Annotated in this window: 45 protein-coding genes (1 of these 45 cut by a window edge); 18 read left to right on the top strand and 27 right to left on the bottom strand. The window is 40.2% G+C overall.

The genetic code is table 11. From position 1 onward, the window contains the following. The first annotated feature begins 186 nt into the window (after window positions 1-186). On the top strand, window positions 187-855 hold the full coding sequence (locus R2Q94_RS07370; RefSeq protein WP_316820806.1) for a GIY-YIG nuclease family protein: 669 nt from the start codon (window positions 187-189) through the stop codon (window positions 853-855). Window positions 856-973: 118 nt separating this feature from the next. Here the strand turns inward: R2Q94_RS07370 and R2Q94_RS07365 are convergent, their stop codons facing one another. Continuing rightward, window positions 974-1876 carry a hypothetical protein gene (locus R2Q94_RS07365; protein WP_316820805.1) on the bottom strand — a complete coding sequence of 301 codons (903 nt, stop codon included), beginning with the start codon at window positions 1874-1876 and terminating at the stop codon, window positions 974-976. A 108-nt stretch (window positions 1877-1984) separates the two neighbouring features. Between R2Q94_RS07365 and R2Q94_RS07360 the strand changes: the two genes are divergently transcribed. Further along, complete coding sequence (locus R2Q94_RS07360; RefSeq protein WP_316820804.1) at window positions 1985-2884, top strand: cation diffusion facilitator family transporter; 900 nt, start codon at window positions 1985-1987, stop codon at window positions 2882-2884. Between the two features lie 9 nt (window positions 2885-2893). Here the strand turns inward: R2Q94_RS07360 and R2Q94_RS07355 are convergent, their stop codons facing one another. The 6 genes from R2Q94_RS07355 to R2Q94_RS07330 form a co-directional block, all read right to left on the bottom strand. After that, window positions 2894-3811, bottom strand: coding sequence for a bestrophin family protein (locus R2Q94_RS07355; RefSeq protein WP_316820803.1), 918 nt, complete (start codon window positions 3809-3811; stop codon window positions 2894-2896). Between the two features lie 80 nt (window positions 3812-3891). Next, window positions 3892-4554, bottom strand: a complete 663-nt coding sequence (locus R2Q94_RS07350; protein ID WP_316820802.1) for an ATP-binding cassette domain-containing protein — start codon at window positions 4552-4554, stop codon at window positions 3892-3894. A gap of 6 nt (window positions 4555-4560) precedes the next feature. Beyond that, window positions 4561-4899 (bottom strand): hypothetical protein, encoded by a 339-nt coding sequence (locus tag R2Q94_RS07345; protein WP_316820801.1) that lies wholly within the window; start codon window positions 4897-4899, stop codon window positions 4561-4563. A 39-nt stretch (window positions 4900-4938) separates the two neighbouring features. Continuing rightward, complete coding sequence (locus tag R2Q94_RS07340) at window positions 4939-6003, bottom strand: alpha/beta hydrolase (protein WP_316820800.1); 1065 nt, start codon at window positions 6001-6003, stop codon at window positions 4939-4941. A gap of 66 nt (window positions 6004-6069) precedes the next feature. Then, complete coding sequence (locus tag R2Q94_RS07335) at window positions 6070-9000, bottom strand: tetratricopeptide repeat protein (RefSeq protein WP_316820799.1); 2931 nt, start codon at window positions 8998-9000, stop codon at window positions 6070-6072. A 295-nt stretch (window positions 9001-9295) separates the two neighbouring features. Beyond that, window positions 9296-9673 (bottom strand): DUF1508 domain-containing protein, encoded by a 378-nt coding sequence (locus R2Q94_RS07330; protein ID WP_316820798.1) that lies wholly within the window; start codon window positions 9671-9673, stop codon window positions 9296-9298. A 208-nt stretch (window positions 9674-9881) separates the two neighbouring features. Between R2Q94_RS07330 and R2Q94_RS07325 the strand changes: the two genes are divergently transcribed. After that, entirely contained in the window at window positions 9882-10604 is a 723-nt protein-coding gene (locus R2Q94_RS07325) for a Crp/Fnr family transcriptional regulator (protein ID WP_316820797.1), read from the top strand. On the opposite strand, the gene R2Q94_RS07320 is transcribed toward R2Q94_RS07325, so the two are convergent. Both R2Q94_RS07320 and dnaA read right to left on the bottom strand, forming a co-directional pair. Then, window positions 10591-11283 carry a uracil-DNA glycosylase family protein gene (locus R2Q94_RS07320; RefSeq protein WP_316820796.1) on the bottom strand — a complete coding sequence of 231 codons (693 nt, stop codon included), beginning with the start codon at window positions 11281-11283 and terminating at the stop codon, window positions 10591-10593. The two genes, R2Q94_RS07325 and R2Q94_RS07320, sit on opposite strands and share 14 nt — an antisense overlap. Before the next feature lie 98 nt (window positions 11284-11381). Then, window positions 11382-12815: a chromosomal replication initiator protein DnaA gene (dnaA, locus tag R2Q94_RS07315; protein WP_316820795.1), complete on the bottom strand. Its 1434-nt coding sequence runs from the start codon at window positions 12813-12815 to the stop codon at window positions 11382-11384. Between the two features lie 290 nt (window positions 12816-13105). Between dnaA and R2Q94_RS07310 the strand changes: the two genes are divergently transcribed. Continuing rightward, window positions 13106-13831: an AcvB/VirJ family lysyl-phosphatidylglycerol hydrolase gene (locus R2Q94_RS07310; protein ID WP_316820794.1), complete on the top strand. Its 726-nt coding sequence runs from the start codon at window positions 13106-13108 to the stop codon at window positions 13829-13831. A gap of 141 nt (window positions 13832-13972) precedes the next feature. Continuing rightward, window positions 13973-15889: an ATP-dependent RecD-like DNA helicase gene (locus tag R2Q94_RS07305; protein ID WP_316820793.1), complete on the top strand. Its 1917-nt coding sequence runs from the start codon at window positions 13973-13975 to the stop codon at window positions 15887-15889. 10 nt (window positions 15890-15899) lie between these two features. Here the strand turns inward: R2Q94_RS07305 and R2Q94_RS07300 are convergent, their stop codons facing one another. From R2Q94_RS07300 to R2Q94_RS07270, 7 genes are all read right to left on the bottom strand, one after another. Next, window positions 15900-17144: an MFS transporter gene (locus R2Q94_RS07300; protein WP_316820792.1), complete on the bottom strand. Its 1245-nt coding sequence runs from the start codon at window positions 17142-17144 to the stop codon at window positions 15900-15902. 26 nt (window positions 17145-17170) lie between these two features. Further along, window positions 17171-17395 carry a hypothetical protein gene (locus R2Q94_RS07295; RefSeq protein ID WP_316820791.1) on the bottom strand — a complete coding sequence of 75 codons (225 nt, stop codon included), beginning with the start codon at window positions 17393-17395 and terminating at the stop codon, window positions 17171-17173. An 8-nt stretch (window positions 17396-17403) separates the two neighbouring features. After that, window positions 17404-18033 (bottom strand): TetR/AcrR family transcriptional regulator, encoded by a 630-nt coding sequence (locus R2Q94_RS07290; RefSeq protein WP_316820790.1) that lies wholly within the window; start codon window positions 18031-18033, stop codon window positions 17404-17406. A gap of 108 nt (window positions 18034-18141) precedes the next feature. Next, window positions 18142-18333 (bottom strand): hypothetical protein, encoded by a 192-nt coding sequence (locus R2Q94_RS07285; RefSeq protein ID WP_316820789.1) that lies wholly within the window; start codon window positions 18331-18333, stop codon window positions 18142-18144. Window positions 18334-18501: 168 nt separating this feature from the next. Then, entirely contained in the window at window positions 18502-20928 is a 2427-nt protein-coding gene (locus R2Q94_RS07280; RefSeq protein WP_316820788.1) for an ABC transporter permease, read from the bottom strand. Between the two features lies 1 nt (window position 20929). Next, complete coding sequence (locus tag R2Q94_RS07275; RefSeq protein ID WP_316820787.1) at window positions 20930-21607, bottom strand: ABC transporter ATP-binding protein; 678 nt, start codon at window positions 21605-21607, stop codon at window positions 20930-20932. Window positions 21608-21822: 215 nt separating this feature from the next. Next, window positions 21823-23082 (bottom strand): efflux RND transporter periplasmic adaptor subunit, encoded by a 1260-nt coding sequence (locus R2Q94_RS07270; protein ID WP_316820786.1) that lies wholly within the window; start codon window positions 23080-23082, stop codon window positions 21823-21825. A 35-nt stretch (window positions 23083-23117) separates the two neighbouring features. Between R2Q94_RS07270 and R2Q94_RS07265 the strand changes: the two genes are divergently transcribed. The 4 genes from R2Q94_RS07265 (at window position 23118) to R2Q94_RS07250 (ending at window position 27117) form a co-directional block, all read left to right on the top strand. Further along, entirely contained in the window at window positions 23118-23324 is a 207-nt protein-coding gene (locus tag R2Q94_RS07265) for a hypothetical protein (protein WP_316820785.1), read from the top strand. 44 nt (window positions 23325-23368) lie between these two features. Then, window positions 23369-24712 carry a sigma-54 dependent transcriptional regulator gene (locus R2Q94_RS07260; RefSeq protein ID WP_316820784.1) on the top strand — a complete coding sequence of 448 codons (1344 nt, stop codon included), beginning with the start codon at window positions 23369-23371 and terminating at the stop codon, window positions 24710-24712. Continuing rightward, complete coding sequence (locus tag R2Q94_RS07255; protein ID WP_316820783.1) at window positions 24702-26048, top strand: sensor histidine kinase; 1347 nt, start codon at window positions 24702-24704, stop codon at window positions 26046-26048. Before R2Q94_RS07260 ends, R2Q94_RS07255 begins: the two co-directional genes overlap by 11 nt. A gap of 121 nt (window positions 26049-26169) precedes the next feature. Beyond that, window positions 26170-27117: a lysophospholipid acyltransferase family protein gene (locus R2Q94_RS07250; RefSeq protein WP_316820782.1), complete on the top strand. Its 948-nt coding sequence runs from the start codon at window positions 26170-26172 to the stop codon at window positions 27115-27117. A 58-nt stretch (window positions 27118-27175) separates the two neighbouring features. On the opposite strand, the gene R2Q94_RS07245 is transcribed toward R2Q94_RS07250, so the two are convergent. Then, window positions 27176-27637 carry a tetratricopeptide repeat protein gene (locus R2Q94_RS07245; protein ID WP_316820781.1) on the bottom strand — a complete coding sequence of 154 codons (462 nt, stop codon included), beginning with the start codon at window positions 27635-27637 and terminating at the stop codon, window positions 27176-27178. 204 nt (window positions 27638-27841) lie between these two features. Between R2Q94_RS07245 and R2Q94_RS07240 the strand changes: the two genes are divergently transcribed. Beyond that, complete coding sequence (locus R2Q94_RS07240) at window positions 27842-30931, top strand: AsmA family protein (protein WP_316820780.1); 3090 nt, start codon at window positions 27842-27844, stop codon at window positions 30929-30931. A 77-nt stretch (window positions 30932-31008) separates the two neighbouring features. Here the strand turns inward: R2Q94_RS07240 and R2Q94_RS07235 are convergent, their stop codons facing one another. From R2Q94_RS07235 to R2Q94_RS07220, 4 genes are all read right to left on the bottom strand, one after another. Then, on the bottom strand, window positions 31009-31974 hold the full coding sequence (locus tag R2Q94_RS07235) for a glycosyl hydrolase family 18 protein (protein ID WP_316820779.1): 966 nt from the start codon (window positions 31972-31974) through the stop codon (window positions 31009-31011). Between the two features lie 46 nt (window positions 31975-32020). Next, window positions 32021-34243, bottom strand: coding sequence for a GH92 family glycosyl hydrolase (locus R2Q94_RS07230; RefSeq protein ID WP_316820778.1), 2223 nt, complete (start codon window positions 34241-34243; stop codon window positions 32021-32023). A gap of 111 nt (window positions 34244-34354) precedes the next feature. Continuing rightward, the gene (locus R2Q94_RS07225) at window positions 34355-35962 is read right to left on the bottom strand and encodes a RagB/SusD family nutrient uptake outer membrane protein (protein WP_316820777.1); all 1608 of its coding nucleotides are present in this window, start codon (window positions 35960-35962) and stop codon (window positions 34355-34357) included. A gap of 21 nt (window positions 35963-35983) precedes the next feature. Then, window positions 35984-39070: a SusC/RagA family TonB-linked outer membrane protein gene (locus R2Q94_RS07220; protein ID WP_316820776.1), complete on the bottom strand. Its 3087-nt coding sequence runs from the start codon at window positions 39068-39070 to the stop codon at window positions 35984-35986. Between the two features lie 173 nt (window positions 39071-39243). Between R2Q94_RS07220 and R2Q94_RS07215 the strand changes: the two genes are divergently transcribed. The 4 genes from R2Q94_RS07215 (at window position 39244) to R2Q94_RS07200 (ending at window position 46030) form a co-directional block, all read left to right on the top strand. Then, entirely contained in the window at window positions 39244-39897 is a 654-nt protein-coding gene (locus R2Q94_RS07215) for an RNA polymerase sigma-70 factor (RefSeq protein WP_316820775.1), read from the top strand. A 38-nt stretch (window positions 39898-39935) separates the two neighbouring features. Continuing rightward, window positions 39936-40985, top strand: coding sequence for a FecR family protein (locus R2Q94_RS07210; protein WP_316820774.1), 1050 nt, complete (start codon window positions 39936-39938; stop codon window positions 40983-40985). Between the two features lie 97 nt (window positions 40986-41082). Then, the gene (locus tag R2Q94_RS07205) at window positions 41083-44403 is read left to right on the top strand and encodes a SusC/RagA family TonB-linked outer membrane protein (protein WP_316820773.1); all 3321 of its coding nucleotides are present in this window, start codon (window positions 41083-41085) and stop codon (window positions 44401-44403) included. A 25-nt stretch (window positions 44404-44428) separates the two neighbouring features. Further along, window positions 44429-46030: a SusD/RagB family nutrient-binding outer membrane lipoprotein gene (locus R2Q94_RS07200; RefSeq protein WP_316820772.1), complete on the top strand. Its 1602-nt coding sequence runs from the start codon at window positions 44429-44431 to the stop codon at window positions 46028-46030. Here the strand turns inward: R2Q94_RS07200 and R2Q94_RS07195 are convergent. After that, the gene (locus R2Q94_RS07195; RefSeq protein WP_316820771.1) at window positions 46007-46864 is read right to left on the bottom strand and encodes an endonuclease/exonuclease/phosphatase family protein; all 858 of its coding nucleotides are present in this window, start codon (window positions 46862-46864) and stop codon (window positions 46007-46009) included. The genes R2Q94_RS07200 and R2Q94_RS07195 overlap by 24 nt on opposite strands. 560 nt (window positions 46865-47424) lie before the next feature. Here R2Q94_RS07195 and R2Q94_RS07190 point away from each other — a divergent pair. Then, window positions 47425-49584 carry a M60 family metallopeptidase gene (locus tag R2Q94_RS07190; RefSeq protein ID WP_316820770.1) on the top strand — a complete coding sequence of 720 codons (2160 nt, stop codon included), beginning with the start codon at window positions 47425-47427 and terminating at the stop codon, window positions 49582-49584. 65 nt (window positions 49585-49649) lie between these two features. Here R2Q94_RS07190 and R2Q94_RS07185 read toward each other — a convergent pair whose 3' ends face one another. From R2Q94_RS07185 to epsC, 3 genes are read right to left on the bottom strand one after another with little or no spacing between them, the layout of a single operon-like run. Then, window positions 49650-49991, bottom strand: coding sequence for a DUF6122 family protein (locus tag R2Q94_RS07185; protein ID WP_316820769.1), 342 nt, complete (start codon window positions 49989-49991; stop codon window positions 49650-49652). Between the two features lie 36 nt (window positions 49992-50027). After that, window positions 50028-50900, bottom strand: a complete 873-nt coding sequence (gene cysM / locus R2Q94_RS07180) for a cysteine synthase CysM (protein ID WP_316820768.1) — start codon at window positions 50898-50900, stop codon at window positions 50028-50030. Window positions 50901-50904: 4 nt separating this feature from the next. After that, window positions 50905-51717 (bottom strand): serine O-acetyltransferase EpsC, encoded by an 813-nt coding sequence (gene epsC, locus R2Q94_RS07175; RefSeq protein ID WP_316820767.1) that lies wholly within the window; start codon window positions 51715-51717, stop codon window positions 50905-50907. A 171-nt stretch (window positions 51718-51888) separates the two neighbouring features. Between epsC and R2Q94_RS07170 the strand changes: the two genes are divergently transcribed. Further along, window positions 51889-52272 (top strand): hypothetical protein, encoded by a 384-nt coding sequence (locus R2Q94_RS07170; RefSeq protein ID WP_316820766.1) that lies wholly within the window; start codon window positions 51889-51891, stop codon window positions 52270-52272. 1 nt (window position 52273) lies between these two features. Continuing rightward, on the top strand, window positions 52274-53875 hold the full coding sequence (locus tag R2Q94_RS07165) for a murein L,D-transpeptidase (RefSeq protein WP_316820765.1): 1602 nt from the start codon (window positions 52274-52276) through the stop codon (window positions 53873-53875). 70 nt (window positions 53876-53945) lie between these two features. Here the strand turns inward: R2Q94_RS07165 and R2Q94_RS07160 are convergent, their stop codons facing one another. Together R2Q94_RS07160 and R2Q94_RS07155 are read right to left on the bottom strand one after the other, a co-directional pair. Continuing rightward, window positions 53946-54137 (bottom strand): cold-shock protein, encoded by a 192-nt coding sequence (locus R2Q94_RS07160; RefSeq protein WP_062549601.1) that lies wholly within the window; start codon window positions 54135-54137, stop codon window positions 53946-53948. A gap of 79 nt (window positions 54138-54216) precedes the next feature. Continuing rightward, the gene (locus tag R2Q94_RS07155; RefSeq protein ID WP_316820764.1) at window positions 54217-56748 is read right to left on the bottom strand and encodes a BamA/TamA family outer membrane protein; all 2532 of its coding nucleotides are present in this window, start codon (window positions 56746-56748) and stop codon (window positions 54217-54219) included. 376 nt (window positions 56749-57124) lie between these two features. Here R2Q94_RS07155 and R2Q94_RS07150 point away from each other — a divergent pair, with 376 nt between their 5' ends. Then, window positions 57125-57671, top strand: partial view of an ElyC/SanA/YdcF family protein gene (locus R2Q94_RS07150; protein WP_316820763.1) — the 5' portion only. 137 nt of this gene lie beyond the right edge of the window; the window shows 547 of its 684 coding nt (coding positions 1-547); its start codon is at window positions 57125-57127; its stop codon lies beyond the right edge, outside the window.

Raw genomic sequence — 57671 nt, 5'->3', positions numbered from 1 at the left:
TTCGCCTACACGTCGGTTTTTCTTCAGGATTACTTTACGTTATGATTAATAGCGCTAACCTCTAATTATTTGAGGTATCATGGAAAGAGAATCAAAATATTAATTGAATATTAATTGGACAAATACAGTCTGTTTGTGCTAAATCAATTTTAAAGCCAATTAATATGACTAATTTTGGAAATGACAATGAAGCACCTAATAACAAAGGAACAGGAAACTTTTTTAAAAAAACACAAAGTCTCATCCGAACTAATATTCGATGCCCAGGGAGAGGAAATATCAGAAGATTTGCAGAAAAGTATGACTGAAGCTGACAAGGTGATTGCTTGCAACACCGCGCCATGCACGGAGAATGACACCCATACGTTAAGAACAATTGGAGGTTTTTGTCCACAATGCGATACGACTAAAATTGCTGCTGCTTTAAGGGAACTTAAACCAGGTTACATTTACTTCTCAGGGTCCAAAAGAGGAGGATTAATTAAAATCGGTTCAACAAACGAAGGAAAAAGTAAGACACTTACTTTAAATTTAACAACAGCCAGAGATGGCGGTTACGACGACTGGGAATTACTTTTCAGCGCAAAAACACCAACACTCGGAAGAGTAGAACGCTTAATCACGGATAAACTTGCAGAATATAAAGCAGCTTACCAAAGTGAAAAAAGTGGTAAACTACAAAATGGAGGTGAACTATACAGATGTTCATTCCTGAAAGCTAAAGAAGCTTACCTTGCAGTTACTGATGAGAACCAGTTCGAATTTACGCAAGTGAGTGAGAAAAAACACATCACTTCTGAATACCAATTCAAGAATTTGAAAATGACAGCTAGAAAAGCAGTTATCGAAGCATAACGCTTTATCATGATATTTGACCTTCGGGTCTGGAAAGGCCAGTACCAATTTATCGAAATAGATATTTTGTTACTGGTCTTTTTTATTTTAGAGGTATTTTTAAAGACGAATTTAATCCTTAAGGCTTCTTAATGATTAAATCTTCCAGGACTGGATTATTAGATTTCAAATCTTCCAGACTCTTTCTAAACTTTGCCAGCTCCTCTTCTTCTTGTGCCGACAGGCGTTCCTCATTTTTCAATTCATACTTCTGGCCGTTGATCACCAACATACTGGTATAACAATCCATCGCCAGGTTATAACTACTGAAATCCGAAACCGGATACTTCATTTCCTTCCATTTGATCACATTAGAGTTTTCTTTCACTGTTCCAAATGAGAAAGCACAGGTCAGAATTTTGGTTTCTTTTGGCGCGAATACGACACCAGAATCTGGTGCTTTAATACAACTCCATCCATCGTTGAGGTCAATGGTAGAACCATAACCGATAACCGTCTCATAAGTTTTCAATACCTGATCACTTTCATTGGTAAAGGCGCAGGAAATTACAAACTGCCCATGGATGGAATCTACTTTCAAAGGTTTCGCTTTTAGCACACTCAGTTTTGCCTTTAGCGCATCGGACTTGCGTTTTTTAGCATCCAGGCCAGACATTTCCTGCTCCAGCTTCGCGATCTTACGCTGATGATCCGCGCGTACATACTGGTTAGCCATGTCATAGGCTTCCTGTAAACCCCTGCCATTCAAACGCTTTCTTACCAATTCATCAAAACTTTCTTTCTTTAAGGCAGGCTGATGGTCCCTGTCATATATCGCGGAAAGCGCAAGTACTCTTAAGGCGACCTCCAGTTTTTCCTTTTCATCCGCATCAAGCTGAGCTGCGATCTTTTCCTTTGAAGCGTCAAACTTCTCTTTTGATCCTCCCTTAAAGGTATCCTGACTAAAAACCAGGACAGGGAATATGATCAAAATCAACAACAAGTATTTTTTCCATATCATCATAATATTACTTCGTTTCATCAGCCTAGCATTTTAATCAGACTGCTGCTATTTCAACCGCTGCAGCATTAAATCCGCGTTAAAGGTAAACTATTAAAAAGTTTTTTTGTTAATGCTACAACAGCCGTTATGATAAAAGACAATAAATCCATTTACAGTGCTTTGGCTGCCAATCTGCTCATTGCCATCACCAAATTTATTGCCGGCGCTTTTACCAATAGCTCCTCCATGATTTCGGAAGGTATACACTCCATGGTAGACAGTATCAATCAGGTCTTACTGCTCTATGGCCTAAAAAAGAGTAAAAAAGCGCCAGATCAGCAACGCCCTTTCGGCTATGGTAAAGAACTCTATTTCTGGTCTTTCATTGTAGCCATTCTCATCTTCGGATTAGGTGGCGGGATCTCTATTTATCAGGGCATCCAGCACATCATCAAGCCTGAACCTGTAACGGATCCACTGATCAATTATGGGGTTCTGGTATTATGTTTATTGTTTGAAGGCTGGTCGCTACGCATTGCTATCCGGGAGTTTAATCAGCAAAGAAATGGACTGAGCTGGTGGAAGGCGATTGTAAAAAGTAAAGATCCCTCCAGTTTTCTGGTGCTTTTTGAAGATGGTGCTGCATTATTGGGCTTATTGATTGTTTTCATTTTCATGTTAATCGGCCACAACTTCGGACTGGATTATATGGATGGTCTGGCCTCTGTACTCGTTGGTCTGCTACTGGTCTTTGTATCTGCGATTTTAGCCCGGGAAAGCAGGAGTTTACTGATGGGAGAAGGCCTTTCTCCTGAGACTAAGGAAAAAATCACAGTCATCGTTGAAAGAGACACTTCAGTGATCAGGATCGCTAATATCATTTCTACCTACCAAAGTCCTGAGGAAGTTTTACTGATTATCATTGTGGTATTTAAGCCAGATATCGATACTGAAGACATTACGGATGCCATCAACCGAATTCGGGAAGCAATCAGAAAAGAATTTCATTTGATCAAGTACATCATCGTTCAGCCTTCAGAAGACTAGCTATTGATCTTAATTCAGAATGCCTTCTGATTTTTGAGTTGGAACAGGAAGAGGCTTTCCTGCCATTTCCAACAACGTAGTTTCAATCATGGTAGTCATCGCGTTCAAAGCCAGGTCATTCGGTTCCGTTCCAAAAGGCTCTTCTATTTCATCTGCAATGGCTTCCAGTGCCACAAAGGTATAAGCTATAAAACTCACGATAAATGGGGTAAACCAACTCAGGCTATCTACAAAACCAAAAGGCAATAAAAAGCAATAGATATACACTGTACGGTGTAGTAAGATGCGGTAAGTATAAGGAATTGGTGTAGAAGCAATTCGCTCACAGCCTCCTACGATGTCAGATAACTTGTCCAGATTCTGATCAAATGATGATTGAATAATGGTATCAATTTTTCCTTCCTCTTTGGCCTTTTGAACCCATAATCCCATTTCCTTCATCAGGAGAATTGGTTTATACATGGCTGGTTTCAGTCGCTTATTTAAATCAGGATCTAAGCGCTGATCCAGGTCTGCACTGGCATCTGTACCTCGTAACTGGTGTTTTAAGGCGTAAGTAAAAGCAATCAGGTAATGAATAAAAGTATTTACTTCCTTACTCTCTGAAGGATAGCCAGTCATGGTCAGTGCTTGTCGGGCTAAGGATCGGGTATCATTCAATAATGCACCCCAAATTTTTCTTGCTTCCCAGAAACGATCATAACTCGCATTGTTGCGAAAGCCTAAAAACAAGGCCAATGCTATACCAAACAAGGTAAATGGCGCCGGATTTAATGGAATCTTAAATTCGAAAAGCCTTCCTTTTAGGTAGACCACACCAACAGAAATCAGAAACAATAGCAATAACCTGGGAAGTAACTGTGGTAAAACAGATCCTTTCCATATAAAAAGCATTTTAAACCAATGGTCATTCTTTCTTATGATCATACGGTCAAAAATCCGATTTTATTTATAATTCCCAGCATTTATTGAATAGGAAAAAAGAGATCGGACAGCAGATATATCAATCAAGATATTGAACTCGTATACCCCAGACGTTTTAGGTCTTCGATTTCTTTGACCAAATACACTTGCTCCTCTGCCAATACATATAAATCGTTGCTGAGTTCTATCACATCACGATACATATGATCAGTGATTAAAAATCCTTTATTAGCCTGTTCTTCTTTAATCAGCTCTTTGACTAATCCGATCATTAAGGGGCTCAAATGAGAAAAGGGTTCATCCAGCATCACAAATTCAGACTTGGATTTGATCAACACATAGGCTTCTACCAAACGTCTTTGTCCGCCGGAAAGTTCAATAATTTTCTGCTGATGTTTCTGGCGGAATTCCGGGAAGAAGCTTTCAAATGGTGCAAATTCCAGATTAAAATCTGAGAACACCCGGTTTAAGGTTAAATGAGCTGGAATGAAATGGTATTGAGGAAGGTAAGACAAGAGTTCGTGGTGCAGATAAGCTTTGGGCACAGATTTCCCGTCAAAACGTACCGATTTGTTTTCTGGTACAAGACTTCCGAAAATGATGTTCATCAGGCTCGACTTTCCAGTACCATTTCTCCCAAGTAACCCAGTAATTTTTCCGGTTTCACATTTCAGGTATACATCCGAAAGGATTTCTCTGGCCCCAAACTTCAATTGTACACTATCTACTTCTAAATGATGAGTCATATGGTCTTAGATAAAAAGATGATAGAAATCTATACTGATACCTGTATACCTTGCCGATAAAACGAAAAGGAAGGCAAACATCAGGAATTCAAGAACCATAGTTGCTGTCCATAAAAAGCTTTTAGAAATGCCTAGATTCTGGTAATACAGAAACTCTTTTGATTTATAATTACTGATGTAATAAATGACAATTCCGAGCGTGATCACTTTAAACCAGAATAAGATGGTCAATGATGAGTTACCCAAATAGGCAAACAGTGAAGCACAGGCAATTGAAATCAACAATGTAGCCGGAAAAAAGCTGGAGTAAAAAGTCATTAAGAGACGGAAATGCTTGTTTTTCATTCAGATTGCTGAAAAGGATGTATAGCAAATTACAATTAATTAACGAGAAGGTTTTAGCCTTTTCAGAAAATCACTTAAATCCCTTACAAATCGCTTTGGTTGTTCATAATGAATATTATGTCCGGTATTTTCATAGATCTTATGTTCAATGTAATTTGGATGCTTAGCCTGTAAAGCGGCATTATCCGTTGTAAATGGCATAAAATCATTTTCACTGACCGGATCAAGAATCAACATTGGCACATTTAAATTCCTAAAAATGACTTCTGGCATCAGTGTAGAAAAAGAGCTACCAAATAGTCCAACTTTTGTAGGACGCAAAATAAGATCATACCATTGCTGGGTACTGTTCATTTGAAACAACTCCATTAATCCGGGATAGATTTTCCACTGCTGTTCAGCTGACTTACTTATCCAGGCTAATGAAGAAAATTGTGTTCCTCCCTCCTCCGGATCATAGTTATCATAATAAGCATCAAAAAGACTGGTATATACCGTATCCTTAATTGGATATTTCATAATACCTTTGATGGTTTCTGTCAATTGAGCATCCTCCATTTTATGATAATGGGTGGCCATGTTTACTGAGCCCCCGTCTTCTAAAATCAAACCCAATACTTTTTCCGGATAGGCATCATAAAAAGCCGTACTTACGGCACCCCCTCTTGACCAACCACCTAACACCGCCTTTTTAATTTTAAGGTGATCCATGAGGACTTTTATGTCGTCGGCAACATGATATAATGATACTGAGTGTGCAGGAATAGGAGTCTGACCGTGCCCATAATAATCGATAGCAATCAGGTAATAACCAGCTTTCACCAGGTCTTCAGCTAGCTTTAACAGTTCATAACCATTAGTTAAACTCCCATGAGACCATATTAAGGGAATCCCAGAGGAACTTCCCCAGCTCAGGTAATGTAAATTGACATTTTTTGTTTGTACAAAACCACCATGTTGCTTTTCAAAAGCAGCATATTCGGATTGGGCTTGCCGAAAAAGTTTATGAGCATAGTCAAGATCAGGCTTAGCCTTGCTGGGCTGGGCTTTTAAACTACTAGAAAGAAAAAAGAAGCAAAGTAAAAAAAGGGTAATTCTGGTCATGTTGACTGAAAATGCGTAATTATAATCCTACTAAGATATAAGAATGCATTTCAACCCACAATGGTATTAAGGTGCAACATCTAAGCCTAGCTTTTGCTTAAAACCTGGACCTGGTGTGATTTTTAATTTATTTAGCATCGTTTGAATAACCATAACCCTTTCCTTTTGTCCGGCCAACTGATAATTACTAATCAATTCGGAATAAGCGGGAAACAGATAAGGATTAGCAGCAATTGCCTTCTCATATAATGCGGACACATCAGTTTTGTCCTTTCCGCTGGCAGATAAGAGCTTTCCCTGGGTATAATAGTAATCTGCCATATAAAATGGGTTACCTTTTGGAAATGCAATTTTGAATGCATTTTCTGCCTGCTCCAAATGCCCCATTTTAATCAACAACAGACTATACCTGAGCTGATCTGTATTTCTTACCACCTGATCTCCTTTCAGGAATGGCTGAAGGTATTCATCTGCTTTTTGGCGATCTCCAATTGCCGCATAAAAATCTGCAATCCTCAGGTTATAATCCGTCCGGGCATTGCCCGAAGCCGTCAAAATCACCTGTGCTTCTTTTAAAGTCTGAATTGCAGCTTCATATTGTTGGTTCATTGCCAATGCATCTGCGTATTTATTTCTGTACTCAAAATTTTGCGGTTTCTGTGCAACTAGCGCTTTCAGAATGGCTATTGGTTCGGCAGTATAACCAAGTCCGGATTGTAAAACCGCAGCATAGGCTATAGCATCATCCCTTCGGTCCCTTAAGTAAGTAGATACCGTTGGACCTGTTTTCCCATATTCGGTAGCTGTTGCAATTGCTTCTGCAATCATGCCGTTTTTCTTATACATCTCTGCCAATGATAGGTTAATGGCTGCAAGCTCCTGATAGTCGTCTTCCAGAGCGAAAGCCTTTTTCAGGTAAAAGGCCTGTTGTTGAACCCCTGCCCGCTGGTCGATCTCCCCTGCAGCAAATCTCGCAGCATACAAATCAGCGTAAGCAGAATATACGGGTGCATATTTAGCATTGACCCCTTCCGCCTTTTTAATCCATTCGATTGCGCCTTTAAAGTCTTTCCTTTCTATTTTCAATTGCGCATGATACAAATAAGCGGGTAAGTATAGAGGATCATATACCAGAGCGGTATCCAGGTAATTTGTGGTCAGGCGCAGGTTGCTTCTTCTGCTATCCTTGCTTTTATTCAAATAAACTTCCGACCAGTTGCTGGCCATTGCTTTCTGATCTCCAGCCAGGTAGGCACGTTCTTTTTTGACCAATTGATCCAGAAAAGCATACATATCCGGGTCTTTGGTTTTTAAATCCGATGTCGTATTCATGGATTTGAAATCCTGAGGATGCACTTTTACAGATTCAAAATAAGCAGGATAAGTCTGTGCGAAATACTCACTTTCATTGTTCTGAGAATAATAATCCAGAGTTCGTTTTTCTTTCATCGCCTGATAATACAAAGCCCTGATTTTACGGTTCTCGGCATCAGTCAGCACACGACCATGGAAAAGATGCACGTATTCATGAAGAATCACATTTCTTTCCATAAATGCACCCTTTTCTACATATTCTATTGCTGCGGCACCACTTCCTACCCCGCGAATATCCATCCATTGGCGATTATCGAAGGTGGTCATATAACGAAAGTATGGTGCATTCATCGTGACTGCCAGATCCTTGTGTAAAGGTGGAATCCGAAAAGACTCCCCTTGTTTAGAAAGGAAAGGGAAATAGACTACTGCGGTAAATAATTGGTTCCAGGCCATTGCTTTAACCGTTTCACCAGGGTAATAATTCACATCAGGGAATACCTTTTGAAAATTAGCCATGTCCTTGATTTTTGTGGTATTCAAAGTATTGGCAATCGAATCATAGACAGCCAGGTAAGGAATTCTTTTAGATTTGATGACCGCAGATAAGCCATTATGCGCGGGTCCATAGTGCTTTTTCTTTTTTAGGATATCTCTAAAGATATTTTCTGCAGAATCCAATCGCATTTTACGGTCCATATCAAAAGCAATATAGTAAATAGAAGCGCGATGCATTCCGGGAAGTACAGAGGAAGGATATTGTTTTTCGACTGTTCTTGTAATCTCTATAGCCTCAGTTAACTTTCCCTGACTCAGTTCATCGTCTGCTTTTTTCAATGCTTTTCTAATGATGTCATCATCTTTTCCGGCATAATCCGCATAAGTTAGATTGGTATGTCCATTCCCCCAATGCCAGTTCGTTTGGAAGTGCAATGGATTAATGGCTAAAGCCAGTTCCCATTGCGCTGCCATGGCATTGAGTTGGGTAGCATCTATCCTTCTCCAAATCGCATAACCGTAACTAAATCTGGCGTCCGCATTGTAGGGATCTAAGCTCAGTGATTTCTTTAATGGTGCTTCTGCCAAATCTGGTTGTTGGTTCCAGAAGTAAACATCTGCTTCCAGAAGATAGGCTCCTGCACTATTTGGGTTTTGCGCCAACACTTTTTTAGCAATGATCAATGCCTCAGTATAATTTTTCTGAAGTAATCTTGTTCTGCCTAGCATCAGCCAGATTTTTTCTGAAGGCTGTGTTTTTAAAGCCTGTTCACAGCGCAAAGCTGCTGCTTGCAATCTCCAGGCCTGAATCTCCAGAGCTGCTTTTAACAATATTGCTTTTTCATGTCTGGGATTTGCTTTTATAAAGGCATCTACCAGTGCTTCGGCTGCTTTAAACTCATTATTGAGGAACAAGTAATCTGCCTTAAGCAGTTTAAAATCAGGGGAGGCTTGCTGATTTACTGAAATTGCTTGTGCTGCTTCTTCCCAAAGCCCAAGGGTTAACATTTTCTCTACGTATTCTGTTTTGTTTCCAGAAGCAGAGAACTGATGAAGTAGCTCCTGCTTTTCTTTTGACAACTGTTTCAGCGCAAGAACAACACTATCCGGATGAAGCGTTTGTGCGGAAAGTCCTGCTGCCTGCAGGCAGATCAAACCAGAAAGAAAAAATTTTAGCGTTTTCATACTCTCAATATTACCATAAAAAAAGATAAAGTAAAGTCTCCTATCAAAATTCATACAAATGAAGAAAGCTCCTTTCGAAGCTTAACGAACCAGAAATAATTGCATTCATTGTTAATGTTAAACTTCTTCTGGTCTTTATGAGGAGGCTATAATTTTCTATTTTTGATATGCCTGGCCTTCAGGAATTAAAGATGCTGAAAAGGTAAACAGGATATTGGGTAAGGCAAAAAAAAAGCAACCCTTCTGCGCTCTGCCGAAGTGTTGCTTAATAGGGAATTTTACGTGTTTTGAAAGACTATTCTGCCATTTCCAAAGCTGCTGATTTACTGGTTGCCTGTGCTGTTGAAGAGAAATCATCCACTTCTGCATCATGTGTATGGCTACGTACTGCTGCAATACTACGCTCCATATCTAACCAATACTCATAATAGCCACTGCGCGCAAGCACCTGGTTGTCTGCGTCCTTTAATATAAAAAAAGAACCCTGCTCGTCCGTTTGTCTACTGAAACGCTGTGCAAATTTTGAATTGGCTCTTACCAATTCTATTTGCTTTTCGCAGGAAATCTTTGCCGCAGTTTTATCTGCACTATGCAATACAATATCGCCTGATTTTAGCTTTAGGTTAAAATGGAACTTGTTGTCAAGGTCTCTTATAATCTGAAATTTCGCCATCACTCTTGTTAAGTTTACGGCTACAAATTTAAGCTCATGAATTAGAAAAAACACGCAAACTTGTCAATCGAAAAACTGATAATTATCAATTTATTTCAAAGTTATTACCGCAACATGACCTTAAATATAGCCAGATTGCAGAAAAATTAGAAGTAACTTTGTGGAATCAAAAAGGATTCAATAGTTAAAGAATAGAGAACGAGCATTTATGAGCCTAGCCGGTATTTTCCCAATTGATCAATGGAATTTCAAGTCCCAATCTATCCTGAAAAGCATTCCTGAAGAAGACCACGACCGCCTATATGCAAACATGACGGTAGAAACCTATAACAAAGGGGATGTGATTTTTAAAGAAGGTGCAGTACCTTCAGGCATATTCTATATACAGAAAGGAATTGTCAAGAAATATAAAGTGGATCGGGATGGCCGGGAACAGATCATGTATGTAGCGGGTACTGGTGAATTGATTGGCTACCACGCCATCCTTTCTGAGGAACGTTATCCGGATTCTGCTTCTGCCATTGAAGACTGTATCATTGCCTTTATTCCTAAAGAAGATTTTCTGGAAGTACTACACAGCTCAGTGATTTTATCTCAGCGTTTGTTGAAGAACATGAGCCATGAATATGCAGTGCTCACCAATAACATTTCTGTATTTACACAACGGACGGCCAGAGAAAGAGTAGCAATTACCCTGATCGTATTGAGAGAAAAGTACAAGAATGAAGAGTCTAATGAGGATGCGATCAATATCTCGCGTAGCGATTTATCCAACATGGCAGGTATTGCAAAAGAGAATCTGGTAAGAATACTTAAAGAGTTCAAAAACCTGGGACTTCTGGTTTCGGAAGGTCGTAAAATCACGATTACCAATATCAAAATGTTGGCAGAGATCTCCAGCTACAGCAATAAAACCCTTAAAATTCGCTAAATGCGCGAAGGTATTTATCTATATAAACTGACTTTTCTTTGGACTTATACTGCATAATATACCTTGGATGTTCCAGGGCAACAATCTTTTTGAAAAACTGATGTGCGTCATTTAGCTTTCTGAAGAAAGTCTCATTTTTACCCGTTCCAAAGCAAAAACAGAGCTCAGTCTCAAAACCCATTTCAATTTGTTTCCGAATATTCTCTACAATAAAAGAATAGACTGATTTCAACAAAGCCGGTTGATCGTAATAATTGTAATTGGTTTCTTTACCATTTTCCCCTATTCTGGTGAATCCCAGAGGACAGATCGAGTGGATATAAAACTGTCTGTAAAATTTATTTGCTCCACCAAAGGCATCAATCATTTCATAGATATAAGCAGAGGATGGCTCATGTGTCATAGGTCCTGCGAATTCAATATGGCAATTGCCGGTTAGTCTTTTTGGATCTGTAAAGGAAATACCAGTTTGTCCGGAGCCAAAACGGCCGGGGTTAATTCCTAAAATCAGCTGACGTGGTTGGTTATCGCTATAATACTTCCGGTAAAACTCAGATGAAACCTTGAGGGCGAGCGGACTTTCTTTAAAAGGATTCATGATGCGGATACCTTCAGGTAAGGTACCTTTAAACTCCAGATTTTCATTAAAACTGATGATGCGATCTGCCCAGTTGCTCATTTTTAAAGATAAAGATTTTACCAAAAAAAAACGGGAATAAAAATCTCTGACGATTTCTATTCCCGGTTTTAGGATATATTGTTGATATGCGCTATAGACTAGCTCATTTTCAGTTTTTTCTCAATATCATTCACATAAGCCCTGAAAGTCTTATCTGTTTGGATTAAATCTTCTACCGTCTGACAAGCATAAATTACAGTGGAGTGATCTCTACCGCCAAAGAAGGCTCCGATGGTTTTCAAAGAAGATTTCGTCATCCCTTTTGATAAATACATAGAAATCTGACGGGCCTGAACGATTTCCCTTTTACGGGTCGGCGCTTTTAATAAATGTACCGGAACCTCAAAGTAATCACACACCAGTTTCTGAATATAATCCATAGAAACCTCTTTAGTGGTATTTTTGATGAAGTTCTTCAACATTGATTTAGCCAGTTGCAAATCAATTTCTTTTTTATTCATAGTGGATTGTGCCAATAGCGAAACCATTGCGCCTTCCAGCTCACGAACGTTGTTGTCGATGTTGTTTGCTACGTATTCTACCACTTCATCAGGAAGGTCAATTCCATCTGCATACATTTTCTTTCTTAAGATCGCGATTCTGGTTTCTAATTCAGGGATCTGAAGATCTGCTGAAAGTCCCCATTTGAAACGACTCAATAAGCGTTCCTCTAAACCTGTAAGGTCTTTTGGAGACTTATCTGAAGTAATGATGATCTGTTTACCTGATTGATGTAAATGGTTGAAGATATGGAAGAAGATATCCTGAGTCTTTTCTTTTCCGGCAAAGTTGTGGATATCATCCATGATGATCACGTCCATTGCCTGATAAAAGTTTACGAAATCATTGATGGTATTGTTTTTCAATGACTCTACGAACTGCTGACAGAACTTCTCACATGATAAATAGATCACTAGTTTATCAGGAAGGTTTTGTCTGATTTCATTTCCAATCGCCTGTGCCAGGTGGGTTTTTCCCAAACCAGAAGCACCATAGATCATTAATGGGTTGAATGAAGTTGCACCAGGTTTTGCAGCTACCGCATGTCCTGCCGAACGGGCAAGACGGTTACAATCCCCTTCCACAAAAGTATCAAACGTGTAGTTTGAATTCAGTTGCGGATCTACATTCATCTTTTTCAATCCAGGAATCACAAATGGATTCTTAATGTCTCTGTTCACATTTACAGGAACTGGCATAGATTGTTTCCTGTTGGTAGAAGACATGCTTCCATTTGATGGCATATTAGTCGTATAAGGTAGTGCTCCATTTGTAGACTTGTCTACCACTATATTATACTCCAAACGTCCTTCCGCGCCAAGTTGTTGTTTAACCGTTTTACGTAATAATGCCACGTAATGCTCTTCCAGCCACTCGTAGAAGAACAAACTAGGTACTTGTACAGTTAAAACGCTGCCTTCTAGCTTAAGGGCTGATATCGGCTCGAACCAGGTCTTGAAGCTCTGGGCCGGGATATTATCCTTTATGATTTGGAGACAGTTATTCCATACTTGGGTACAAGTGTTTTGCATAGGTTCTCTTTAATTTTACGGTTTTAAACTTTAAAACATCGAATGGATTCGTTGTTTTGGGAGTGCGAAGATCATAAATTTTACTAACATTGAAGCGGAAAATTTCACCTTTTTCGTAACTCGCTCATTAGTAAATTCATACAACGGGGATAACTTATTCACGTTGTGGATAACTACAAGATATCCACAAATAAAGATTTCCACATTTGAGCGTCAGGAGGAATTTTTCTCTAAATTACATTATAAATATGAGATCCAAAGCATGAAAATCACAAAGAATCAAAAGAATAATGGATCATTCTAAAGCAGTAGTTCTCTTAGCGTTTTTACTCCTGCTTTCTGGCTGCGGATTGTTTTTACGTGATCGAAAAATCAGGCATGCGGGCATTGAAAAGGACGATTATGATTTGCCAGTCATACTTTATCCGAGTGTGATGCCAGAGTCGAGAAAACTAATTTTCCTGCTTTCAGGTGATGGTGGCTGGCTTGAATTTGAAGATGGTCTGGCCCAACAGTTCTCAAAGCAGGGTTTTCAGACAGTGGGTTTCAACACCAGGAATTATTTCTGGGAACAAAGAACACCGGAAGAACTTTCTCAACACTTATTGTTACTGTTGAGAACCTACCGCAGGATGTACAATGCCAATGAGATTTACCTATGTGGATATTCCTTTGGTGCAGATATTATTCCCTTTGCGTATAACCGCCTACCCTTCGGTGCCAAAAGAAGGATTTCCGGCATTCAACTCTGCTCCCCTTTTGCCACCAGTGATTTTAAAGTCCGGACAGTTGACCTCCTCAATATTGGTGGCGACGACAAACCTTACAAGGTGATCCCGGAAGTCAGAAAGATCAATATTCCGATTCTTTGTTATTATGGAATAGATGAAAACCCCAAAGCATTAAAGGATCTGCAGCTTAAAAATTTCAAATTGATCCTTGTTCCAGGTGATCATAGTTATGAAGCAGCGGCCATTGAAACGATTGTATCTGGAATACCAGTAAAGACACATTGATATCTAGACACAATGATCACCGTCAGCTCATCAACATCTTATTTCTATGAGCATCAGGCAGTAATTAGATAATGGTTCAAAGCCTACAATTGATCACCGCTAATCTGGAAGAATTAGGAAATTTAGGTTAAATTTGTCGCCATGAGTACTGTGGATTCCGCCAATGAAATTTTTGACAATGTCATCTCCTTTATAGAATATACCAACCAAAGCATCTTCCTCACCGGAAAAGCCGGAACCGGAAAAACTACTTTGCTTAGAAAAATAAAAGAGACGACAGCGAAAAAGACAGTCATCGTTGCACCCACGGGTGTAGCAGCCATGAATGCAAAAGGCGTTACCATCAATTCCTTGTTTCAATTGCCTCCGGGATCATTCTTTCCGGGCGATGTGAACCTGGCCAGTTTAAGAGCTGGTGTGATTTCTATCAAAAGTCTGCTTACAGAACTTAACTATTCGAAGGAAAGAAAAACACTATTGATGGAGCTGGAGCTTATGATCATTGATGAGGTATCTATGGTGCGCTGTGATGTGATTGATGCCGTAGATGCGATACTCAGGATGGTCAGAAAAAATGATGCACCCTTTGGCGGCGTACAGCTCTTATTGATCGGGGATCTTTTTCAATTACCTCCGGTAACGAAAAGAGAAGACTGGGATTTATTGAGCCGGATCTACCCTTCCCCTTATTTCTTTGAAGCCACAGTAGTAAAACAAAACCCTTTGTTACAGGTAGAACTTAAAAAGGTGTTCCGGCAAACGGAACCGGAGTTTGTGGACATTCTGAATGACATCCGGAATAATCAGATTGGTGATGCGCGGCTGGAGATCTTAAATCAACGCTTTGACCCTGATTTTAAACAGGCAGAAGGTTCTAATCACATCATCATTACATCTCATAATGCGGAAGCCAATACCATCAATAATGAGAAGGCAGATGAACTGGAAGGCGAGGATTTTGTTTTTGAAGGTCAGGTGGAAGGAACATTTAGTCCACAGGTATTACCGGTAGAACAGTCTTTGCGACTTAAAGTAGGTGCCCAGGTGATGTTCATTAAAAATGATACTGGCGACGATCGTAAATTCTACAACGGGAAGATTGGAAAGGTAAAATCAATCAGAGGAGAAGAAATTTATATCACTTTTCCTGATGAACAGGAAGACTTATTATTGGAAAGGTCCTCCTGGCAATCCTTTGAGTATAAAGCGAACGAAAATAATGCGATCATACAACAACAGGTAGGTGAATTTTTTCAATTTCCAATCAAACTAGCCTGGGCAGTAACCATTCATAAAAGTCAGGGATTAACCTTTGATAGTGCCATTATTGATGCCGGAAACTCTTTTGTATCTGGGCAGGTTTATGTGGCTTTAAGTAGGGTAAGAACCTTAAATGGTTTGATCCTCCGCTCTAAGATCAATAAAGAGAGTCTCCGTTCCAATATAGAAGTACTTAACTATATGAAATTAGGCCATGTGGATTCTCTAAGCGATTTCCTTTCGGATGCTCAGGAAAGATATATTATTCACCTATTCAGCACTGCTTTCTCCTTCAATGAACTGACAGAATCTTTTGAAAAGCTGACCGCGGATCATGAAATCATGAAATCAACTGATCCGGAGTTCCGTTCCATGATTGGTAACCTGAGCAGATCAATAGAAGGACTTCAGGCGGTAGCGGTTAAATTCCAATCCCAACTTAGGCAACTTCAAAAAGAGCGTGGGCTGAAAGATCCTGCGGTAATCCATGTCAGAATGGATGCTGCCTATAATTACTTTGCAAAGGAACTGACTTTACAAGTGATCAATCTTTTGAATAAACACATCCGTACCAGGCCGAAAAATAAAGGAGACCAAAAACTGGTGGCTTTGTTTACCCAACATCGCCTGGTGGCTGACCATAAGATTTTCAAAATACGCTCGGCAACAGAGATCGCTAGTAAAGCTGCAAACTGGGAGAACCAACGTGAGCTGATGAAGAAGATTCAGGACTTATTGAAAAAGAAAGCAAATACGCCTGGGGCGGCACAAAATGCCACCACCATGCAACTTTTTTAAGGGCAACTTTTTAAGCCTGCCCTTTCTTTTTCACCATCACATTTACCCGGTAGACAAAGAACCCACAAATGAACACCAGTACGGAAACTACGATCCCTAAAGTATCATAATGTTGCAGCGGACTACTTTTCGTTTCCTGGCTAACAATTAATCCGGCACAAAGGGCCGCTATACCCCCTGCAACTTGCTGCAAGGAGGCATTTACACTCATGAATGCTCCTCTATCCTTTTGGTCAGGGACACTCATCGTTAAGGTCGTTGCGGGAATCATCCTGCTCATGATGCCCATAAACAGCACCATATTTAACACCACCACCTGCCATACAGGAACCGGTGTCAGATTGGTATAAATCAGGATCATCACTATGGCAAGCAAAGAACCCGCGCAAAAGATCATAAACTTATCCAGTTTATCACTCAGTTTGCCAATTAAAGGCATCATCACAATCGAGCCCAAACCAGTAAACATGAATACGATCGGCAATTCTTGCTGAGTAATATTGATATTATTGATCAGATATGCGCTACCAAAGGGCATCAGCATAAAGCCTCCAACGCTTAGAAAGGCCGTAGCTAGAAATCCAGTCTGGTAAGAAGGATTTGAAAGGGCGTGCCAAAGGTGTAAGAATGCATTTTTATCTGATTGAATTGCCAGGTGTTTATCAATGGGCTTTACTTTGAAAACAACCGTAAAGGCGATAGCAATTGCCAGCATCACAATCATGTAAAAAGCAGCATGCCATCCCCATAAATTGGCCAGATAAAGACCAATAGGAATACCTAAAATCTGACTTGCGGCATAGGCCATCTGTACAAAGCCCATCACTCTCCCCCGCTGGTGTACAGCAAAAATATCGGTGACGATGGTCATAGAAATTGCACCTATGACTCCTCCAAAGAGTCCGGTCACAATCCTGGCTCCCAAGAGCATTTCATAAGTAGTAGACATGGCACAGCATAGTGTTCCAACAATGAATCCAGTGTAGAAAAACAACAACAGCTTTTTACGGTCGAACTTGTCCGCAAATCCCGCAGCCAGAATTCCTGATGCACCGGCACTAAAAGCATAGGAAGAAACTACAAGCCCGAAACCTTTAGGTGTGATCGACAAAGATTTCATCAGGAAATCGCCCAAAGGGGCAAGCACCATAAAATCCAATACAATGGTAAATTGCAATAAAGCCAATAAAACAATGACTAATTTTTGATAAGCAGAAAACGGCGGCGCAATCTGACTGGGTATACTTTGATCCATTTATTACGGAGTTTGTCCGGTAAGGGTTAGGTTAATTCTTCACACTGGTATCCATGTTGGCTGACCAATGCAATGACATCGTTGAGCTGTACTTCATTTGAGACAATTCTCAGCACACAGTCAACATCTTCCTGATCGACGGTCCACTGGCTAATGTCATGCAGCTGCATCAATTCAGTCATAAATTGTTTATCACTTTCGGTGCGGATATTTGTTTTAAATAGCAACACACTAAATCCGTTAATTTCCATGTTGTAGGTTATTTTTTAAATGCTTTCAATACTAAATCAAAGGAGGCCCATAGGATTTCATCGGTTAGAATGAAGGGTCTGCCTCCAATGCTGCGCCCCTCATTGTGAAAACGAACCAGGGCATATAATGGGCCAAAGGCGACAGACCAATAGGTCTCCATTGGCAAGGCATCGATCTCCCCATTTGCCACTGCCTTTTCCATGAAAACACCCAGGGTTTGTTTAAAACTCTCGGTCATGGATTCGAAAATCTTTTCCTGATAAGTGGAGGTTCGCAGTTGTTCAATCATCTGACAGGTGAGTGGATTTTCCAACATGCACTTTGCACGATGTTCCCATTGGTGTCTTAAACCCTCTGCAAAAGAAAACTCAGGATCAAAGCCTTCCAGCATCATTGCGCTTAATCTTTGAGTTTCTTCCAGGCCCACCTGAAGAATCAGATCATCTTTATCTTTATAGTAGATATATAAAGTGGCCACGGAAATACCGCATGATTTTGCCAGCTTAGCCATGGTAAAGCCCTCAAAACCGACCTCTACCAATAGTTCTACGGCCTTCTCTTTCACCAACTCTATTTTATTTACATCCCTGATTCTCATTTTATTTTTATTGAGCAGCAAATATAAATGAATATTCATTTAGTTATAACAAGCTTAATTAAAATATTCTCAGGGCAATAAAAAACCCGGCAATCGTTGCCGGGTTGATTCCTTTGGATACAGCAGGTTGTATCTTTTGTCTATTTCTTATCCCTCGATGGCCTCTGCTAAACTAGAGCCATCCTTGGTCAATACCTGAAAATGATTGTCTTTCGCCAGCTTTAACAATTGGTGGATAAAGGCTGTAGCATTAGGATAAACAGTCTTATCGAACTTTAAAATAGTTTCAATTTTGTTTACTGCATTTACATACTCGTCATTTACTTCCTTTTGATTCATAATGTTTTCTTTTAAGGTGAGATTTGCTTCAAGGTCACAAAATTCAGGCCAGCCCTACTGCATGAACATCAAATTTTTGTTACCTATTTCTTAATCTTATTCCTTCTCCTATACATAATTATTGTTTTCCACCAGAACCTCTTTTATTGCCCTTACTTAAATTATTTTTTATTCATTCCTCAAACTCTTCACAGGGTTCTCCAGCGCACTTTTTACAGTTTGGAAGCTTACGGTCAGCACTGTAACTAAAATCGTTAGAAAACCAGCAATCAAAAACACCCAGCACTCCAACATCGTCCGGTAAGGAAAGTTTTCCAGCCAGTTGTTCATGATAAACCAGGATAAAGGGGTTCCAATAAGGATGGCAATGCCCACCCAACGTATAAACTCCATATTGATCAATTTCACAATCTGATGTGGCCTTGCTCCACTGATCTTCCTGATGGCAATTTCTTTAGTTCTTCTTAATAACATCAAACTTGCGATCCCCAGGATACCCAGACAAACGATAAAAATCGTTAACCAGGTAAAGATCATGATGATCGTACCATAGGTTACATCTTCTTTATACTGTCTGTTAAAGAACTCATCCAGGAAAAATGAATCAAAAGAAGAATCCGGAAACACGCTTTTATATTCTTGCTCTATCTGAGAAAGAATGACCTGAGGATTCGCTCCTTGAATTTTAACGGATATAAATTCATAATCCAGCCCGCCCCATGGACTAAACATCAACAACACCACTGGTCGGAAGTTCTCTTTTAATGAGTGGTGATGGTAATCTTGCACTACCCCGATCACTTCGTATTTCCTGGCGCCCTGGCCTTCCAGATTGATATAGCCTCCTACTGCAGTTTCTTCATCCTTAAAACCAAAATGTTTCAAAGCGCTTTGTGTCAGGATCACGGAGCTTTCCTGATCTGCGCCAAAATCTCTGGAAAAATTCCGTCCTTTCAGGATATTCAATTGATAAGCCTTAATGAAATCATAATCCACCCGAAGCATTTCACTGAGTACAGAGATTTTTTCCGGATCACTATCCCTTTGGTTGGCCATAAAATAACCCACCATTTTTCCTGGAACTGCACTCGACATGGTCAGGGCTTTCACTCCTCCAATGGTTTTCATTTTCTCAGTGATCATTTTCAGTTTTTCATCATAAGCATCTGTCTTTGCCGGGGTTTTAAAAACCAGCGTTTGAGTTAAAGAAACCCCCAGATCTTTACTTTGCATGTATTGCATTTGTCGGCGGATAGTGATCGTAGAAACAATGAGTACCACTGCTGCTGTAAACTGGAAAATAATGAGTCCCTGACGCAGGCCTTTACCCATCCTAACACGGAAGGACATCCTGTTTTTCAGGACCACAGCAATCTTAACCTTTCTCAAAATAAGGATCGGAACTGCTCCGGTAATCAGGGTACTCAAACAAAAGATCAGAACCAGCAGTCCCCACACCAAAGGTCGCTGCCAGAACTGATTAAACATTGCTGAGAAATAGTACTGTTCCAAAAATGGAAGTGCCACTACCATCAGGATCAGGAAGACCACAACTGCCATAAAATTGATCATAAAGGACTCAATGAAAAATTGGGTCACCATGTGTTTGGTTTTGCTACCTACTAACTTCCTGACTCCAATTTCTCCGGCACGTTCAATAGACCTGGAGGTCATGATATTGATGAAATTCACCCAGCCTACGATCAGGATTATGAGGGCAAAGAAAAAAATAAAGCGAATATTTTGCCTGCTGCCCTTTACTTCAAACTCATAGGGTTTTAATGGATTCAAATGGATATCGGTAAGTGGCACCATACTAATCTCCCATCGTTTATCACGCATAGCATCTTCAGTTTTAAATTTCTCTGCCAATGCAGGGAATTTACTTTCAATACGTTTCGCATCATCCACATTATTGGTTTTTACATAGGTGTAAGCTTCATGTTGGTACCAGAAATCCCGTTCAAATGGCGTGGTACTGGCATAAGAGATGATCATATCCAGGTTCAGATGAGATTGTGGCGGAAAATCCGCGTAGACCCCGCTAACCGCACAATGGTACACCGATTTACGGGTCGTAATGTCCAGTACTTTCCCGATAGGATCTGCTTCACCAAAGTACTTTTTAGCTGCTGAGGCAGAAATGGCAATGGTATTCGGCTCTTTCAGGATGCGTTTAGGCTCCCCTTTTAAAAGCGGATAGGTAAAGAAACTGAAAAAATTACTATCGGCAATCACCACCCTTGGCTCCCTGTAGATTTTATCCTGATAACGGACAATCCTTTCGCAATCTTTATTATTTACTCTGGTAATGTCTTTTACTTCGGCAAATTCCGCTTTCATTGCGCCGGCATACCCAAAAGAACTGGTGGCCCATGAATCGGTCACTGTTCCATTCAGGGTAAAGAAGGATTCTGCCCGGTAGATCTTATCGCTGTCTTTGTGAAAATCATCATAGTTTGATTCGAAATCTACATAATTCATCAGGATGACACAGGCGCCCATAGAAATGATCAGACCGATGAGGCTAATGAGCGTATAAAACATGTTCTTACGCAGGTTGCGCAGGGCAACTTTAACAAAATGCTTGATCATATTAGGCGAGAATATTTTCAGTAACCACTTGTCCGTCTAACATTCTTATGATCCGGTGACTGTACCTTGCATCATGTTCGGAGTGAGTAACCATGATAATGGTGGTTCCCTGAGCATTCAGATCCGTCATGAGCTGCATCACTTCAGCTCCATTATGGGAGTCCAGATTTCCCGTAGGCTCATCGGCAAGAATCAGCTTTGGTTGGTTCACCACTGCACGGGCTACAGCAACCCTTTGCTGTTGTCCGCCGGAAAGTTGCTGAGGAAAATGGTTTCTACGATGCATGAGTTGCATTTTTTCCAGCACTTCATCCACCATCCTTTTTCTTTCTTTTTCTTTCAGTGGAGTATAAATCAAAGGCAATTCTACATTTTCAAAAACAGTCAGCTCGTCGATCAGGTTAAAACTCTGAAACACAAAACCAATGTTTTCAGTTCTCAATTCTGAGCGCTTGTAATCGTTGAATTTAGCCACCTCAGTGCCGTTAAATACAAAACTTCCCTCATCGAGGTCGTCCAAGAGTCCGAGGATATTGAGCAGGGTGGATTTCCCGCAACCGGAGGGGCCCATTACGGCTACAAATTCTCCTTGTTTCACTTCAAATGAGAGGTCATTTAAAGCGGTGGTTTCCAGCTCCTCTGTGCGATAGATTTTTTTAAGGTCTTTGATTTTGATCACGGTTCAGGTTTTATTTGGTGAGGTATATTAGCGTTAATTTCATTTTGAAGGACAATTTTATATGATTTCATTGAAAATTCAGTTTCATTTCCTCAATTTGAGGTTTGTTTTGGTATTGTTTTATTTTGGCACATCATCTGTTAAGTTATAAATCCTGGTTCAATTGGACTTTAATGTTATAATTTCCCAACATAAAAACAGAGCTGTAGCACATACTATTTGCCCTGGTTCAGGATCAGTTCCTGCACCTCGCCAAAAGATTCATATCCGGAGATGATGACCCGATCTCCAGGTTGTAATCCATCTTTTAATTCATAGAATTCCGGATTTTGCCGACCGATACGCAGGTCTACCCTTTGTGCCGTTTTTCCATCCTTATTCACTCTGAAAATCCAGTTTCCACCGGTTTTCTGATAAAAACCTCCTCTTGGCAATAACAAAGCATTCGTTGCATCACTCAATGCCAAACGAACCTGCAAAGTTTGCCCTCTTCTAATGCCTTGGGGAGTACTGTTTGGAAATTCCATATCAACCTGAAACTTCCCATTAGAAACTTGAGTAAAGACCTTCTTCACTTTTACAATGGTCTTTTTGTTGTTAAAAGTAAACTCTGCGACAAGACCTGGAAAAATTCTGGAGATATAATGCTCATCTATTTCTGCACGCACTTTAAATCCGCTGATCACATCAATCTGCCCCAATCTTTCTCCTTTATTTTTGTTCTGCCCAATTTCTGCATCCAGGGAAGTTAGCTGACCGGCTACCGGAGCCCTTACCGTTAAATCTTCTACCTTTTTCCGCATCACTGCCAGCGCATTTTGGGTACGTTGGATAGACTGACTACTTTGAAAATGCTCTTGTTTGGTCAAAACAGAATCCTGTTTTAAAATTTGTTCGGTTAATCTTTTCTTTTTACGCAGATAATCATAGGCAATCTGACTTTGTTTGAATTCCTGTGCCGCGATGATCTTTTGATCGAATAATTTTTTATTAACAAGATAGGCGCGTTCTGTTTCCTGCCATGAACTCTCTACATCTGCCATTTGATTGAGCTTACCAATCGTATTTTGTTGGGCAGCATTCCTGGAAATCTGCATCTGTGTGAGCAGGTTAAACACGGCTGTTTCCTGATTGGCCAGACTCAGCTCCAGATCCGTATTGGACAAGCGGAGAATGGGATCTCCTTTTTTAAGAAAAGCTCCATCTTCTACATATTTTTCTTCTAACCGGCCTCCCTCTGCAGCATCCAGATAAATGGATGTTATGGGAAGCACTATACCATTTACAGGAATAAATTCCTGGAACAATCCACTTTTGATTTCCGCAACTACCAATTGAGTTCCTTCTACCTTTACCCGGCTCTTACCAGAAGTAAAGAGATAACCAAAAGCGATTAATCCAAGGAGCAGTCCTCCTGATCCCCATAAAGCCAGACGCTTAAAGCTCCAACGTTTTTTCTTTACAATCTGATCCAATTTATGTTGTATTTATAATTTAAAATGTTCCTTAAGTGCTGATCAACACCAGGGCTTCCAAGTCAGAAGCCCTGCAAAAGGAACTGATAAAAGCCATACCAATTAAACAAACGACTGAAAATCAATACATTAAACAACAAAGCACTCAAATCATGCGTTCGCATCCGAACAATTACCGTTCGGTTTCGGTACAGTTAAAAACGATCATTTTTATCGCGATCAACATGGATAAGAATCCCTAAAATGTTATACTTGTAATCGCCATTTAAACCAAAACACTTCATATATGCAGCTCAAAAACAGGTCTATTTTAGTAGTTGATGACGACCCGGATGTACTTACAGGATTCAGGCTTTTATTGAATACAGAAGCAAAGGAAGTACAGACCGAGAAGAATCCAGAACAATTACCTGCCCTGCTTGCATCCAGAAAGTTTGACCTCATGCTTCTGGATATGAACTTCAAAAGTGCCATCAACAATGGCAATGAAGGCTTCTATTGGCTCAACAAAGTACAATCGCTGGCACCTGAAATGAAGATCATCATGATGACTGCTTATGCTGATATTGACCTTGCGATCCGGTCTCTAAAGGAAGGTGCTACAGATTTCGTAGTAAAGCCCTGGCACAATAATAAATTGCTCGAAACGCTAAACAGGGCATTGGAGGGTCAGGAACAAACTAAAAGTAAGGGCTCCGGAACTCCAAAGGGAAATGGTACAGATTTGATTGGCAAATCTGATGTCATGCAAGACATTCTTTATAAAATAAGCCGTGTGGCACCAACTGATGCCAACATTCTGATACTTGGTGAAAATGGCACAGGTAAAGATCTGATCGCAAATGCGATTCATGAACAATCTACAAGAGCAGCAAGGCCATTTGTAAAAGTGGATGTTGGCGCTTTAAGTGAAGGATTATTTGAGAGTGAATTATTTGGACATAAAAAAGGTGCTTACACTGATGCCAGAGAAGACCGGATGGGGCGTTTTGAGGCCGCAAATCAGGGTACTTTGTTTTTAGATGAGATTGGCAACATCAGTTTACAGCAGCAGGCAAAGTTATTGAGTGTATTACAGAACCGTCAGGTCATCAAATTAGGTAGCAATGACCCGATTCCGGTCAACATCCGGTTGATTTGTGCCACCAATGTTGCTCTAAAAGAACTCGCCAGTGATGATCGTTTTAGAAAAGACTTAATCTACCGCATCAATACAGTAGAAATTGTAGTACCCCCCTTAAGAAGCAGAGGAAAAGATGTGCTCTTATTAGCTAAACATTTCAGTAAGGTTTATACCGATAAATATTTCAAATCCCCAATGCCTTTGGAGGAAGCTGCATTGGACAAATTACTTCATTATACCTTCCCTGGGAATGTTAGAGAACTTCAATATACTATGGAAAGGGCAGTCATTATGGCGGAAGGGCCTTTATTGAAATCAACTGACCTGGTCTTCTCTCCTATTGAGACCGCGATTCCGGCTACAGACGACCTGAGTTTACGGGTTTTAGAGAAAAATGCCATTCTGCAGGTGATCGAAAAAAACAGGGGAAATATTACCTGGGCTGCTAAAGAACTCGGGATCACCCGAAATGCTTTGTACCGCAGGCTGCACAAATATGACATCTAAAGCAACCACATGGAACATCGCCTGGAAAACCGGACTGCTTTTTATCAGCCTGGCTATGGCTGCCTGGTGCCTGGTTGAGTCCTGGTATCCGGCCTTATTGTTACTGACTATTGCCATCATTTATCAAATGATAGTCATGTATCAGCGTCAACAGAAAATGTACAGGGAACTTAACAATTTCCTTGCAGCTGTACGTTCCCGGGATTTCTCCTCTCATTTTGAAGTAAAGCATGCACCATCTGAGTTAAAACCACTTCGAACAGGTTTTAATGAGATCAATACTGCCTTTATGCAGATCGCCAGAGAAAAGGAAACACAGTATCAGTACCTGAAAAAACTTTTGGAACTGATTGATACAGGGATCCTATCTTATCAGGCTGATAATGGTACGGTAATCTGGATGAACGAATCCCTGAAATCGTTATTGCGACTGCCTTATTTGAAAACTATTGATCGTTTAATACAAAGGGATGAAAAACTGTATCATAAAATCATTTCACTAAAACCGGGGGAATCCAGGATTGTCAGCCTTAAAAGTGGAGATCAGGTTTTAAAAGTCCTGCTCTCCGCTACAGCTTTTAAGACAGATCAGCTAAGATTTACAGTGGTCGCCTTCCAGAACATCAACGAGGCATTGGATGAAACAGAGGCCCGGGCCTGGCAGAAATTACTTGGAGTATTGACCCATGAACTGATGAACTCGATTGCTCCGATTTCTTCCTTGGCGGCCACACTTAAAGTCCGCCTGGAAAACCTCGAAAAACCCAGTCATCAATTGCAAATTTATGATGATTTAGAAACTGGAATGGAAACCATCCAAAGAAGAAGTGAAGGTCTTTTGAAGTTTGCAGAGAGCTATAGAAATCTGAATAAGATTACGAGCCCTGTTCTTCAACCCCTTTTGATCAGCAAGCTTTTAGGAAACATTTATCAATTGATGGAACCCAGTCTGGCACAAAAAAACATTATTTTAGAACTCATATTAGCGGATCAAAAGTTAATGGCCAAGCTCGATCAGGCTTTAATAGAACAAGTATTGATTAACCTGATTTTAAATGCAGCAATGGCTGTTCAAAACAGTAGTAAGGCAAAAATTGTAATTTCAGCAGAGCAGGTGGAAAAAGGAAAGCTATCCATTAAAGTCACAGATAATGGTTGTGGCATTCCCGTAGAAATTATGGACAGTATTTTTGTTCCATTTTTTAGCACTAAAAAAAACGGTGGTGGAATCGGTCTACCGTTATGTAAACAAATTGTGATGTTACATCATGGACAAATGCAATTTCAATCTGTTGAAGGAATGGGCTCCTGCTTTACGATTCTGATGCCTTCTTAAAAGACATTAAATCCTCCTGAATATGACGGTGGAATGATGCTCTTATTTGCAAAAACATCCTCCTCTTTTTAATTTTGCAACAGCATTTCCATAATGATGTCTTGGCCAAAAGATTCAGCTTATGATTCAACAACAAGGTAAATCACAGGATGGGGCCAAAGACTCCATTAGCACTGCTGCCCGACTCAGCTCAAAATTCGGAATCTTTCTCCTGAATACATTATCCAGGCTTCCATTTTCCCTGCTCTATATATGCTCAGACTTTCTTTACCTGATCATCTACAGGTTAGTAGGTTACCGAAAAGCGGTGGTTCAAAAAAATCTGCGCAATGCCTATCCTGATAAAAGTCCGCAGGAACTGAAGTCTATAGAAAAAGACTATTATAAACACCTGTCCAGGATTATGGTAGAGATTTTCAAAATGCGCACCATGTCTGAAAAAGAGATGAAAGAAAGGGTAAAATTCAAGAACCTGGAACTGGTGACCAAACATCTGGATCAGGGGCAAAGCATCCTGCTCTGTTCTCCGCATTATGGAAACTGGGAATGGTCGGTTTTGGCCATGGCCTTACATGTTAAAGCGCATATTTACACCATCTACAAACCTTTGAGCAACCCTTTGTTCGACAAATGGTTTTACCAGACCCGCAACAGGTATGGCAACACCATGATTCCGATGAGGAACACCCTAAGGGCCATCAAGAATAGTGAAAATGAAACTTCAATCTTTTGTTTTGCCAATGATCAGGCGCCGCCAAAAGATGAATCCCATTATTGGGTGGATTTCCTGAATCAACCCACCTCCTTTCACATGGGCGTGGAAAAGATTGCTCAACGTACAAAACGCCCTGTTTTTTACGCGGAAATGAGAGCTATTGGAAAAGGTTATTATGAAATCGAATTTATGCCGATTTCTTTGAGACCTGAACAAACAGAGACTTTAGAAATCACGAAAAGTTATGCTGATAAGTTGGCACAAACCTTAAATGAAGCACCTCCATATTGGCTATGGAGTCATAAAAGGTGGAAACACAAACCTGAAATGACCCAAACTTCCCTACCAGCTTAATACCTATTGGGAGATTTGAGTCATTTGTAATGGAATGTTGGATACCGAATTTTTAGGCTTAGGCCTTTAAATCAGCATTGGCTTTTAGGAAGTTATAATACTTCATTTCTTCACCAAAAAAGATGTCTTCTGGTTCCAATTCATAAGCTTTCAAAAGGTACTCTTTAGCTTTTTCTTTATCGCCTTTTTCAAGATAACATTGACCTAAACGCAACATTACAAAAGGATTACTTTCTACATCTTCTCTTGTATTGCTTTTGGCAGTTTCAAAAAATGGCAATGCTGTTTTGAAATCATCCTGAAGGAAATGCGCATCTCCAATAGAAGCATTTAACCAAACGCTTTGAATATATTCGTTTTGAGGCTCAGGAATTAAAGCTAAAGCTTCTTCCCATACACCGATAGCACTGTCAAAATCATCCTCGTCAAAATAATCGTTTCCACTTTCCGAAAGCTTTAGGATTTCATCCGCTACTGCGGTAGAAAGCTCAGGTGCTGCACCCTTTACTTCTTCACTCATAATCTTATTTTTAAATTTTCAGACATCATCGCATGTCCGTTACAAATACAATATTCGGTATTTTTTGGGGGATTACCATCTTCCAGCAGATTTTCCCATATTAATCCCAGCGAAATATTCTTAATTACTACTCTTTTAAACGTATGTTTTTTCAGCGATAAAGAATTACCTTTGCGCGCTTAATACACTAACATACACACCAGTTTGAAAAAAGTTCTTAAAATTACGGGGATCACAATCTCCGCTATCGTATTGCTCTTGTTGATTACGCCTTACCTGATGCCTAAAACCATCTCTGAGGCAGTGGAAAAATGGGTCAATAAAAATATCAAAGGAGAAGTTAGTTTTGATGATCCGAGTTTATCCTTCATCAGACATTTTCCATCCTTAACTTTAAGTCTACATAATTTCACTTTAAAAGGTTCCGCACCTTTTCAGCAGGACACGTTATTGTCGACCAAAGAACTCTCTTTCAGAGTAGATTTAAGTACCATCTTTTCAGATCAGATCAAAATTGATCAGGTATACATTGATCAGGCCAACATCAACGTGAAAGTAGATGAAAAAGGGAATGCGAATTACAATGTGTATGAAAGCAAACCTGATTCTACCCAGAAAACTACAGAAAGCAACAATACTGCCATCAAAATTGAAGGAATTTTCATAAAAAAAAGTAACCTGAGCTATGACGATCAATCCGTACCGATGCTGATCCGTGCGAAAGGACTGAGTTATTCCGGACAGGGTGATTTTAGTCAGGCCATTTTCGACTTGAAAAGTCAGGCTAACATAGACAGTTTAGATGTGGTTTATGCAGGATCTCCTTACCTGTTGGGTAAAAAAATCAATGCGAAACTATTGACTAAAATCAACACCAACTCATTAGATCTCATGTTTGATGAGAATGATTTACAAATCAACTCCCTGCCTATTCATTTCGTAGGCCGTTTCTCCTTTATTAAAGATGGTTATGATATCAACTTTAAAACCAAGGCAAAAGAAACTGACCTGCATAACATATTTTCGGCATTGCCGGCTGCCATCGCTAACCGTGTTGAAAAAACCAATATCAAAGGTTATGCAGAGATTGAGGCTTCCCTAATCGGGAAATATCTGGCCAAAAGCAACACCATGCCTACTGCTACTTTCAACATGAAAGTCCGTGATGGGGAGATCTCCAATCCTAAAGCTCCGGAATCGATCAGTAAATTATACCTGAACTTACAAACCAGATTGCCAAGTTTAAACATGGATAGCCTGGTGATCAATATGGACAGTTTGTATTTCAATATGGGTAAGGATCGCGTCAGTTCTGTAGTTAAACTCAATGGTTTGCTGAGTCCTGAAATCTACATCAAAACTCATGCTTCTATAGATATGGAGAAATGGGCTAAGATTTTCAGTGTAGACCTGATCAAAGGTCATTACGAATTAGACCTACATGCGGATGGTAAGTACAGCAAGAAAATAGTGAGAAGTGGCATCAGAAAAGTAGACACAGTAATCGCAACCATTCCTAAATTCAGGTTGAGTTCTAAAGTGAGTAATGGTTATTTCAAATTTGCGTCTTTACCCGCAGCGATTGATAAAATCAATTTCAATATCAATGGAAATAACCCTGATGGGAATTATAAAAACACCAAACTGGAAATCAGCGACATAAACATTCAGGCCTTAAGTAGTTTTATCCGAGGTACCGCAAAATTACAAACTGCAGAAAACATGCCTGTTGATGTACAGCTTAAATCGATGGTCAACTTTGCAGAAATCAAGAATTTCTACCCTTTAAAAGACCTGGAATTAGATGGTAAGCTTCAACTTGACCTGCAAAGTAAAGGTGGCTACAACAAGCTTAAAAAGCTGTTTCCGATAACTACGGCAGCTATTCAACTGACAAATGGCAGAATTAAAACTGCACATTTCGATCAGCCTTTAGAGCAAATTGTGATTGATGCTGCATTGATGAATAAGGATGGCAAGTTAAAAGGAACTCAATTGAACATCAAACCGATCTCTTTCCAAATGGCAGGACAGCCTTTTATGTTGAAAGCAGATGTTAAGAATTTTGATAATGTGGCTTACAATATCAGTTCAAAAGGTAGTATCGATATAGGCAAAATGTACCAGCTATTTGCAGTAAAAGGATATCAGGTAAAAGGTTCAATTTTCACGAATGTCTCATTTAAAGGATTACAGAGTGATGCAATGAATGGACGTTACAGCAAATTGAATAACCGTGGTCGAGTGGTGGTAAAATCACTCAACCTGGAATCGGATATGTTTCCAAAAACTTTCCTGATTAAAAACGGTGTATTCTCATTTGCACAGGACAAGATGAAGTTTGAAAACTTCCAGGCCAGCTATGGACGGTCTAACATCAATATGAAAGGACATCTGGGTAATATCATCAACTATATGTTATCTGATAGGGCCAGTTTAACCGGAAGTTTTACCATGGATACCAAAGCTTTGTATGCCGATGAATTTATGGCTTATAATGGTGTTCCAGTAGAAGCAACAGGCAAACCCATCGCCAGCAATGGTGTGATCATCATTCCAGGCAACCTGAATGTTGAACTGAATGCAAATGCAGGAACTGTGTATTACAATGACCTGAAAATTAAGGATGCAAAAGGTACACTCGCACTAAACCAAGGCGTGATGACTTTAAAACAAGCCAGCTTTAATATGATCGATGCGCCGGTAGTGATGAATGCGACTTATAAAAGTTTAAGCCCTAAGTCAGCTACTTTCGATTATCATCTGACGGCCAAGGAATTCGATATTGCGAAAGCCTATAAAGAAATCAAATTATTCCGTGAGATGGCAAGTTCTGCAAGTAAAATGAAAGGTGTGATTGGTTTAGATTACCAACTTTCCGGAAAATTGAACAAAGACATGTTCCCTGTCTTCCCTACTTTAAAAGGTGGAGGCGAACTCTCTGTAAAGAAAATCAGCATGAGTGGCTTTAAGCTGATGAATGCGGTGGGAAAAGCCACCAAACGTGATAGCTTAAGCAATCCTGACCTTTCTGAGATCAAAATTAAATCCAGGATCAAAAACAACATCATTACCATTGAAAGGTTCAAAATGCGTGTAGCGGGATTCAGGCCACGATTTGAAGGTCAGGTGAGTTTCGATGGACGCCTGAACTTAAGTGGCAGATTAGGTTTACCTCCTTTCGGATTGATCGGTATTCCCTTGAGCATTACAGGTACCCAGGATAATCCTAAAGTGGCCCTTAAAAGAAATAAAGATGCCAAACTTGAAGAAACAGAGGAGGAAACGGAATAATCAGCTTTCCTGATAAAAAAACACCCTGTAGCTTATTCAAGAGCTACAGGGTGTTTTTGTTTACAGACCTTTATAGGCTAAGGATTCATCAATTTGATCAGGCGTTTTGTAATTGCATAATCTGGTGCTACAATACTGTTGGTGATGTAAGGAATATCACGGTCTATCGCATAAGAGAACAAACCACCTTTGGTCCCTTGAGAAGGCTGCCAGTTCGCATATTTATAACACCTGCTCTGGAAAGTAGGATCTGGAAATACCACATCACCCCAGTTCGAACCATTCTCCTCGTAGAAAGAAAATCCAGGTAGGAACTTAGCTGGTGTAATGTAAGTTGCATACAAATTGAAAGTACTCGTGAGGTTCGAAGTGCTTCTTCCATAAGCCTGTAAAAAGGTATAATCAAAACATTTGTAGCTTTGTATAAAGTAATTGGTTGGGTTCTGATTGGTATCGTAAATGAACTTTTTGCCTGTGCCGGATTTAGGCCCGAAGTACTTCGATAAAGCCTTGGTTGCCGCAACTTTTTTAGTCAGCGTAGTCCCCGTAGGGTTACTTTCTATATCAATATCGATCCCATCCAGATTGTACTCTAATATCCATTTATCATTGATGGATTTCGCCCATAAGGCATAACCTGCAGAATCCTGTGCTCCCGTAGTGGTTGCCGATCCTAAATCTCCAATGGTAATGATTACTTTGGTGCCTTTTGTGTGTAAGTAAGGAACATAATTCGTTTTCAATACATTCCAGTAAGCATTTTCAGGTGGCGTATAGTCAGGAAAAACCATGACCATATCCAGACTGTCTGGCAATCGACGCATACTCGTGGTATTACCGGTTGCGGTGACACTGTCTCGCCAGGTACGGTAATAACCGACTGACAGCTGATGCACACTGTTTTTGTAATCAATTAAACTTCCTGTCGCCAGAACTGCATTTTTTCCTGTTCCCAGGATCCCCTTTGACTCGTCAGACTTCTTACAAGCCATACCGAAACTAATTCCGGTCACAACAATTAAACACATTTTTAAATTTTTCATTACCATTGGTTTAATAGGATTAATTTATAGGTTAATTACATTGCATTTATTTTAAGGTGATCGATTTAGGACGGTCTGCCGGGTTTACACCCCATGTTTTAGAAGGCTTGCTCCCCATATAAAGGATCAATGTACCACCTGCAACCAGGTCCTTGTGTGCTAAATAAGATTTCTTATAAGGTTTACCATTTAACATGGCTTTCTGGATATACTTGTTCATTTTGCTGTTGTTGATTGCTTTCAACTGGAACTTCTTGTTTCCTGGCAGATCAATAACTGCATCATTCACCAATGGAGATCCGAATACATAAGTTCCGTTGGCCGGATTCACCGGATAGAAACCCATTGCTGAAAACACGTACCAGGCCGACATCTGACCCAAATCTTCATTTCCGCAAAGACCATCTGGTTTATTGGTGTATAAAGAATCGGTAATCTGACGAACACGATCTGCGGTTTTCCAGGGCTGACCAGCGAAAGCATACAAATAAGGGATATGATGGTTCGGCTCATTTCCCTGAGCGTACTGACCAATTAACCCGGTAATATCAGGTGAACTTCCTTCTCCCATCTCAGAACTCATACTAAATAGCGTATCGAGTTTCTTCGTAAATGGACGGTCGCCACCAAATAAAGCGATCAATCCTTCAGGATCCTGAGGAACCAACCAGGTATATTGCCATGCATTTCCTTCGGTATAATCATCTTCACGGTGTTTCGAGGAAACCGGATTAAATGGTGTACGCCATTGACCGTTTGCCAGTTTACCGCGCATAAAGTTGATGTCCTTATCAAAGTACTTGCTGTACAATCTTCCACGCTCAGAGAAGTATTTATAATCTGCCTCTTTACCCAGTGCTTTTGCCATTTGAGCAATACACCAGTCGTCAATAGCATATTCCAAACCTTTGGCTACGGATTCAATCACCTTATCGGAAGGGATATATTCCAGCTTCTGCGCATATTCAATACCTTCTACTTTTTGCATGGCAGAATGTTTCATTGCTTCGTAAGCAAGGTTCACGTCAAAACCTCTGAAGCCTTTCAAATAAGCATCTGCAATAATTGGAACGGCATGGTACCCAATCATCGTATTCGTTTCATTGCCCATCAGATGCCATACCGGAAGTTTACCTTGTTGCTGATAAATGGCCAAAAATGAGTTGATCACATCTGAGACTTTATCCTGGTGTAAAATAGTAAACAAGGGGTGATAAGCGCGGTAGGTATCCCAAAGAGAAAATGTGGTATAATTGGTAAATCCGGGTTTATGGTAGACTTTTTTATCGGTACCTCTGTAGTCTCCATTGACATCATCAAAAATTGATGGGGCAATCATAGTATGATATAGAGCGGTATAGAAGGTCTTTTTGGTATCCTCATCCGCCGTAATTTTCAATTTTGACAATTCCTTTTCCCATTTGGAATCGGCTTGCTGATGTACCTTATTGAAATCCCATCCTGGAATTTCGGCATTGATATTGGCCAAAGCATTTTCATAGCTTACCGGAGAAAGTCCAACTTTAAGTTTCAATACCGCAGCATTGATGGCATCAAAATGTAGGACCGCCTTTACTCCTTTACCTTTCAATTCCTTATCGCTTTTCATCATGCTGCTGCTATCAGATAAAGCTAAGTGGCTCAAAGGTTGGGAAATTTTAACTGCAAAATACAGACGTTGGTCGTTGGCCCATCCTTTAGAAAGGCGGTAACCTACCAATGTAGTTGCATCAATTTGTTTTACATAAGTTTCTACTGGGCTGTCCCATCCTACACCTGCTTTCAGATCGATCATCACATGGGGTTGATCCTGTGCCTTATCGAAAGTATATTGGTGGAAACCTACTCTTTCAGAACTGGTCAGTTCTGCCTTAATCTTGTATTTATCTAGTATTACACTGTAATATCCAGCTTTCGAAACCTCACGGTCATGAGAGAAAGTAGATACGTAATTTTGTTGCGAGGGGCCTGTTGCCGGCATTACCAGAATATCATTCAGGTCGCCGATTCCGGTACCACTCAAATGGGTGTGAGAAAATCCAATAATGGTATTACTGGCATAATTATAACCGCTACACCAATCCCAACCTTCAAAAACATTGGTCGGTCCCAACTGAACTGCTCCAAAAGGAACGTTAGCACCAACAAACACATGGCCATGAGCCGCCGAGCCAATATGTGGATCCACATATTTTGTGAGTCCGGTTTGAGCAAGAACCTGCTCCACAGAAAGCAGGATGCCCAAAAATAAAAGGTATTTACGCTTCATCAATTCTATAGTATTTAGTTAATATTGGCGCCGAAGTTACAAATATTTGTCCTGCAGCAGCTACCGGAACAACTGATCCTGCTCAGATATTGCTGCCGCAAGACAAACAACTTAGTTTTTCTTATCCCACCATAACTTCGTACCACCATTATCGGCACCACCACCTAGCAAGGCAACGGCTTTAGTGACCTCTGCAAGGTTGTTTTTATACTCATCGTCAGAGAAAGGCAACCTGCGGATTTGCTTATCGGTATCGATCGTTCCGCCACTTTGATTGGTCACCACCGGGAAGATTTTAGGATAACCGGTACGTCTGAATTCCGACCAGGCTTCCTGTCCATCCGGGAATACAGCGATCCATTTCTGGGTAATGATACGTTCCAATTTCTGCTCCTGAGTAGCTGCCTCTTCCCATTTCACAGTAATTTTACTCAGTAATGGTGAATTCGCTGCCACATTATTAGCAGGATTAATCGGGTCAGTATATGCCGCCATGGTTCCGGTATTATTTGCCAGATAAACATCTAATCCACTCGCGTTCACCTGTTCAAAAGAAAGCTTCACACCTTGCTCATAGAAAGATTGTGGAGTTCCTCCCATATTCCATCCTTTTAATGCGCCTTCAGCGCGAAGGAAGGACACCTCAGCCGCACACATATACTGCACCGGAGTACTTTCTTTTAAACTCGAAGAAGAAGATTTAAGGTAAGCATCTGGTTTACCACTAAAAGCGATTCCACTACGAACCCCTTTATAATCTCCGGGAACAACTGTAGAAAGGTTATAATATTTGCTTAAACGGGGATCAGAAAAACCTTTCAGAATAGACTCTGCGGAAGCATTCATTCGGGTATCATTATAAGAAATGTCATCTACCCAAAGACCATTTCTGGTAGGTACACCTTTACCGGCTGTCACCAAAGCATTGTCTGAATTACCAAGCATTAATCCATTAGGATCATTCACAGCCTCTTCAGCCTTGGTTTTTGCCAGTGCAGGATCTGCATAAGAGATACGAATGGCCAATCGTAATTTCAGGGAATTGGCAAATTTAAGCCACTGTCTGATATTTCCATCGTATACCAAATCAAAGCGGCTTAAGGAATTGTCTGTCGGATTTTTGGCAAGAAACTCTGAAAGTACTTTTATGGCCCCATCGAGTTCGCTAAAGAAGGTTGTGTATACTGTTTTCTGATCATCATAAGGCGTACTCAATACCCCTGTTCCAAACCTGGTATACGGAATTGGACCGTACACATCTGTTACACGGTGCATACCTTCTACTTTCAAAATATCCGCAACTGCGATGAATTGAGGATTCGCAGTAGCCCGCTTGTGCACCTCTCTCCAGCTGTTCATAATACCACTATAGCCCACTTTAAAAGGCCATAAATTCCATCCGGTTTTCATAAAATAGGTAGAGTTATTTGGTCCACCAAAATCGCCCGGAGGGGCAAAATACCCAGAAAAAATATCGGCGTTCAGGTTCTGCTGAAGCTGATAGATATAATCATCATTGGTTTTACAGTAAAAGACATTGACCTGCATTTCCGGAAGAAAGATTCCTGCAGAAATATTATCCTTTTGCAAATCTTCATCAGTCAATCCATTTGGGTTGGTATTATATTCGTCGTATTTTTTTGTGCAGGAGGTTTGAGCCATGACAAAGGTTAAGGCCATTAAGGCGCCCAGTCTGGTTTTTTTAATTAAGGTTTTCATATATATCAGAAATCTTAGTGCTTAAAAGGTGAAATTAACGTTGAAACCAATGCTTCTTAAACTTGGCATTGCGAAATCGTCGAAGCCTTGGTAGGCATTCCCGGTTAGGGTGATCACATCGGGATCAAATGGTGCTTTCTTGTAAATCATCCAAAGATTTCGGCCGATCACAGAGAACTGTATCTTTTGAATCTTATTGTTAAATACTTTAGCCGGGATGGTATATCCGAGAGAAAGTTCGCGCAGGCGGACGTTAGTGGCACTATAAACATAAGGAGTGAGTTCAGAAGAGATCCTAGCGTAATAATCCTGGGTTACATCTACACCATTGGCCATGATTCCACCGGCATTACGACTATCGGCAGTTCTCTGCGACATTCCGAATTTATCTAAGGTTTTTTCAGTGTTAGAGATGACCTCACCACCAATTCTACTGTCGATCAGGAAGTTCAGGTTAAAGTTTTTAAACTTAAATCCATTGTTCATACTCAACATATATCTTGGGTTCACATTCCCTCCGTTAATGAAATCACTTGAATATTGCGGCAGGCCTTTATTGTCTAAAATAAGTGCTCCATTGGCATCCTTAAGGAAATCCTTCACCTGAATTTCACCATAAGACCCTCCTTTTCTGATCACAGAGGAACCACCTAGTTTCACTTCTTTTACATCAATGAACTGACCTGTGGCAGGATCATTATAACTGTATAGTTCAATGATTTTGTTGCGATTGAAGGAGAAGTTAATATTTGGTGTCCAGCTGAACTCACCAAATTCTGCACGGTAGCCAAGGCTCATTTCCAGACCTTGATTTTGCACATCACCAGCATTCAAATCATAAGTTTTATAGCCTACGGTCTCTGAAACCGTCACACGGAAAAACTGGTTCACTGTATGAGTTTTGTAATAAGTTGCATTTAAGCTCAGTTTGTTATCCAGGAATCTCAGATCTGTTCCAATCTCAAAGGATTTACTACGCTCTGGTTTCAGGGTAGTGAATGGTTTTCCGGTAAAAGGAACGATGGCACCACCTGTGATTGGATAACTAGGATTAGTCGCATAAGCGTAGGCCTGAGGAATCGCATTTCCTACTTCCGCATAAGAAAGTCTCAGTTTTGCAAAAGAGATAAATTCAGGCAGTTTAGTCATTTCACTTACCACAGCACTTAAACCTATTGAAGGATAGAAGAAAGGTTTAGGCAAAGTCGAATTCCAGTCGTTACGTCCGGTTACATCCAAGAACAGGTAATTTTTATAACCTAGTGTTGCAGTCATAAATACAGCCTGATTTTGTTCACGGTAAGCATTAGGAACTGGCTTTAAATTGGCCTGAGTTACGTTCAGTAAACTGAAAAAATTAGGCACTTTGAAAGGATCCAATGGGCCTCCAATGGTTAAACCGTTGGTGGTTAAGTTCTGAATACTGGCACCAGCGGTCGCATTCAGACTAAACTCGCCCAGAGTTTTATTGAAGTTCAATAATAAATCGGCATAAGTCTGACTGTTTAAATTGTCCATATGCGTATAATTCCCATTTAAACTGTTTCCTGATAAATTAGGCAAAGTAGTTGCATATACTTTATTATCGCCCTGATCAGTACTTCTATCCATTCTCACACGCCCTTGCAAATTCAGGAAGTCTGTAAAGTTATATTTAGCTGTGAATGAACCTACTACCCTACTTCTTTTCACATCAAAAAGATTGCGGTTGGTGATCCAATAAGGATTTTGCATAGAGATTCCAGCATCACCATATGGCCAGTTTTGTGTATTGATCTTACGGATGGGATCGTACACTTCATAATTTTTCACCTGATTGAAATCTTCGGAAGCACCAGGAAACAAATAAACTGCGGTTAGGGGGTTGTAATATTGACCCTGTCCGGGCATGTTCTGCATTTTCTGATAAATATATTCTGCTCTGGCATCAAGATTCAGCTTATTGTCGAAATAAGAGGAAGTATTTCTAAAAGAGAAGTTATAACGATCCAGCTTATTGTTCGGAATGATCCCTTCAGCATTGGTAGCTGCAGCAGAAAAAAAACTTTGGTTTTTCTCTGTGCCTCCGGAAATGGAAAGTGCATTGGTGAACGTTTTCCCGGTTTGGAAGAAATCATCTGGCGTATAACTTCCTGGATTTGCCGCTTTTGGGCCCCAACCATTGTAAGCAGGTGTCGCGCCAGCTTTTGCTGGTGCAGGGGTGCCATAGGTATTTTGCGTATTAGGTAGCAAAAATGGACTATCGAAAGTAGTGCTGGAATTAAAATTCACTGTGGTTTTGCCCGCTTTACCTTTTTTTGTAGTGATTAAGATCACCCCATTTGAAGCTTGTCCCCCATACAGCGCTGATGCTGAAGCCCCACTCAATACACTTACCTCCTCGATATCTTCCGGATTTAAATTAGAGATCCCGTCGCCGGCATCACTAATTTGAAAACCATCTGTGGTACCTGGTCCACTTAAATTAGGCAATGGCACCCCGTCAACCACATATAGCGCGTTATTGTTTCCACTGATGGATTTATTTCCTCTCAATACTGCTTTAGTGGATCCTCCAGGGGCAGAAGAGTGGGTTAAAGTTAATCCTGATACTTTACCGGTTAAACTGTTTACAAAGCTTGGATCTTTTACTTCATTGACTTCTTTTGAACCTAGCGTTTGTACATTATAGGTTAAAGATTTAGTAGATTTCTTGATCCCTAGTGCAGTAACCACTACTCCATCCAGGTTTTTCGCATCTTCTGTCAGCTCCACATCTACGGTTCCCTGAGCAGAGACCGTCACTTCCTTACTCAGGTACCCCACATAAGAAAAGATCAGCACATCACCTGGTTTGGCAGTGATACTATATTGTCCGGAAGTGTTGGTTTGTGTAGTCTGTCCTGAGCTTTTCACCTTTACAGATACACCAGGTAAAGTGGCTCCTGTATTGTCCTTTACAGTTCCTTTAATGGTTTCCAGAAAATAAGGTTTGTTGTCCATCTTCTCTAAGGAAGCTGGTCGGAGGGCAGAAATTGCCCTGAATTTGTCGGTCTTTACAGTTGCAAACAAATTTGCAGAAGCGTAAAGTAATAAACACGTCAGTTGTAATGGTTTTCTCATTTCCATTGATACGGTTAAGTTTTTTATTTGGTTAGCTATACCGTTTTATCATTAGGATGATAAAGGCGATATAGGGAAAGACCCAATCCCCAGATAAATTGCCTACAAGAATTTCATTTATTTTGAAGATTATTTTTAATCCCTATCTTGCAGCACTAATTCATGCTAACCAAAAGCCATTGAAAATCGTAAAGCCTGACTTATTCAGTCTGTGGACAAAGATTTGTACCGAAGATGACCTTGCATCTTTCGAGGCCATCTACCATTTACTTGGCGCCAGATTACTCAAGTTTTCTATTTACTATGTTTCCAGCAAAGAGGTTGCGGAGGAAATTGTTTCTGAAATATTTGTGAAATGCTGGGAAAATAGAAAAGCAAATCTGCATGTAATGAACCCGGAAACCTATTTGTTTGCCGCCATCAGAAATCAGAGCTTAAAACATTTAAGAAAGCATAATCAAATGCATCTGGTGGAAATAGAAGATCAACACGACCAGTTATTTGTAGCTGATCATAACCCTCAAAAAGAACTGGAAAGAAAAGAGTTACAGCTAAGACTGGACCAGGCGATTGACACCCTTCCTCATCAGGCAAGATTGGTTTTCAAATTGATCAAGGAAAATGGAATGAAATACAAGGAGGTGGCGGAAATTCTGGAGATTTCTCCAAGGACAGTGCAAACACAACTTTTCAGAGCCATTGCCAAGCTAAGAATTGTGCTGAGCGCTTATCGTGAAACAGACCATAAAAGCTCTTTCCATGACAATGCCTTAAGTTTGATCCTTATATTAAGTCTAACCAATTATATTTTAATCTTTTGTAGGCAATTTTAGAAATTATGGGAACCTTATTAATAACACCCTAAAAGAAAATGAACGATCAAAGATTTACAGAATTGCTGAGTAAGAAGCTGGCAGATGAAATTTCAGTCGAGGAACATAAAGAATTTATGTCTTTGCTGGAAGGTAATGCCTCATATCGGCAAGAATATGAATCCTTAAAAGGTTATTTTGAAGAGGAGACTTTGGGAACGCAAGAAGAAATGGGAGGACTTTTTGAGCGGATCAAAGGAAAAATTGAAGTCCCGGAAAGTGTAGTTCTGGAAAGTATCCATGAAGGTCCGGGTTTCAGAACCTGGTTTAAAATTGCAGCGGTTTTAATGATTGGGATTTGTTCCTTTGCCATTTATCAGTTCTTTATCAAAAGCAAACCAGTACCTGCATTGATTGCCCAGAATTGGAAAACACTGAACACCCCTAGTCGACTGACCCAAAAACTCGTACTTGCTGACGGGACTACGGTTACTTTAAACTCTGAAACGCAACTGAAATACCCTGCTGAATTTAAAGGAGATTCCAGAGAGGTATACCTTAGCGGGGAAGCATTTTTTGAGGTCAAAAAAGATGCCTCACATCCTTTTGTGATCCATACAGATAAAATGAGTATTAAAGTATTGGGAACTTCTTTCGATGTAAAAGCTTATCAAAACGACCGTGATTATACCACAAGCCTGATCACCGGTGCCATTCAGATCCAACTGAAAGGAAATAAACAGCTGATTCTGTTGAAACCGAAAGAGAAATTCAGCCTTCAAAACAAGTTCAGTTCAGGAGCGGATACGATGGCTTACCACGTCAGCACACTAAACTTATTGGCCGAAGGAGAAAACCCGGCTACCGCATTTATGGAAACCTCCTGGTTGAACCATAAGCTGATCTTTAACGAAGAACCTTTTGAAGTACTAGCCAACAATCTATCCAGATGGTATGGCATTAAAATCATCTTCAAAAATGAAAAGTTGAGAAATGTAAAGTTTACTGGTCTTTTTGAAAAGGAAAACCTGAATGAGGCCCTGAAGGCCTTGCAACTGATTGAGTCCTTTCAATATAAAATAGCAGACAAAACTATTTATATTTACTAATTTGGTCTCCAGAGTATAAATCTGGGACCTTTCCAGGTCTTCTCCATGATTTACGAAAATAGGGTCGGAATCAGCATTACCAAATATTAAACTGAGCATGAAATTATCCGGGTGGTTTGTCCTTTTCCTGACATTGGTTGTCGCTATGGACAGCGATGCACAGGTCCGATCAGATCATGTTAATTTAGACCTCAAATCGGTAAATTTCAAGAAAATCATCACTGAAATTGAACAGCAAACTTCCTATCATTTTGTATTTAGTGAGCGTAAAATCCCCTTAAAAAAAATCAGCATTAGGGTCAGGGAAACTTCTGCATTAAAGGTCCTAGATCAGGTCCTGGCACAATCCGATTATACTTATCAGCTTTTAGCCAACCACCTGATTGTGATTCGAAGAATTCAGGAAGAACAGGAATTGAGGATGATCAATGGAAAAGTGCACAATGAATTCGGCCATCCTTTAGCCGGAACTGCAGTAAAAGTTAAAGGGAGCAGTAATTCCAGTATGACCGATGAGCAAGGGAAATTCTCTATTCCAGTATTCAGGAAGTCTATCCTGGAGTTTTCGCAAGTAGGTTATCAAAAAATGGAAGTGCCTGTCCCAAAAGAAAACTACCTTAGCATTACCATGCTGGCTAAAACCAATGAACTTGAAGAAGTAGTAGTAACCGCATTGGACATTAAAAAAGAAGAAAGAAAAATCGGTTACTCCATTTCCACAATTTCTGGGGAATCCATCAGTAAAGCCAGAACATCCAATGCCATACTGGCTTTGGAAGGGCAAGTTTCAGGACTCAATATCAATAGTGTGTACGGTGGTGCTTCTTCCTCGGCTAAAATTTTGCTGAGGGGTGCAGCGAGTATGAATGCCGGCAGCCCTTTATTTGTAGTCAATGGAGTTCCAATAGACAATACCCAGAGAGGAAGTGCCAACGAGTATGGAGGGGCAGATTATGGGGATGGCATCAGCAACATCAATCCAGATGATATAGAGCGCATCACCGTATTAAAAGGGTCGGCTGCATCGGCCTTATATGGCGCACGAGCAGCCAACGGTGTGATCATCATCACCATCAAAAGCGGGACAAAAAATGATACCGCGATTGAATACAACAGTAATCTTTCTTTTGATACCCCGATCAACAACACAAATTTTCAATATATATACGGACAAGGGACGCAAAACCGCCGGCCAACAAACCTCTCCTCAGCCATTGCCTCTGGTGCTTCAAGTTGGGGCGAAAAAATGGACGGCCAACCCTTCCTGCAATTTGATGGAAAAATTTATCCCTATAGTCCGGTAAAAGACAACATTCAGACTTTTTACCGGAAAGCTACAGCCTTTACCAATACCATTTCTTTTAGCGGAGGAAATGAAAAGAGTATGTTCAGACTATCCGCAGCCAATCTGGATCATCAGGCCATCCTGAAAAATGGAAAACTCAACCGGAAAACGATCAATTTATACACCACTTACGAACTGAGTAAACAGCTCAGTATCGCGTTCAGCGGCAACTATATTTACGAGCAAAACAAAAACAGGTCTTATCTCAGTGATGGTACATTGAATCCTAATTATGGGATCGCCAGCCTAGCCAGTTCAGTCAACCAGATCGCCCTTGCTCCAGGATTTGACCCCGTTAGCGGAAGGGAAAGCAGCTGGAATAATGATGAATATAAAACCAATCCTTATTTCATGCTCAATAAACAGCAGGATTTAAGTAACCGCCATCGTTTCATCAGTTCCAGCTCCCTTAAATACAAATTCAGCGATTGGTTATACCTGCAGGGAAGATTTGGCTACGACATCAGTAACGATAAGATCATCAGTATTATTCCATATGGCGCGGGCTTTTCCATCAACGGTCAGGGCGGATTGAATTCCTATAAACGGACACAAATCTCCGAACTGAATAGCGACCTTTTACTTGCCGCTAACAGAAATATCAGCAAAGACCTCAATCTGGATGTTTCTATCGGTGCCAATTACCGAAACAGACAAGGAGAACTTTCTGATGCCCGTGGAAATCAATTCATCATCCCTTACTTGTATACTCCCGCTAATCTGGTTACCAAAGAAGACATCTATTCGCAGGCTAAATTAGTCACCCAATCCGCCTATTATACCTTCGATCTGAATTATAAAAAACTGCTGAATTTCTCTTCGACCGGTAGATATGATGTCTATTCTACCCTTCCCAGTAATAACAGAGGAATTTTTGTCCCCGGCATCTCCGGAAGTTTTATCTTCTCCGACCTGTTACCTACTAAATCCCTGAATTATGGAAAAATCAGAGCCAGCTTTGCCAAAACGAGCGGTGAACCTGCCCAACCTTATACCACCCAGACTTATTACAATACCGACAATCTGATCAATGGGATTCCGGTGGGGAATTACCTCAGAAGCCTTCCCAACTATAGTTTAAAGCCTTTTACTTTGGATGAATTTGAAACCGGACTGAACCTTCGATTCTTTAACAACAGATTGGACCTGGACCTGACCTGGTTTCATAGAACTACTCATAACGAGATTGTAAGTGCCGCACAATCGGTTACTACTGGATTTACTTCTGCTTATGTAAACCTTGGAAAAACCCAGAACAGCGGAACAGAAATCAACATCCAGGGGCTTCCCATCCGATCAGAATGGTTCAACTGGAAAAGCGGCTTCAATTTTAGTCATATCTACAATAGATTGCTTTCTATCGATGGCAGCAGTCAATATTCCTTAACTGGAACTTACCGCCCCCTCAATGCGAATACGGCTATGGTTGTTGGCAAATCCATCACACAAATTATGGCTTACGATTACTTAAGAAATGCGGATGGGAAAGTTATTATCGGTTCAGATGGCATCCCAAAGCGAGGGGAGTTAAAACCTATGGGCAGCACACTACCTACATTTTATGGTGGATTAACCAATAGCTTTGCCTATAAAAACTTTAGCCTTTCTTTCCTGATCGACTTTAAATTTGGCCAGAAAATCTTGTCCGCTACGGAAAACTATGCTTATGTCTCAGGATTCCATAAAGCCACACTTCCGGGAAGAGAAAATGGGGTGATTGCTGAAGGTGTTCAGGAGGATGGCTCCCGCAATACCATCAATGTTCCAGCTTACAACTACTACCCGCAACTGGCCACCAATATCTCTGCACTATCTGTACTAAACGGAAGTTTCATCAAATTCAGACAGTTGATATTTGGCTACCAGCTTCCCCAACGCAGCCTAAGAAATAGTCCTTTCAGCAATATCAGCATTGACCTGGTGGGAAGAAACTTATGGACTTTACTGAAATACACAAAAAATATAGATCCTGAATCGGAGTTTTCTTCCAGTTTAAGCTATGCAGGAATTGAGGGTGCTTCTTTACCCGCAACCAGAACACTTGGTATCAACCTGAATTTTAAACTGAGGTAATGACTCCCTTTAAAAAAGACATGAAATGAAAAAGTACATATTCCTTTCCTTCCTTCTTTTAATCGGCATTCATTTTAGCTGTAGCAAAGCAGAGCTGGACAGGATCAATACCGATCCCAGCAAATCTACAGAGGAGAATTTTGATCCCAATTACCTGCTTTCCAATTCACAACTCCGCTTTGCGAATAAGGGTTATTATCAATTGCTCTACCCCAGCACGATGGTGCAACTTTTGGCTTCAACCTACTATTATTACAATAACGGAGACAAATACATCAATGTAGCCAACTTCACTGATTACCAGGGAAGAATTTTTGACGAAGGTTATGCCGAAGCTTCCGGTATTCGCGAAATGCAAAGAATTGCCAAAGAAAAAGATCCAAAGGCGAACATTAATCTGCTGGCCATCGGCGACATGATGTTCGTCCTGATCTTACAAAGAATTACGGATATGTATGGCGATTGTCCTTACCATGAAGCCGGACAAGGAAGATTAGGGATTAAGTACCCGGTTTACGACATTCAGGAGGACATCTATGACTCCATGTTAAACGACCTTGAGCAGGCTATTAAACAACTTAATCCGGATTTACCAAAGCCCACTGCCGATCTTTTTTACAAAGGAGACCTTACAAAATGGAGAAAATTTGGTTACAGTCTGATGCTTCGCCTGGCGATGAGACTGACTAAAGTTGATCCGCTGAAAGCCAGATTATGGGCTGAGAAAGCTGCTGCCGGAGGTACTTTCATCGACATCAGCGACAATGCCTTCATTACGATGGATGCCTCCAATTACAACAGTCAGAATGGGATATCCCTCGCTTTAAGAACGCTCTCTGATTACCGGGAGGTGCGCTGGAGCAAAACACTTATTGATCAGCTTAAAAAAACAAATGATCCGCGTCTGGCTGCTATTGCAGAAGTACCTGCAGCTGGTTTCGCCAACAACAACAATCAAAATCTTGCAGGAAATACAAATCCGGAATTACAGCAGGGTCTGCCAAATGGATATGACCTTTCAGGTGGAAAAACAGACATTCATCTGGCTCCTGATTATCCCGGTGGAACGGGAAATGACAATGATTTTGCGGCCCTGGGTAAGTATTCAAGGCCAAGAACATCCGTTTACCTCAAACTTGGTGGCCCTATATTTATCATGACTTGTGCAGAAACAGAATTTTTATTGGCAGAAGCTGCATTGAGGGGTTGGGCAGTGAATGGTACAGCCGCTGCACATTACCACAAAGGACTTAGAACTGCACTGCAGGCCAGCGGACAAATGGATCCACAGGCCAATATTCCAGATGTAGCCATTGAAACTTTTATCAGTACCCAACAATTAGATGAATCCACAAAAGAAAAAGCACTGGAAACGATCAATACCCAATACTGGATCAGCACTGGAACCATGTTTAATTTTATTGAAGCCTGGCTCAACTGGAAAAGGTCCGGTTATCCTTTGCTTCAACCAATCAATTATCCTGGCAATGTAACCAATGGTACCATCCCCAGAAGAATGATCTACCTCTCCACAGAAGTATTAAACAACCCTGAACATTATAAGGCAGCCGTTGCGCGTTTGGCAGGCGGTGATGCCCTGACCTCAAGAGTGTGGTGGGACAAGTAAAATCCCCAAAGGATAATGGTCAGACAATTGATCTGTCACCGCATCTTTTACAATAATAGGTTTGATCGCATTTTTCTGTAAATCCGGAGAAACAAAGATATAATCAATTCTTTCTTTGGAAGCGTCCGGAACCGGTCCAAAAACCTGTGTTGGATAACTGAAATTGAACCCCTTTACTTTCAATGTCCAGGTGTCCAGAAAGCCTTTTTGCATTAAATATGCAGGAATGGTATAATCCAGCATCCCATTATTTGTATTGCTGATTTTACTGCTGCTGTCACTGGCTAGCATAGGTCTTAATCGATCATGACGGTTATAAGCCATACTATCCGTTGCAGCCAGACTATTGAAATCACCCATAATCATGACCTTTTTGGTTAGAGACCAGCGATCCAGGCTATCAGTAATAGTCGCGATTTCTTCCCTCCTTTTTTCATGAGAAAAAGGAGATAAATGAACCACTACAAAGTTCAGATCTTTAATTTTCGCAGCCATAAAACCATGATGCATTCCTTCAATTACTTTCTTCACATCCGTAATCGGATATTTTGAAGAAATCCCTACCGCATATCCCTTTTCTTTAACCAATGCAGTGTATGGATGGTCAATAGCCAGCCCTAATGTTTGTAATTCCTGAGCCGTAATATTAACCAGTTCCTGATAGGCAATGACATCCGCTTGCTGGCCTTTTGCCCAGGATATAAATCGAGCTTTACGCTCCACTTCACTTTCGAAATAGTTATAAACGTTATAAGAAATGATCTTTAGTGGGCTTTGTGCATGCAATAACTGAGCTGCCACCATCATGAAAATAAAAAGGGTAATGCGCTTCATTTCGCCAAAATAGGAGAATATTTATAGAATCATTCGCTTCCTTTGTAAAAATTTGGCAAACTCCTTCCCCATGAGCAAGAAACCATTCCTGAATCTCATCGGTTTTCAAGGAAATTTAAATATCAAATAAATTAGTTTTTTTACCATATACGCTTCGATTTTTACAAGCAGAGAGCTGCATCAGCATACTATCAATCTTTACGCTTAATGCATTAACCATCAAAGAGGATATGCTCAGAAGCATGGCAGAAAGTACCTGGAACCTATCCTTTTATATATCTACAAATTATAAATTCAAACTAATTGAATCATTGCGAACAAAGGAAGATCAGCATTCCCCATAATTTACAAAAGGTTTTCACATGTAACTATTATTATTAAATTGCATTATAGTTAATTGAAAACTCATTCATATCATCTAAAACATGGCTCATTTGAAGTTAATAAAAAAAACAATCTTGATCATACTGCTTTGTTCAACACACCTGTTAACGCAAGGCCAAGAAGAAATTACTTCATTGAAAAGTATAGCGAATCTTTGTATGCCAGACAGCTCATATATGTTTTCATCAGTATTTATTGTCAATGAAAAACCTAAGATCCTGAGTACTTACAGACCAGGTAATGAGACAAAAATGAAACTCGTTGCAATTGCTTCCTCAGATCTCGGTAAAGGCAAAATATTAATTCTTGGATCATCTGCCTATTTCAAAAAACCTATGATTAACGACGCTGAGGTGATCAAAGGCATTGATGGTATTCTCAATTGGGCTAAGCCTTCGAACAAGCCTGAAAGGCCTTTAATAGGAATATACGGTGATGGCATGGAAGACTTCCTTTCTTATATTAAAAACAAATCCAATTGTTATCAGATCGACGGAAAAATAATCAGGAAAAAAACCGCTGTTATCTTCTTAACTCAAGATATTACTGATTCTTTAATGTTGAAAAATCTCCATCAATACATCAAGCGTGGTGGAACTCTGGTTTTTGGCTCTCCTTATGGAGAACTGAGCTGGGATAGGAAAAGTAGCTATCCGATCATCCAAGACCTAAAAATAAACTCATTATTTCTCAAGGCTGGTTTTTGCAACAATCCGAACCGGATGTTTGCCGCCAGATTTACAGAAAAAAGGTTATCCGCCGATACCATTCCTCCATATTTACATCCTCAGACTTTGTTGCCATGGTTAGCCAAGAACGATCCAAATAAAATAGACTACCTGTTACAACCTCTATTCATTGACCCAACTATCAAACTCATGGTTGATCATAATGAAGTTAATTCTCACATTTTGAAACAAGTAAAACAGGTTTTTAAGTATGCTGACAGCAGCTTCTTCCCATCAAAAGAAAATCCAGTAAAAATCAATAACAATGAACAGGTTTGGGGATACAGATTCAATCAGTTATTAGCTGAAAAAAAATATGTAAACAAAGTAGGGGCAAAAGCAGAAAACTACATCAATTTTCCAGGGAAAGTAACCAAAGAATCTCCAAGAATCAAAAATGAAGAAGTAACCATTCCAGTAAGAGTAGGCAATCAGGGCCTATCAGAACCACATCCTACCTACTTTCGCCCACATAGCACTGGTTTTTACGTGCCAGCAGGTGAACGTGTTGTGATTAGTTTGAACAAATCCTATACAACACAACAATTAAAAGCTCAAATAGGAGTACATAACGATGATATCTCCGAATTGGAGGTGATTACACGAGACGGATCTGATCTTACCCGAACCTTTGAGTTAAACAAAACAAAAACAGAAATATATTCGCCTTATGGGGGATTGTTGTTGATTTCAATTCCTGATAGCAGTACACTGAAAAGTGTTGGTTTTAGTCTGACAGGTGCTGTTAGGGCTCCCCACTTTGACCTTTATAAAACTAGCGAGGAAGAATGGCTGACAACGATTCGCAACTATCCGGCACCATGGGCAGAATTAGCTACAGAAAATATTGTCTTCACAATTCCTTCAGCACGGATTAGAACATTAGATCAGCCCGGAAGACTTCTAGAGTTCTGGGATAAAGTTATGAATGCCAATGCAGAACTGGCCGACATATCTCCAAAAAGAGTTCATCCCGAACGTATTATTGTAGATTCTGACGTTGCTTATGGCTATATGTTTACCACAAGAACAAAAATTGTTGTACCTGATGACGAAAGCACTGAACTGATGCTAGATGTCAATAGGTTAGAAAAAGAAGGATCCTGGGGTCACATTCATGAGATAGGGCATAGACACCAGTTTAAGGATATTGATTTCTCTGGACTGACAGAAATTACAGTAAATCTATTTACATTATTCACGTACCATCAGGTATTGAATCAAGGGCTGTTTGACAATGAAAAATTCCCGAATAAACAAGCCTTAACAAATAAAGTAGAGTCTTATCTTAAAACTTCTCCCTCATTTAAAACATGGAAAAAAGATTCCTTCCTTGCTCTGAGTATGTACGTTCAGTTAATCGATTCGTTTGGATGGGAGCCCATAAAAAAAGTTTTCAGAAAATATAGAACACTCCCAAAGGAGGCATACCCCAAGTCTGATCAGGACAAAATAGACCTGTGGTTTACCAGCATATGCGATGCAACCAATTCTAATTTAACGGATTTTTTTGACATTTGGCAAATCCCTGTCTCAAAGGATTCAAAACAAAAAGTAAAAGAATACAAAACTTGGTTACCTCAGGAAATGTTGAAATATAGCAAATAGACGAGTTCCCTTTGATGGGGATACTGGATCCTTTTATATGTGTACTGATGTGAAGCAGAGAGAATTTACCCAAACCAATGCAACCACTGACAATCCTGCCAGTCGGTAAACATATGAAAGATCAAGCCAACCGCAATGATTCTGGTCTTAGGGAAGAACAATAAGACAAAATATACAGCAATTGCATAATAGGAATGCAGTGGATGATAACCTACACTGCACCTTCCCGGATCAAAAATCGGTGTGGCCAGCAGATGATCTGCATCTACCAACATTGTCGCAATCATGATCAGCCAGGCTTTCTTCCATTCTTTTCTAAAAAAAACGTACGCAATTAAGCCTGGCATTAAAAAATGCATACTGTAGTGTACTACAGGCTTCAGTATGTTCAATAAATCAGAGCTCATTTCCCAGGTTTGGTTCTTTTCAGGATAGGTTTGTGATTAACCAAAAAGCTCAGAGCTTAAATAACGATCACCTCTGTCGCAGGCAATAAACACAATCACTCCAGAACTCAGTTCTTCCGCCAGTCTCAATGCACAGGCCAATGCGCCACCACTGCTCATCCCGGCAAAGATCCCTTCCACTTTAGCTAGTTTCCTGGTCATTTCTGTGGCTTCTACCTGAGAAACATCCATCACACGGTCTACTCTGCTGGCGTCAAATATTGCTGGCAAATAGGCGGTTGGCCATCTGCGAATCCCTGGGATTGACGATTCTTCTGTTGGCTGACAACCCACAATCTGGATTTCCGGGTTTTGTTCTTTTAAAAACATAGAATTCCCCATGATGCTCCCTGTAGTACCCATTGAACTGACAAAATGAGTAATCTGATGGTTCGTATCTTTCCAGATTTCCGGACCGGTAGTTTTATAATGTGCCAGGTAATTGTCTGGGTTAGCAAACTGGTTTAGCAGGAAGTAACCCTCCTGTGCACCTTTTTCTTCTGCATAATCCCTGCAGATCTCTATAGATTCCAATAAAGTCACCTTTGCACCATAAGCTTCCATTGTCAGCGTACGTTCTCTGGTAGAATTCAGAGGCATCACTAATTCAATTTCTATCTCATAAATACTTGCAATCATCGCCAATGCAATTCCGGTGTTGCCACTGGTTGCTTCAATCAGCTTTGTTCCTTTTTTGATGTCGCCGCGTTCTATCGCAGAGCGAATCATATTCAAGGCTGCTCTGTCTTTTACACTTCCTCCAGGATTGTTCCCCTCCAGTTTTGCAAAAATCTTCACATTTGGATTGTTATGCAATTTCTGGATCTCTACTAAAGGGGTATTTCCTACAAATTCTATGATGTTTCCCATGATATTAGTCTTTTTGTCTGGTCTCAATTACTTTAATGGATGATTGGTGATAAACGGTAGAATTTGAAGGCACGGATTTGGTTAGCCATACGTTTCCACCGATAATGGAGCTTTCGCCAATAATGGTCTCTCCACCTAAAATTGTTGCCCCGGAATAGATGATTACCTTAGCTTCAATCGTTGGATGACGTTTGGTGTTGGCCATATACTTTTCTACACTCAATGCGCCTAAGGTAACGCCCTGATACAATTTAACGTGATCCCCGATGATGGTGGTTTCCCCAATTACAATCCCAGTTCCGTGGTCAATATATAAGTATTCTCCGATTTTAGCTCCAGGGTGGATATCAATTCCTGTCTGAGAATGTGCAAACTCGGTCAATATTCTAGGGATTAATGGTACATCCGCTATAAACAAAGCATGTGCAATGCGATACATTGATATCGCCATAAAACCTGGATAAGTCCTGATGATTTCAAATTCACTTTTAGCAGCAGGATCGCCAGTTAAAATTGCAGAGATATCGGTATTCATCTTACGATACAACTCGGGTAATTCCTTAAAAAAACGATGAGAAATTTCTTCATTATTACAATCTCTGCAGGCTTTAGTTGAGTTTAACAATGCAGTTAGCTCCAGTTCCAAGGCAGCAAGATGATGCTGAATTTCCTTTAATGTATATTTTGGAAAGGTAGAACGTTCCGGGTATACCATACTCATCAGATTGGTAGCCCAAGCGGCAATGACCGCATTGGAAGGCACTGCTTCAACATGGTTTTGCTTATTGAAAATATGAAGATAAAATTCTTCGCTCATCGTAGATTTTATTACTGTTTTGTTTGAAATTGTAAAGGAATGAAAATTATTACAAATAAAAAGAGGAGATAACTGATTTTAAGCCATAACCTCTCCTTATGACTTTAAGGTTAACAATTATTAAAGCTATATTCGCGTACAAAATTTACATTAAAGCTATTTGCCTGAAATATGTCCGAAGCATTTGAAATACTATATTTCTTCAATACCCCTTTCAATTCTATAGTCGAGATTAAACGACGCAATTTTGATCCGGAAAGCGACCCATCAAAGGTATTTTTCTGGATTTTATACGAAAAAAAAACCCATAGAATTTATCCTTTGCAATTTATTTCCATGAAGGATGAACATTTATTGCAGGAACGCGTTTTTAAACAAGGTACTTTTTCTTTTAATGAAGAAGAAGGTACTTTTTTAAACAGCAGTGATCAGGCAAAAATGATCCTAAAAAGAATGCCGGGCGCTACAATCACCCGATTATTGAAACTTAGGATTGAAGAATTTTTACTGACACTAGATAAACAAACCGAAAAGCAATTAGAAAAACTACTGTAGTATGAGAAAATGGCTCTTGATATTATTCCTTATTCCCCTTGTATTTATAGCTTGCAACAGGAACAAAATAGTTAAAATAGAAAGAGACATCACCATCACACCAAAAAACTCCGTGACCAGGCTGGCAATAGACAGCCTGCAAATGGAACAATATATTGCCAATCAAAAACTGACAGACAGTGCAGCCCAGTATTTAAGAAATTTTTACAACAGCCGGAACTTTCAGTATGCCTGGCTGGGCGAAAAAGGATTGACGGAACAGGCCCGGGTGTTTTATCAATTGAACAAAGACTACGTTGATAACTTCCGCGACAGTTCTCTTTTGGATGTGGATCTGGACAAAAAGATGGAACTCCTGATGAGAGAAGATACTACTTTCAAAAAGTCCGACAGCAGTCTGAACAATCTAGAACTCAAATTAACCAGTCATTTCTTCAATTATGTAGCCGCTGCTTATGAGGGTAAAGTAAACCCCGAAGTGATTCAATGGCATATCCCCAGGAAAAAACTTAGTGCTGTTGTCTTGTTGGACTCCTTAATGGCAAACAAAAATGTAAAGGCTGAGGAATGGGAACCCGTAAATCAACAATATAGACAACTAAAAAAAGAGTTAGAAAAGTACTATACAATCCAAAAAGAAGGAGATTGGAAAGCCATCCCATTAGGTAGCCAGAAAAAATATCAACTTGGAGATACTGGTTTAACGGTTAGCCTGGTTAAACAACGTTTACAGCTTCTTGGAGATACCTCGCTGAAAGACAGCTTACCGACATTTGATGCCAAGTTAAAAACCGCTGTCAAAAACACCCAACAGCAATATGGACTTCGAAGCACTGGAACTATTGATGCCGCTTTATTAAAAGAATTGAATGCTCCGCTTCAGCAACGGATTGAAAAAATGCTCATTAACCTGGAGCGCATGCGCTGGATGCCAGTGATGCCTGGGGGTAAAAGCATCCTGGTAAATATTCCAGAATATCAGCTCCATATCATTGAAGACCATAAGCAAGTATCCAATATGGGGATTGTAGTAGGTAAAGCTGCCAATAAAACGGTGATCTTTAGCAATAAGCTGAGAAATATTGTATTCAGCCCATATTGGAATATCCCTGCCAGCATTGTACGTGCAGAGATTCTTCCTGCGATGAGGCAAAATCGGAATTACTTACGCAGTAAAAATATGGAACAGATTGGAACCAGCAATGGCCTTCCTATGATTCGTCAGAAACCCGGCGATAACAATTCTTTGGGTCGCGTAAAATTTCTCTTCCCTAACAGTTACGACATTTACTTCCATGATACTCCTGCAAAATCATTATTTGCAGAAGAAAAACGTGCTTTTAGTCATGGCTGTATCCGCTTGGCTCAACCCGTTAAACTCGCAGATTATCTATTGGCAGATCAACCTGAATGGACACCGGAAAAGATTGCCAAAGCGATGAAGAGCACAAAAGAGATTTGGGTGACACTTAAAAAGCCAGTACCTGTATTTATTACCTACTTCACAGCCTGGGTAGACCCTAATGGCAGATTGAATTTTAGAGATGACATCTATGGCCATGATCAAAAAATGGCAGAGCAATTGTTCCTTGCGACCAGGTAAAAAGAAAAAAATAATGCACAAAAAAAAACTGCCCTTGAGGGGCAGTTTTCACAATTTATATTGAGGAAATTTAAATCACCTTAACATTTACTGCATTAAGACCTTTACGACCTTCTTCAACATCATAAGAAACTTTATCGTTCTCACGGATGTCGGCTAATAAGCCAGTTGAATGAACAAAGATTTCACTTTCGCCCGAGTTTGGAACGATGAATCCGAAACCTTTAGTTTCATTAAAAAATTTTACTACTCCTTCTTGCATTGTATTTTTTATTATAATTAATAGTACAAATGTAAGTATAAATAATTGCAATTCAGTTATTTCATAAAATATAATTTCATTAATACCTGAACTTCATGGTGATATAGGGATAATACCCCTCTTTAGAATGAGCGAGTTGCGCCTGAACCACTGTTAAAATGGCTGGTGCATAGTACAATCCGGCACCATAGCTGTAATGCCATACATCCGACTGATCATCTTTAGTCCATACCCTTCCAGTATCAAAGAAGGCCGTTATTCCAAATTGTCCGGGTAATATATAGCCTCCAACATTGGCTAGTTTTGTCCGAAGTTCCAGATTATTGTACAAGCTATGCTGTCCACCGAAACGGAAAGAACGGAATCCCAATAAATTTCCTTCTCCACCGATAAAATTAGACTGATAAAAACTCTGATTTCCAAAAGTAAGCCCTCCTCCCGTCCGATTTGCCAATACAAAACGTTTGGAATTTCCAATTCGATGATAAAATGCATAGCTGGCAGTCAGCTGTACTGAAGATTCCGCAGCAGAATTTAGACCTATATAAAACCTTAACCTGGTATCCAGAAAACTTCCTGAAGAAGGCAGTATTTCATTATTTCTGGTATTCCTCTTAAAGCCAATTTTGATCCCGGCAAACCATTTGTTCTGACTGATTGTGGCACTATCCGGCGAATGAAGCATATTGGTATTACTGATAAACCGATCGTTGTTATCATCCCTGTTATAGCGGTAATATTGAAGTGTAGGTCCGGCAGTCCAGGTATTCTTTTGACTTCTCCACCTTAAGGCAGGATCAAAATCGTATAAACTAAACCTGGCCCTATAGTACAATATATAGTCTCCATCCTTATTATAGGGTGTTTCATTTCCCAAACCAAAGAAATTTTGGGAATTCTCTGGCGCAAATGCACTGGCTTGCAGTACAATATCTGCTTTTCCTAAGGCCTGAAACCACTCACTGGAATAATTAAAGCTAAATGCATTCGTTCTGAAAGAATGCAGGAAGGCAAAAGAATGTACATTTCCAAATGGCAATTTCCGAAAACCCGGACTCATTATTTTATAAGACAAGCCCATAGAAAGTCCGTCATCCGCATTAAAGCCCGCATTCAGTAAAGTCATATTCCGGGAATACAAGTCTGTGGGGACATAATGTGTGTTATTCGTATCATTTGAAATATGTTTATTCAACCTCGAAGAGAGCCCGGCATAAGTAATTCCTTGTTCCATCCCATAAAATGGCACCTTATGCTTGGCTTGCTGAATGTCATAAAATTTCAGACCATCTCCATTGACCATGCGGAGGCGAATATTAGCGTTTTTATTATTGAGGATTACTTTATCATTTCCATCCCGGACGTACAGCCGGATTTCTTTAGTCACCGAAGGTTCGTAATTGCGATTAAAAATCTGTTCTCCAACCTGACCGTTTTTATCTATCTTTCTGATATTGATATTCAATCCAGAAACACCGCGGTCACTGATCTGCACCAATTCATTTTTGTTACTTCCTTGCACATCGACGATCCTGTTCATGAAATGATAATAGGTTTTCATCATTTCCGGCAGGCTTTTTCGTCTTTCTTTTAACTGAGACATTAATTGATCATGACGAAGCGAATAGCTAGGTTCTGGCAAACGTTTTAAAGCATGCTCAAAAACCTCGTCGGTCATCACCGAAACAAATTCCTGAATGATCTGATTCCACTCTTCCTCATCCATTGTTCCAAGGATCCGGCCATACAAACTTCTACCTTCCCAAAAAAACCAGTTGATATTCTGCACATTGCGTTCGTAGCCCTGAATCATGGGCAACAACCAGGATACCTGAGCAAACCTGGGAATCAGTCCCTGAGATAAATAATACACCATATCGCGGTCACGGGGGACCACCACATAACGAATCCCCAGTGCTGTTTTTTCAGGAATCCAACGCCATTGATCTTCATGCCTGTCCCAATCTCCCAGCAGATAATCCAAAGCTTTTGCTTTCAATAATAAGTGAGCATCCGCCGCATTGTCATTGTTTTCATTGAGCTTTCTCAACATTTTCTCTGTATTGTCGGTATCCCCCTCAGGTTCTCTTTCTTCCAGTAAGCATAAACTATTTTCGAAAACTGGGGCAAACTCTCCCAGGGCTTCATCAGGGAGCACCCAGCCAATCATTGGGTTGCTATGAGGAATCCCTGCCACATCTGCAAAAACTGGCACAACCAGTGCAGAAAAAGGATGCTGAGCGGACATATTATCTTTTACGATATCCTTGGCAAAAGTAGCCTGTAATTCTAAAGGCAACAATACTTCAGGGTATTTCTCCACAGAACGTAAAACCCATTCCTTCCCCTGTTTATCTTCCATTCTTAGGGAATGGGTTTGATTTCCTCCACCCCTTTTGATGGGCGTCAGTCCACCTCTGATCTCAGACACACGAATAACAGGTACCCTTGTCTTATCGGCATATTCCTTTCGGTAATTCTCACCAAAAAGAAAACGATGAAATTTCCCTACCTGGTCATACTTCGGATAAATACTTACATCCAGGGAATCCTGAGCATGACAATAAAGCGCAGAAAACAGGAAGGCTGCACAAAGTAGATGTTTTACCATAATGTCATTTTATAGCGGACTACATTTTTTTAAAATGCCTTGAAATCCAAATCGCAATCATCCATTTCATCATTTTTATTTCCTCCCTTTTATAAATCTATTGAATCAGCTAAAGGTATTCTTTAACACCGCCTTTCACTCTTGACCTGTGATAAGAAATGAACAAAAAAAACAATGTACTGTTCACTTAATCTTCCGATATTGAATTGTATAAAAAACCCAGTAGAGTTGAATTTGTTTTTAAGCGACATTATTTAGTATAAAAAACTTAATTCAAAATGATTTGAATCCAAGCTCAAGATCTTTTATCCGGGGGGATAGTCGGGAATGTCGCCAGGATAAAAACAAAATATTGTAATCCAATTCGCATTGGCCCATGGAAAGGACACCTTTACAAACAGAATTAATACCTTACGCGTCATCCTGTCCGACTATGGATCAGGAGTTGATTAGTGTACTCACAAAGTTATGCTTTGAAGAGGAAGAGCAGGTATCATCCGATCTCTTGTTTGTGTTTAGCTCTAATGTTAAACACAAAGAAATTGCAAAACTGATTACGCAGCAAATCGAAGACCACCAGGTAAAACAAGTGATCATTACCGGTGGGATTGCAAATTATGGGAACTCGTATCAGCACAACAAACCCGAATCTGAATCTATTCACGCCTGTCTCCCGGTCCAATATCAGGATGGCAACATGTTACTGGAAACCCGTTCAAAGAATATGCTGGAGAATATCATTGAAGCACAAAAATTAACAGATTTTGAAAAGGTAAAATCGATCAGCTTCATTTGCCATGGCTATGCCAGCAAAAGAGCGAGGTTGTCCCTACAACATTTTTTTCCTAACTCGAGGATTCATTGTATTCCATTTCCATTGCCATCAGACCGGCACGAATATCCGATCGACCCTGAGCATTGGT

Source organism: Pedobacter gandavensis (assembly GCF_032678465.1).
In the GTDB taxonomy this organism is placed as follows: Bacteria; Bacteroidota; Bacteroidia; order Sphingobacteriales; family Sphingobacteriaceae; genus Pedobacter; species Pedobacter gandavensis_B.
This window is presented reverse-complemented; position numbering and strand designations above follow the sequence as displayed.

Excerpts from the sequence above, each read along its gene's own strand:
- R2Q94_RS07370 (WP_316820806.1), top strand. The coding sequence starts at position 187 with ATGAAGCACCTAATAACAAAGGAACAGGAAACTTTTTTAAAAAAACAC.
- R2Q94_RS07365 (WP_316820805.1), bottom strand. The coding sequence starts at position 1,876 with ATGAAACGAAGTAATATTATGATGATATGGAAAAAATACTTGTTGTTG.
- R2Q94_RS07360 (WP_316820804.1), top strand. The coding sequence starts at position 1,985 with ATGATAAAAGACAATAAATCCATTTACAGTGCTTTGGCTGCCAATCTG.
- R2Q94_RS07355 (WP_316820803.1), bottom strand. The coding sequence starts at position 3,811 with ATGATCATAAGAAAGAATGACCATTGGTTTAAAATGCTTTTTATATGG.
- R2Q94_RS07350 (WP_316820802.1), bottom strand. The coding sequence starts at position 4,554 with ATGACTCATCATTTAGAAGTAGATAGTGTACAATTGAAGTTTGGGGCC.
- R2Q94_RS07345 (WP_316820801.1), bottom strand. The coding sequence starts at position 4,899 with ATGAAAAACAAGCATTTCCGTCTCTTAATGACTTTTTACTCCAGCTTT.
- R2Q94_RS07340 (WP_316820800.1), bottom strand. The coding sequence starts at position 6,003 with ATGACCAGAATTACCCTTTTTTTACTTTGCTTCTTTTTTCTTTCTAGT.
- R2Q94_RS07335 (WP_316820799.1), bottom strand. The coding sequence starts at position 9,000 with ATGAAAACGCTAAAATTTTTTCTTTCTGGTTTGATCTGCCTGCAGGCA.
- R2Q94_RS07330 (WP_316820798.1), bottom strand. The coding sequence starts at position 9,673 with ATGGCGAAATTTCAGATTATAAGAGACCTTGACAACAAGTTCCATTTT.
- R2Q94_RS07325 (WP_316820797.1), top strand. The coding sequence starts at position 9,882 with ATGAGCCTAGCCGGTATTTTCCCAATTGATCAATGGAATTTCAAGTCC.
- R2Q94_RS07320 (WP_316820796.1), bottom strand. The coding sequence starts at position 11,283 with ATGAGCAACTGGGCAGATCGCATCATCAGTTTTAATGAAAATCTGGAG.
- dnaA (WP_316820795.1), bottom strand. The coding sequence starts at position 12,815 with ATGCAAAACACTTGTACCCAAGTATGGAATAACTGTCTCCAAATCATA.
- R2Q94_RS07310 (WP_316820794.1), top strand. The coding sequence starts at position 13,106 with ATGGATCATTCTAAAGCAGTAGTTCTCTTAGCGTTTTTACTCCTGCTT.
- R2Q94_RS07305 (WP_316820793.1), top strand. The coding sequence starts at position 13,973 with ATGAGTACTGTGGATTCCGCCAATGAAATTTTTGACAATGTCATCTCC.
- R2Q94_RS07300 (WP_316820792.1), bottom strand. The coding sequence starts at position 17,144 with ATGGATCAAAGTATACCCAGTCAGATTGCGCCGCCGTTTTCTGCTTAT.
- R2Q94_RS07295 (WP_316820791.1), bottom strand. The coding sequence starts at position 17,395 with ATGGAAATTAACGGATTTAGTGTGTTGCTATTTAAAACAAATATCCGC.
- R2Q94_RS07290 (WP_316820790.1), bottom strand. The coding sequence starts at position 18,033 with ATGAATATTCATTTATATTTGCTGCTCAATAAAAATAAAATGAGAATC.
- R2Q94_RS07285 (WP_316820789.1), bottom strand. The coding sequence starts at position 18,333 with ATGAATCAAAAGGAAGTAAATGACGAGTATGTAAATGCAGTAAACAAA.
- R2Q94_RS07280 (WP_316820788.1), bottom strand. The coding sequence starts at position 20,928 with ATGATCAAGCATTTTGTTAAAGTTGCCCTGCGCAACCTGCGTAAGAAC.
- R2Q94_RS07260 (WP_316820784.1), top strand. The coding sequence starts at position 23,369 with ATGCAGCTCAAAAACAGGTCTATTTTAGTAGTTGATGACGACCCGGAT.
- R2Q94_RS07255 (WP_316820783.1), top strand. The coding sequence starts at position 24,702 with ATGACATCTAAAGCAACCACATGGAACATCGCCTGGAAAACCGGACTG.
- R2Q94_RS07250 (WP_316820782.1), top strand. The coding sequence starts at position 26,170 with ATGATTCAACAACAAGGTAAATCACAGGATGGGGCCAAAGACTCCATT.
- R2Q94_RS07245 (WP_316820781.1), bottom strand. The coding sequence starts at position 27,637 with ATGAGTGAAGAAGTAAAGGGTGCAGCACCTGAGCTTTCTACCGCAGTA.
- R2Q94_RS07235 (WP_316820779.1), bottom strand. The coding sequence starts at position 31,974 with ATGAAAAATTTAAAAATGTGTTTAATTGTTGTGACCGGAATTAGTTTC.
- R2Q94_RS07230 (WP_316820778.1), bottom strand. The coding sequence starts at position 34,243 with ATGAAGCGTAAATACCTTTTATTTTTGGGCATCCTGCTTTCTGTGGAG.
- R2Q94_RS07225 (WP_316820777.1), bottom strand. The coding sequence starts at position 35,962 with ATGAAAACCTTAATTAAAAAAACCAGACTGGGCGCCTTAATGGCCTTA.
- R2Q94_RS07220 (WP_316820776.1), bottom strand. The coding sequence starts at position 39,070 with ATGGAAATGAGAAAACCATTACAACTGACGTGTTTATTACTTTACGCT.
- R2Q94_RS07210 (WP_316820774.1), top strand. The coding sequence starts at position 39,936 with ATGAACGATCAAAGATTTACAGAATTGCTGAGTAAGAAGCTGGCAGAT.
- R2Q94_RS07205 (WP_316820773.1), top strand. The coding sequence starts at position 41,083 with ATGAAATTATCCGGGTGGTTTGTCCTTTTCCTGACATTGGTTGTCGCT.
- R2Q94_RS07200 (WP_316820772.1), top strand. The coding sequence starts at position 44,429 with ATGAAAAAGTACATATTCCTTTCCTTCCTTCTTTTAATCGGCATTCAT.
- R2Q94_RS07195 (WP_316820771.1), bottom strand. The coding sequence starts at position 46,864 with ATGAAGCGCATTACCCTTTTTATTTTCATGATGGTGGCAGCTCAGTTA.
- R2Q94_RS07190 (WP_316820770.1), top strand. The coding sequence starts at position 47,425 with ATGTTTTCATCAGTATTTATTGTCAATGAAAAACCTAAGATCCTGAGT.
- R2Q94_RS07185 (WP_316820769.1), bottom strand. The coding sequence starts at position 49,991 with ATGAGCTCTGATTTATTGAACATACTGAAGCCTGTAGTACACTACAGT.
- cysM (WP_316820768.1), bottom strand. The coding sequence starts at position 50,900 with ATGGGAAACATCATAGAATTTGTAGGAAATACCCCTTTAGTAGAGATC.
- epsC (WP_316820767.1), bottom strand. The coding sequence starts at position 51,717 with ATGAGCGAAGAATTTTATCTTCATATTTTCAATAAGCAAAACCATGTT.
- R2Q94_RS07170 (WP_316820766.1), top strand. The coding sequence starts at position 51,889 with ATGTCCGAAGCATTTGAAATACTATATTTCTTCAATACCCCTTTCAAT.
- R2Q94_RS07165 (WP_316820765.1), top strand. The coding sequence starts at position 52,274 with ATGAGAAAATGGCTCTTGATATTATTCCTTATTCCCCTTGTATTTATA.
- R2Q94_RS07160 (WP_062549601.1), bottom strand. The coding sequence starts at position 54,137 with ATGCAAGAAGGAGTAGTAAAATTTTTTAATGAAACTAAAGGTTTCGGA.
- R2Q94_RS07155 (WP_316820764.1), bottom strand. The coding sequence starts at position 56,748 with ATGGTAAAACATCTACTTTGTGCAGCCTTCCTGTTTTCTGCGCTTTAT.